Annotated in this window: 36 protein-coding genes; 11 read left to right on the top strand and 25 right to left on the bottom strand. The window is 46.3% G+C overall.

The window, feature by feature from the left end:
- Positions 1–5 precede the first annotated feature (5 nt).
- The 9 genes from fis to R7E00_RS20765 form a co-directional block, all read right to left on the bottom strand.
- Positions 6–302 carry a DNA-binding transcriptional regulator Fis gene (gene fis, locus R7E00_RS20805; protein WP_000462885.1) on the bottom strand — a complete coding sequence of 99 codons (297 nt, stop codon included), beginning with the start codon at positions 300–302 and terminating at the stop codon, positions 6–8.
- Between the two features lie 23 nt (positions 303–325).
- Complete coding sequence (dusB, locus tag R7E00_RS20800) at positions 326–1,294, bottom strand: tRNA dihydrouridine synthase DusB (protein WP_005382505.1); 969 nt, start codon at positions 1,292–1,294, stop codon at positions 326–328.
- Positions 1,295–1,433: 139 nt separating this feature from the next.
- A complete protein-coding gene (gene prmA, locus R7E00_RS20795) occupies positions 1,434–2,321 on the bottom strand; it encodes a 50S ribosomal protein L11 methyltransferase (RefSeq protein ID WP_005382507.1) in 888 nt (295 codons plus the stop codon).
- A gap of 165 nt (positions 2,322–2,486) precedes the next feature.
- The gene (accC, locus tag R7E00_RS20790; RefSeq protein WP_005382509.1) at positions 2,487–3,830 is read right to left on the bottom strand and encodes an acetyl-CoA carboxylase biotin carboxylase subunit; all 1,344 of its coding nucleotides are present in this window, start codon (positions 3,828–3,830) and stop codon (positions 2,487–2,489) included.
- A 14-nt stretch (positions 3,831–3,844) separates the two neighbouring features.
- The gene (gene accB, locus R7E00_RS20785; RefSeq protein WP_005386355.1) at positions 3,845–4,306 is read right to left on the bottom strand and encodes an acetyl-CoA carboxylase biotin carboxyl carrier protein; all 462 of its coding nucleotides are present in this window, start codon (positions 4,304–4,306) and stop codon (positions 3,845–3,847) included.
- A gap of 61 nt (positions 4,307–4,367) precedes the next feature.
- Positions 4,368–4,817: a type II 3-dehydroquinate dehydratase gene (gene aroQ / locus R7E00_RS20780; RefSeq protein ID WP_005382360.1), complete on the bottom strand. Its 450-nt coding sequence runs from the start codon at positions 4,815–4,817 to the stop codon at positions 4,368–4,370.
- Between the two features lie 303 nt (positions 4,818–5,120).
- Positions 5,121–7,073, bottom strand: a complete 1,953-nt coding sequence (gene acs, locus R7E00_RS20775) for an acetate--CoA ligase (RefSeq protein WP_262606405.1) — start codon at positions 7,071–7,073, stop codon at positions 5,121–5,123.
- A 237-nt stretch (positions 7,074–7,310) separates the two neighbouring features.
- On the bottom strand, positions 7,311–7,940 hold the full coding sequence (locus R7E00_RS20770; RefSeq protein WP_005382363.1) for a 3'-5' exonuclease: 630 nt from the start codon (positions 7,938–7,940) through the stop codon (positions 7,311–7,313).
- Positions 7,941–7,973: 33 nt separating this feature from the next.
- Positions 7,974–9,800 carry a DUF294 nucleotidyltransferase-like domain-containing protein gene (locus R7E00_RS20765; protein ID WP_005382365.1) on the bottom strand — a complete coding sequence of 609 codons (1,827 nt, stop codon included), beginning with the start codon at positions 9,798–9,800 and terminating at the stop codon, positions 7,974–7,976.
- A 233-nt stretch (positions 9,801–10,033) separates the two neighbouring features.
- Here R7E00_RS20765 and R7E00_RS20760 point away from each other — a divergent pair, with 233 nt between their 5' ends.
- On the top strand, positions 10,034–11,221 hold the full coding sequence (locus tag R7E00_RS20760; protein ID WP_005382367.1) for a 3-phenylpropionate MFS transporter: 1,188 nt from the start codon (positions 10,034–10,036) through the stop codon (positions 11,219–11,221).
- Between the two features lie 135 nt (positions 11,222–11,356).
- Complete coding sequence (locus tag R7E00_RS20755) at positions 11,357–14,788, top strand: PAS-domain containing protein (RefSeq protein ID WP_154204972.1); 3,432 nt, start codon at positions 11,357–11,359, stop codon at positions 14,786–14,788.
- A 90-nt stretch (positions 14,789–14,878) separates the two neighbouring features.
- On the opposite strand, the gene R7E00_RS20750 is transcribed toward R7E00_RS20755, so the two are convergent.
- The 5 genes from R7E00_RS20750 to R7E00_RS20730 form a co-directional block, all read right to left on the bottom strand.
- The gene (locus tag R7E00_RS20750) at positions 14,879–16,264 is read right to left on the bottom strand and encodes a class II fumarate hydratase (protein ID WP_005386369.1); all 1,386 of its coding nucleotides are present in this window, start codon (positions 16,262–16,264) and stop codon (positions 14,879–14,881) included.
- A 17-nt stretch (positions 16,265–16,281) separates the two neighbouring features.
- Complete coding sequence (locus tag R7E00_RS20745; protein WP_005382370.1) at positions 16,282–16,659, bottom strand: hypothetical protein; 378 nt, start codon at positions 16,657–16,659, stop codon at positions 16,282–16,284.
- A 199-nt stretch (positions 16,660–16,858) separates the two neighbouring features.
- Complete coding sequence (locus R7E00_RS20740; protein WP_005382371.1) at positions 16,859–17,341, bottom strand: hypothetical protein; 483 nt, start codon at positions 17,339–17,341, stop codon at positions 16,859–16,861.
- Positions 17,342–17,449: 108 nt separating this feature from the next.
- The gene (locus R7E00_RS20735) at positions 17,450–19,177 is read right to left on the bottom strand and encodes a sodium:solute symporter family protein (RefSeq protein WP_005382372.1); all 1,728 of its coding nucleotides are present in this window, start codon (positions 19,175–19,177) and stop codon (positions 17,450–17,452) included.
- Between the two features lie 12 nt (positions 19,178–19,189).
- Positions 19,190–19,453 (bottom strand): DUF4212 domain-containing protein, encoded by a 264-nt coding sequence (locus tag R7E00_RS20730; RefSeq protein ID WP_005382373.1) that lies wholly within the window; start codon positions 19,451–19,453, stop codon positions 19,190–19,192.
- Positions 19,454–19,973: 520 nt separating this feature from the next.
- Between R7E00_RS20730 and R7E00_RS20725 the strand changes: the two genes are divergently transcribed.
- Entirely contained in the window at positions 19,974–21,725 is a 1,752-nt protein-coding gene (locus tag R7E00_RS20725) for a potassium/proton antiporter (protein WP_005382374.1), read from the top strand.
- Here the strand turns inward: R7E00_RS20725 and R7E00_RS20720 are convergent.
- The 4 genes from R7E00_RS20720 to aspA form a co-directional block, all read right to left on the bottom strand.
- Complete coding sequence (locus tag R7E00_RS20720; protein WP_005382375.1) at positions 21,722–22,351, bottom strand: response regulator; 630 nt, start codon at positions 22,349–22,351, stop codon at positions 21,722–21,724. The two genes, R7E00_RS20725 and R7E00_RS20720, sit on opposite strands and share 4 nt — an antisense overlap.
- 194 nt (positions 22,352–22,545) lie before the next feature.
- Positions 22,546–24,378 (bottom strand): protein-disulfide reductase DsbD, encoded by a 1,833-nt coding sequence (locus tag R7E00_RS20715; RefSeq protein ID WP_065274943.1) that lies wholly within the window; start codon positions 24,376–24,378, stop codon positions 22,546–22,548.
- A 161-nt stretch (positions 24,379–24,539) separates the two neighbouring features.
- Complete coding sequence (locus R7E00_RS20710; RefSeq protein WP_005382378.1) at positions 24,540–25,847, bottom strand: anaerobic C4-dicarboxylate transporter; 1,308 nt, start codon at positions 25,845–25,847, stop codon at positions 24,540–24,542.
- A gap of 176 nt (positions 25,848–26,023) precedes the next feature.
- Positions 26,024–27,475, bottom strand: a complete 1,452-nt coding sequence (aspA, locus tag R7E00_RS20705) for an aspartate ammonia-lyase (protein ID WP_065274942.1) — start codon at positions 27,473–27,475, stop codon at positions 26,024–26,026.
- Between the two features lie 431 nt (positions 27,476–27,906).
- On the opposite strand from aspA, the gene R7E00_RS20700 reads away from it, so the two are divergent.
- Entirely contained in the window at positions 27,907–28,425 is a 519-nt protein-coding gene (locus tag R7E00_RS20700; RefSeq protein ID WP_005386383.1) for an FxsA family protein, read from the top strand.
- A 70-nt stretch (positions 28,426–28,495) separates the two neighbouring features.
- Here R7E00_RS20700 and trmL read toward each other — a convergent pair whose 3' ends face one another.
- From trmL to R7E00_RS20680, 4 genes are all read right to left on the bottom strand, one after another.
- On the bottom strand, positions 28,496–28,975 hold the full coding sequence (trmL, locus tag R7E00_RS20695; RefSeq protein WP_053303025.1) for a tRNA (uridine(34)/cytosine(34)/5-carboxymethylaminomethyluridine(34)-2'-O)-methyltransferase TrmL: 480 nt from the start codon (positions 28,973–28,975) through the stop codon (positions 28,496–28,498).
- 136 nt (positions 28,976–29,111) lie between these two features.
- A complete protein-coding gene (locus R7E00_RS20690) occupies positions 29,112–29,720 on the bottom strand; it encodes a superoxide dismutase (RefSeq protein WP_005382382.1) in 609 nt (202 codons plus the stop codon).
- 174 nt (positions 29,721–29,894) lie between these two features.
- Complete coding sequence (gene cpxA, locus R7E00_RS20685; RefSeq protein ID WP_170894109.1) at positions 29,895–31,289, bottom strand: envelope stress sensor histidine kinase CpxA; 1,395 nt, start codon at positions 31,287–31,289, stop codon at positions 29,895–29,897.
- Positions 31,289–31,978 carry a response regulator gene (locus tag R7E00_RS20680; RefSeq protein WP_005382384.1) on the bottom strand — a complete coding sequence of 230 codons (690 nt, stop codon included), beginning with the start codon at positions 31,976–31,978 and terminating at the stop codon, positions 31,289–31,291. Before R7E00_RS20680 ends, cpxA begins: the two co-directional genes overlap by 1 nt.
- A 190-nt stretch (positions 31,979–32,168) precedes the next feature.
- Between R7E00_RS20680 and R7E00_RS20675 the strand changes: the two genes are divergently transcribed.
- The 3 genes from R7E00_RS20675 (at position 32,169) to pfkA (ending at position 34,947) form a co-directional block, all read left to right on the top strand.
- Positions 32,169–32,681: a CpxP family protein gene (locus R7E00_RS20675; protein ID WP_262606406.1), complete on the top strand. Its 513-nt coding sequence runs from the start codon at positions 32,169–32,171 to the stop codon at positions 32,679–32,681.
- Positions 32,682–32,792: 111 nt separating this feature from the next.
- The gene (gene fieF / locus R7E00_RS20670; protein ID WP_213908169.1) at positions 32,793–33,707 is read left to right on the top strand and encodes a CDF family cation-efflux transporter FieF; all 915 of its coding nucleotides are present in this window, start codon (positions 32,793–32,795) and stop codon (positions 33,705–33,707) included.
- Positions 33,708–33,984: 277 nt separating this feature from the next.
- Positions 33,985–34,947 carry a 6-phosphofructokinase gene (gene pfkA, locus R7E00_RS20665; protein WP_005381521.1) on the top strand — a complete coding sequence of 321 codons (963 nt, stop codon included), beginning with the start codon at positions 33,985–33,987 and terminating at the stop codon, positions 34,945–34,947.
- Between the two features lie 90 nt (positions 34,948–35,037).
- Here pfkA and R7E00_RS20660 read toward each other — a convergent pair whose 3' ends face one another.
- Positions 35,038–36,420: an MATE family efflux transporter gene (locus tag R7E00_RS20660; protein ID WP_017635565.1), complete on the bottom strand. Its 1,383-nt coding sequence runs from the start codon at positions 36,418–36,420 to the stop codon at positions 35,038–35,040.
- Between the two features lie 240 nt (positions 36,421–36,660).
- On the opposite strand from R7E00_RS20660, the gene R7E00_RS20655 reads away from it, so the two are divergent.
- The 3 genes from R7E00_RS20655 to R7E00_RS20645 all read left to right on the top strand — a co-directional run bounded on the left by R7E00_RS20655 (position 36,661) and on the right by R7E00_RS20645 (position 39,552).
- A complete protein-coding gene (locus R7E00_RS20655; protein ID WP_031855216.1) occupies positions 36,661–36,951 on the top strand; it encodes a co-chaperone GroES in 291 nt (96 codons plus the stop codon).
- Positions 36,952–37,028: 77 nt separating this feature from the next.
- Positions 37,029–38,675, top strand: a complete 1,647-nt coding sequence (gene groL, locus R7E00_RS20650) for a chaperonin GroEL (RefSeq protein WP_005381509.1) — start codon at positions 37,029–37,031, stop codon at positions 38,673–38,675.
- Between the two features lie 313 nt (positions 38,676–38,988).
- A complete protein-coding gene (locus R7E00_RS20645; protein ID WP_005381507.1) occupies positions 38,989–39,552 on the top strand; it encodes a VC2662 family protein in 564 nt (187 codons plus the stop codon).
- 100 nt (positions 39,553–39,652) lie between these two features.
- Here R7E00_RS20645 and R7E00_RS20640 read toward each other — a convergent pair whose 3' ends face one another.
- The gene (locus tag R7E00_RS20640; protein WP_005381504.1) at positions 39,653–40,150 is read right to left on the bottom strand and encodes an MgtC/SapB family protein; all 498 of its coding nucleotides are present in this window, start codon (positions 40,148–40,150) and stop codon (positions 39,653–39,655) included.
- Positions 40,151–40,245: 95 nt separating this feature from the next.
- Complete coding sequence (gene epmB, locus R7E00_RS20635) at positions 40,246–41,268, bottom strand: EF-P beta-lysylation protein EpmB (protein WP_005381502.1); 1,023 nt, start codon at positions 41,266–41,268, stop codon at positions 40,246–40,248.
- Between the two features lie 32 nt (positions 41,269–41,300).
- On the opposite strand from epmB, the gene R7E00_RS20630 reads away from it, so the two are divergent.
- The coding region (locus tag R7E00_RS20630) for an elongation factor P (RefSeq protein ID WP_318089380.1) at positions 41,301–41,705 on the top strand (405 nt) is incomplete at its 3' end.

The raw sequence follows: 41,705 nt of genomic DNA, 5'->3' as shown, positions 1-41,705 counted from the left end.
CGGTCTTAGTTCATGCCGTATTTCTTAAGTTTCTTGCGAAGAGTACCGCGGTTGATACCCATCATAGTTGCTGCGCGAGTTTGGTTACCGCGAGTGTACTGCATGATAGTATCTAGTAGTGGCTGTTCAACTTCAGCTAGAACTAATTCGTATAGTTCTGTTACTTCCTGGCCGTTTAGTTGAGCAAGGTAGTTTTTAAGAGACGCTTTAACAGAGTCACGTAAAGGCTTCTGAGTAATCTGGTCTTGTGACGTTACTGTAGTTACTGTTAATGCTTCTGAAGTCAGATTTTGTTCGAACATATTCGGTCTAGCTCTTCTCTTAATTATGATGCAACGTTATCAAAATAACCTTCTAACGCCTCAATTTGCAGCGGAGCTGCGTCGATCGCGTTGAAGGTACGGCGAAACTCACTTGCCTGTTCATGCTCTTTCAGGTACCACCCAACGTGCTTGCGCGCGATACGTGGACCTAAGAACTCCCCATAAAACTCATGCAGAGCATTTACATGACCAAGCATAATGGTTTTCACTTCCTCAGTTGGAAGTTCCTCCATTGTGGTGCCGTTTTCCAAATAGTGATGGATTTCCTGGAAAATCCAAGGACGACCCTGGGCAGGGCGTCCAATCATTAAAGCGTCCGCACCGGTGTACTCCAGTACAAATTTGGCTTTCTCCGGGCTATCGATATCACCGTTCGCGATAACCGGAATTGAAATCGCCTCTTTTACCGCTTTAATGCTGTCATATTCGGCCTCACCTTTGTACATACATGCTTTCGTTCTGCCATGCAGAGCAAGAGCTTGTATGCCGCAGTTTTCGGCTAATTTAGCGATCTGGACACAGTTCTTGTTGTCTGTATCCCAGCCAGTTCGAGTCTTTAACGTTACAGGAACGTCCACTGCATTCACGACCGCTTTCAAAATCTCTTCGATAATGTTTGGGTATTGAAGCAGAGCAGAGCCCGCTAGCTTCTTATTCACTTTTTTTGCCGGGCAGCCCATGTTGATGTCGATGATTTGTGCACCGTTCTCAACACTGAATTGAGCTGCGTCCGCCATAAGCTGTGGATCGGAACCCGCAATCTGTACAGAGCGAATGCCCGATTCGCCCTCGTGTACCATGCGCTGTTTCGACTTTGACGTTCCCCATAGTTTTGGGTTAGCAGACATCATTTCACTGACGGCCATTCCCGCACCATAGCGAAGACACAACTCGCGAAACGGTCTATCCGTTACACCAGCCATAGGGGCTACGATTAGATTGTTCTTAAGTTGATAGTTTCCGATTTTCAAAACGTCATCACAGTTCTGTACCAGCAAGGGCGCGCATTTTACGCATTTTTTCACTGCGTGAAAAGACTAATATTTGAGCATTTACAAATTGTTTTTGTAAATTGTATGAATTTCAAACAATTAGCTCTGAAAACCTTGTCTAGCCTTGCTTACGACCAGAGATGCGACACCATTCACTTTGCTCAACAATCGGGTCAATGTGAAGCTCGTCACGGTAATAGTTCGCAACATCTTCAGCTTGAGTGTCTAATACGCCGGACATAGCGAGGTCGCCATTTGGCTTAACTAGTCCTTTGATGATAGGTGCAAGTTCACGTAAAGGTCCCGCAAGGATGTTGGCCACAACGACGTCAGCGACGAGACCTTCTGGTTGATTTTGCGGTAAGTAAACTTCTAGTTTGTCTGCAACGCCATTACGCTCAGCATTGTCTTTTGAAGCAAGCAGGGCTTGAGGATCAATGTCGATCCCTATCACTTTTTCAGCGCCCAGTTTGATCGCTGCGATCGCAAGAATACCTGAGCCACAACCGAAGTCGATAACGGTCTTACCGCTTAAGTCCATGCTTTCTAGCCACTCAAGACAAAGTGCTGTTGTAGGGTGAGTACCCGTACCGAATGCAAGGCCTGGATCCAACATAACATTAACAGCGTCAGGATCTGGAATGTCGCGCCAGCTTGGGCAAATCCATAGGCGTTCACCAAATTTCATTGGGTGGAAGTTTTCCATCCATTCGCGTTCCCAGTCTTTATCTTCAAGCTGTTCTACTTTGTAAGCAAAATTGTCAGCCAGCATATTGCTCGCTTTAATTTGGTCGATGATGAAGTTAGTGTCTGCTTCTGCATCATACAGTGCCAGAATATCAGTATCGCCCCATAAGCGAGTTTCGCCAGGTAGAGGTTCGAATACAGGTGTATCCTGCGCGTCTAAGAATGTAACAGACAGCGCGCCAGTCTCTTCCATTAGCATATCGCCGATTTGCTCAGCGTTTTCATTGGTCGCGTTGAGTTTGATTTGAATCCAAGGCATTGGTTTTTGCTCTTAAAGTGAATGAAGTGGCGCAGAGTTTACCAGAACTCTACGATTTGTTTGAGTATATACCCAAATAAGCCGATTTATATGTTGAGCCCTTTGCGTACATATAAAACAAAAATGCCCACGGGAGTGGGCATTTTTTAAGACGTTTGCTTAGGCTTATTGTAAGCCAAGCTTCTTCTCTAGGTAGTGGATGTTTGCACCACCGTGTTGGAAGTTTTCGTCATTCATAATGGAGAATTGCAGTGGCACGTTAGTTTTGATGCCTTCGATGATCATCTCACCCAGTGCGTTTTTCATACGTGCAATCGCTACATCACGGTTCTCACCGTAAGTGATCAGTTTACCAATCATTGAATCGTAATGAGGTGGTACTGTGTAGCCTGTGTAGATATGAGATTCCCAACGTACACCCATACCGCCAGGAGCGTGGAAACGCTCGATCTTACCCGGAGATGGTAGGAAGCGCTCAGGGTCTTCTGCGTTGATACGACACTCAATCGCATGGCCACGGATCTTAATATCATCTTGAGTGAATGACAGAGGCTGACCCGCTGCAACACGAAGCTGTTCTTTGATTAGGTCGATGCCAGTAACCATCTCTGTTACTGGGTGCTCTACCTGAATACGAGTGTTCATTTCGATGAAGTAGAACTCACCGTTCTCGTATAGGAATTCAAACGTACCTGCGCCGCGGTAACCGATCTCGATACATGCACGAGTACAGCGTTCACCGATGTACTTACGCATTTCTTCGGTGATACCAGGTGCTGGAGCTTCTTCCACTACTTTTTGGTGACGGCGTTGCATTGAACAGTCACGCTCACCAAGGTGGATTGCGCCGCCTTGACCGTCAGCAATAACCTGAACTTCAACGTGACGAGGGTTTTCTAGGAATTTCTCCATGTAAACCATGTCATTGTTGAACGCCGCTTTTGCTTCAGCACGTGTCATTGCAATGGCTTGGATAAGGTCTTTCTCTGCTCGAACAACACGCATACCACGACCGCCGCCGCCGCCAGATGCTTTGATGATTACTGGGTAACCAATGCGCTTAGCAAATGCTTTGTTTTTCTCTTCGTCATTGTCTAGAGGGCCGTCAGAACCCGGTACACAAGGAACGCCTGCTTTCTTCATTGCATTGATAGCAGATACTTTATCGCCCATTAGGCGGATAGTGTCTGCCTTTGGACCAACGAAGATGAAACCACTGCGCTCAACTTGCTCTGCGAAGTCTGCGTTCTCAGACAGGAAGCCGTAACCTGGGTGGATAGCAACAGCACCAGTCACTTCTGCTGCAGAAATGATGCGTGGAATGTTTAGGTAGCTGTCGATACCACGAGCAGGGCCGATACATACGGTTTCGTCTGCGAGCAGTACGTGCTTAAGATCGCGGTCAGCTGTCGAGTGAACAGCGACGGTCTTAATACCTAATTCTTTACAAGCGCGAAGAATACGAAGTGCAATTTCACCTCGGTTCGCGATGACTACTTTGTCTAGCATAAGGCAAGCCCCGCTTATTCGATTACAACAAGAGGTTGGTCGAATTCAACTGGTTGGCCGTCTTCAGCTAGGATTGCTGTAACAACGCCAGATTTGTCCGCTTCGATTTGGTTCATCATTTTCATTGCTTCAACAATACATAGAGTATCGCCAGCATTTACTTTCTGACCCACTTCTACGAATGCTTTAGAGTCTGGGCTTGGAGAGCGGTAGAAAGTACCAACCATTGGAGAAAGAACTTGGTGACCTGCAGGTGTTGCTGCTGGAGCTTCTGCTGCTGGCGCTTCCGCTACTGGTGCCGCTGCTACTGGAGCAGGTGCCGCCGCTGGAGCTGCTGCGTAGTGAATTGGTGCTTGAGGGGCTGCAGTGCCATGACGGCTGATGCGCACTGACTCTTCACCTTCAGAGATCTCTAGCTCAGCAATGCCAGACTCTTCAACTAACTCAATTAGCTTCTTGATTTTACGAATATCCATCTTTTCTTTCTCTTTTATCTTGTGATTAAGACAACCCTCGTAGGGTTGCAGAGTGTTAGGGTTACTTTGCCTGTAGCTTATTGATCGCTGCAGACAGAGCAAATTCATAACCTTGTGCGCCTAAACCGCAAATCACACCCTCTGCTTTATCTGACAGGTAAGAGTGATGACGGAATGGTTCACGTGCGTGCACATTTGATAAGTGCACCTCAATAAATGGGATGGCGACGCCAAGTAATGCATCTCGCAGCGCCACACTAGTATGAGTGAAAGCCGCTGGATTGATGATGATGAAGTCAATCTTGCCATAGGCAGCGTGAATGGCTTCAATCAGTTCGTACTCACGATTTGATTGTAGGTGTTCCAGTTCTACCCCAGCGTTATGGGCTTGCTCTGTAAGAGTATCCACAACTTGAGCTAAGGTACTGTGACCATAGTGTGTCGGTTCGCGCAGACCCAATAGATTAAGATTTGGTCCGTTTAGAACAAGAATCCGTGACTTTGCAGACATTGTGTTGCTATCTTCCCTTATCGTGAGTGGAACGTTTATATTCCCAAATATACGATAGTTCAGCACGATTTTTTTGTTAAAACCGAGCAAATTTTAAAAAATCGACCAAGATTATAGCTAATTCATAGCAATTAGCAGCAATTTACTGGTCTAATCTCCTAATAGCCACTCTCGTTTCTGTAACCAAGTTAACAAAAACAACATAATTGCCATATTTTTTGTGTGGCCAATTTGTGCACTAAAGCAAAAAACCGCCATGAGTGATGGCGGTTTTTAAAGTGCTTTTAAAACAGTTGGTTGAATTTATGCCAATTCTGCTTTCTCTGCGATAAGTTTATCTACAACGCTCGGATCGGCAAGCGTTGATGTGTCTCCGAGGTTGCTGGTATCACCCGTTGCAATTTTACGCAGGATTCGACGCATGATCTTACCAGAACGAGTCTTCGGTAAGGAATCCGTCCAGTGCAGTACATCTGGTGTTGCAATTGGACCAATTTCTTTACGCACCCAATCTTTCACTTCTTTGTGTAGCTCTGCTGACGGGAATTCACCATCGTTCAATGTAATGTAAGCGTAGATAGCTTGGCCTTTGATGTCATGTGGAATACCAACAATCGCCGCTTCTGCAATCTTGTGGTGCGCCACTAGCGCTGATTCAATTTCAGCGGTACCCATACGGTGACCCGACACGTTTAGTACGTCATCAACACGGCCAGTGATCCAGTAGTAGCCGTCTTCGTCACGACGAGCACCATCACTAGTAAAGTACATTCCCTTGAAAGTTGAGAAGTAGGTCTGTTCAAAGCGTTCGTGGTCGCCATAAACAGTACGCATCTGACCTGGCCATGAATCAAGGATCACCAAGTTACCTTCTGCTGTGGTTTCTTCAATGATGTTGCCCATGTTATCAACCAGTGCAGGTTGGACTCCGAAGAATGGTCGAGTTGCTGAGCCTGGTTTTAAGTCTGTTGCGCCTGGTAGTGGTGCAATTAAGATACCGCCGGTCTCTGTTTGCCACCAAGTATCAACGATAGGCGAGCTCTCGTTACCAATCGTTTTGTAGTACCACTCCCACGCTTCAGGGTTGATAGGCTCACCTACTGAACCCATTACACGTAAGCTTGAACGTGATGTCCCTGCTACCGCTTCGTTACCTTTTGCCATTAGTGCACGAATAGCGGTTGGCGCAGTGTAGAGAATGTTCACTTGGTGCTTATCCACCACTTCACTCATACGAGCCGTGCTTGGGTAGTTTGGAACACCTTCAAACAGAATGGTTTTGGCCCCGTTCGCTAGTGGACCATAAATTAGGTAAGTATGGCCTGTAATCCAGCCCACATCCGCGGTACACCAGAAGGTTTCACCTGGTTGATAATCGAAGACATATTTAAAGGTCATTGCCGCGTAGACGAGGTAACCGCCTGTAGTATGTAGTACGCCTTTAGGTTTACCTGTCGAGCCAGATGTGTAGAGGATGAACAGCGGGTCTTCGGCTTTCATCTCTTCTGGTGGGCAAACGTCAGAAACGTTGGCTGTTGCTTCGTGCCACCAAACATCACGGTGTTCATGCCATTCAACATCACCACCTGTACGTTTAAGCACGACGACTTTATTGATGGTTTTTACGTCTGGGTTGGTTAGTGCTTCATCCACGTTCTTTTTCAGTGGAACAGCGCGTCCGCCACGTACGCCTTCGTCTGCGGTGATCACGACTTTAGCGTCAGAGTCGATGATACGGCCGGATAGCGCTTCTGGTGAGAAACCGCCAAATACTACGGTGTGAACCGCACCAATACGGGTACAAGCGAGCATAGCCACTGCAGCTTCTGGCACCATTGGCATGTATAGACACACCACGTCGCCCTTGCGTACGCCTTGCTCTTTCAATGCGTTGGAGAATTTACACACTTCTTTGTGCAGTTCGTTGAAAGTGAGTGTTTTGTCGTCGGCTGGATCATCGCCTTCCCAAATGATGGCGACGTCATCCCCGTGTTCTGCAAGATGACGGTCAATACAGTTAGCCGAGACGTTCAGTGTGCCATCTTCAAACCAGCGAATATCAACATGGCCAGTGTCGAAAGAAGTGCTTTTTACTTTGGTGAAAGGTTTGATCCAATCAACGATTTTGCCGTGTTCGTTCCAGAAGCCCTCTGGATCGGTTACCGACTGCTGATACATGGCTAAGTAAGTATCATTATCCGCGTGTGTATGAGTTTTAATATTTTCTTTTACCGGATAAACGTGGGCTTCGCTCATGGCTTCTCTCCTTGTGCCTTATTTCTCGGCCTTACACCAATCTAGATAAGATTTTGAATATATTTTTGTAGGGCTGTTTTTTGGTTCTAAATAACTTGGTCGTGGTAATGACGACGTTGTGCTTATAACTGTCAGTCACCGCGCGTATTTCCACAATTAGACTTTAGGATGAGAGTGATAGAAGCGCCGGGAAATCGCTGAAACAAAAGTATTTCTGGGAGCTAGGTCAACTGATTTTTATGTATACGGTGCGGTTAGGTTGGGTAAATCGCCTTTCGTTAAGCGGACAAAGACCAAAGCGGCAGAAATCGCGTCTTGCAAGGCGTCGTGTTTGTCTTGGATAGGAAGTTCGAGGTGTTTACAAATGGCATCCAGACTTAAGTCGAAATAGGCATTCGGCAAATGTCGTTCCAACTTATCGTGATAAATCTGACTGACCTCGATGAGTGGGTTAGGAAGTGGGAAGCCAAGTTGCCTCAGACAAGCAAGGTCTAAGATCTTTTTATCGTAACGAATGTGATAGCCCACAAGTGGTCGGTTGCCGATAAAGTCGAGCAGCTCGAGCAGCGCCTCTTTTTCACTGATGCCATCGACTAAGTCTTGGTGGCGAATTCGATGGATCTTGACCGAGCCAGAGTCGAGCGATTGCGGCGCGCGTAAGCGGACTTCAAATGGTTGACTGGTGATGATGCGGTTGTCGATGATCTTGGTGGCTGCAATAGTCACCAGCTCGGCGCGATTTGGGTCAAGGCTGGTGGTTTCGCAGTCAAGAGAGACGTATTCTGTTTTATCTGGCGTGCAAAACAGCGACTGATAAGGCGAGCCTTTCAATTTGTAATGCCAGTATTTGCGTTGTAACCAGTTCATTGCTTACGCCTCTGTGATTTATGAAAATCAGGGTTAATCACGAATTTGATAATGGAAGCCTAAAAATTGCTTAAATTTCTTCACCACATGTAAGCTGTGGCGAAGCAAATCACGCTCAGTTCTATCCAGTTGTTTAATATCAATGTTATTCAACGCTTCTTGCTTTTTGAGTTGCTGATTAAGGCGAAGTTTAAAGAACAATTTCAGTGCTTCGTTGAGATTATCTGCCGTTTCGGATTCTAAGATGCGCTTATTTCTCAGAGCTTCAATGCGCTCAAACGTGTTCTTCTCCTCAATGGCATATTCCAAAGACAAGGTGCGAATGCCGTGTACAATTGGGAAAATACCGCCGCGTTTAATGTCCAATCCGTCTTTAGCACTTTTTACGTTGCCAAATAGAGTTAGGGGCACCGAAAACTGCAAGGCAGGGCGAGTAAAGTCAGACAATATCAACATGCGATCTTTCATTGTGTCACGAAGATGCGCCGCAATTGGAGCCAGCAGCTCGCAATTCCCAGCAACAGCATGGGCGTCACTGAAAATAGCTAAGTCCATGATTTGTTCTGGTTCGGCTTTAGCTATCCAGTGGTTTAGGGTACTTATCCATTCTTGCTGTGTTTTGACCCATTTCGGGTTGTTAACCATCACTTTACCAGGGCAAAGTGGATAACCGAGCTGTTGTAGGGTGTGTGTGAAGGATTGCATCACTTGTTCGCAATGAGGCCATTCCAAACCATCTTGAATAATCAGGGCATTGTCTTGATCGGTTTTGAGAATTTGCTCTCCTCGGCCTTCAGAGCCGAGTACGATCAAGCAACAATGGTCGTGCAAGGCTGGTGGTATCACTAACTCGAACGCTTTCTCGATAATTTGTTCGTTTACGGCTGAGATAAGCTCCATGATGAAGCGAGTGCGGATGCCGTTTTTCAATAAGCTCTCGACCAATTGACGTTGGCGGTTTGAGGCCAAAGCGAGCTCTTCCACGCTGCTTGCTCGAGCAATACTGAGCGTTAACACGTGAGAGTGGGTTGAGAACGCGCTGAGAATTTGGGTCATATCCAGCATGCCGACGGCTCGGTTGCCTTCACATACCATGAGGCGTTTCATTCTATTTCTGGTCATTGTGATCATGGCGTTGAATAGAAAGTCACCATCATCAACGTGATAAACAGGAAAGCTCGCGATCTCACCCACTGGTGTGTCGAGCGCGCAACCATCTATCATCACAGAATGCAGCATATTAGTACGAGTCACTATTGCGTACGGGTGGGCTGATGGCCATTTTTCCAATCGTGGATCATCGCCATGGAGTTGAACCAATGCAGCGTCAATCCCATTTTCTTTTAAGGAACGTGTTACCTCGTTAATTGGTGTATTTGGTTCAAGGATCATCGGTGGGTGATAAATGCTGCGGTCAACTTTAGTGAGAATAAACTCCGCTAAGTTTTGCTGTTGATGGGCCGCTTCGATGAGCTCTTGCCGTTTCGATAAATTGTTATCGAAATAGGCTGCAAACTGGCCATTTTCGTTGTAAAGGGCAAGGAAAACTTCTTTCGGCAGTAGGTAAGAGAGCGTGTCCTCAAGCGCGATGTAGTGATGACGTACCTTGTCTTCAAGTAACGAGCGTACATCGAACATATCGTCGTTGGCATAATGTGCGAACACTTCCTGTTGATCGTTGGAGCGCTCTTCTACCGCGCCTTTGATCAGAATATGTAAGTGGGGGTTCTTCTGTCCGCAGGATAAAATAACATCTCGAGCTCGATAGTAGGCGACGTCCAGAGACGATCGCAGTCGCGATTGTTGTGCTTCAGTTAAGCGATCGAACGGTGGAGATTGCATGTTAAATTTGTCAGGCATGAGAACACCCAATAATGATGGAAGGAACACTCTCTAAGTCTGACAAATTTCTTACCGGAAGCCAGACGACTTTGGTCTAAATTACGATGTTTTCGTTTGAAGATGCCAAATGTCGCAAAGTTAGTATTCCATCGAGGAAACGATAAGTTTCTTATTCTTCCCTTTTTATAATACGCATGGCGATCCATAATTCCCGGCTCGAACGTTGGTGTTCCCGTTTTAGGATATTAGTAATGTTGAAACCTTCTCCGTATGGCTGGATTTCCCAGTACTTTCTCGGATTCTTCTTTGCGTATGGCGTGTATCTGCCATTTTGGTCACTTTGGTTTAAGGATCAGGGCGTATCTTCGACAGATATCGGTTTGCTGGTCGGGTTAGGCCTTGCGACACGTTGTGTTGCCAATATCGTGATCACCCCACGAGTACACAAAGTCGAACATCTTATGCCTGCTTTACGTTGGTTGAGTTTCGCTGCCCTCCTTTTTGTTGGATTTCACTTTTTTACGGGTGGTAGCTTTTGGTTAATGGCACTAGCGACAGTGTTGTTCAATCTTTGTTGTGGACCGATTATTCCGTTGTCGGACGCGATGGCAAATTACTACGCTCGCCTGAAAATGCTCGATTATGGCCGCACGCGGCTATGGGGTTCGATCGCCTTTATCGCAGGCTCGACGGCAGTGGGCTACCTGGTGGCTGAATTTGGCTCCGATATGATCTTGTACACTGCGATGTTCGGCGTGTTTATCTCGTTGCTGTTTGCTATGCGACCGACTAACCCAATGCCTGTAACGCACGGTGGGCAAAGCGCAGAACGTCCAAAGCTGACCGCTCTTTTGACCGACAAGCCGATACTAAAATTCTTAGTGTTGGTGTCACTAATTCAGGGCAGTCATGCGGCTTACTACGGCTTTAGTGCGATTCACTGGAAGGCCGCTGGTCACTCGGAAGATGTCATTGGCTACTTGTGGAGCTTAGGAGTGGCCGCAGAAGTGGCAGTGTTTGCACTGAGTAAGCGCTTATTCGTAGGTTGGTCAATACGCGCGCTGTTTATTGCTGCTGCCGTTGGTGTAATGATGCGTTGGGGTATTACGGCGTCGACAACATCAATTATTGCTTTGGTGATTGTTCAACTATTGCATGGTGTGACTTTCGCTACCGCACACATTGCCGCGATCCAATATATCCAAAACTCCGAAGAAAATAAGATCGTAGCGTTGCAAGCGTTGTATAACGCGATTCCGTTGGGCGCATTTATCGCGTTAATGACCGTATTGAGTGGCTGGGGTTATGAGCACTGGGGACCGCTTGTGTTCTGGGGCATGGCCGCGATGGGGTTATTGGCTCTGTTCATCAAGCTTGATTCGCAAGACCCACATCAGGTGGTTGATGTATCAGACAAGCCACTTGAAACACAGAATTAGACTTATGTAACAAAGGTTAAAAACTAAGCTTTGTCTCCGTTATCAAAGCAGTGTTAAATGAAACCTCTCCCTCATGGAGAGGTTTTTTTATTCTCTTGCTTTAAAAGTAGCAAGAAAGGCAAGAAAGGATATCGGATGCAAGGATGGCTGGTGGTTCCCGTTTCTTTAGCGTATTTGGGAGCTTTATTTATCATCGCGTGGTACGGCGACATTCAGAAAAGGTGGCTAGCGCGCTGGCGGCCTTGGATTTATAGCCTTTCCATTGCGGTGTACTGTACATCGTGGACCTTCTACGGCACGGTCGGGCAAGCCAGCAGTAATCCTTGGTCTTTCTTGCCCATCTATATCGCCCCCATTTTAGTGTTTACCATCGGATGGCGCGTTTTAGCTCGGCTTATTTTGATTGCTAAACGGGAACACATCACGTCGATTGCTGACTTTATCGGAGCACGCTACGGTAAATCCCAAGGTTTGGCCGTGGTTGTTACGCTCATAGCGGTTGCGGGAATTTTGCCGTACATCGCTTTACAGCTGCGTGGTATCACTATGGGGCTTGAAATCATTGCACCAGAGCTGGCTACTGATTTTGGTTATCAAAACGATAGCGTGTCGTGGTTTGTTGTGGTCGCATTGGCGATTTTTACGATGCTATTCGGTACCCGCCACATTGATAACACGGAACACCATCGTGGGATGATGATGGCAATTGCCTTCGAATCCATTATCAAACTGCTGGCTTTTTTAGTGGTTGGTGTCTTCATTGTTTGGTTGGCGATGAACACCGAGAGTTTGAGCTTAATAGATGTTGCCGCACAGACGTATCAGTCACCAAATATCCCGACTATATTGATTCATACTGTACTCACGATGCTGGCGATCGTTTGCCTTCCGCGACAATTCCATACGATGGTGGTGGAAAATGAACGTGCTCAAGATTTGCACGTGGCGCGTTGGTTGTTCCCCATTTATCTGATCTTAATGGGGATTTTTGTCTTACCTATTGCATGGGTAGGGCAAGGTCTCTTGAGTGGCGCTTCGCCTGATACTTATGTCATCAGTGTGCCGATGTCGGTAGGGGCGAGTGAAATCGCCTTGCTTGCGTTTCTAGGCGGTACTTCAGCGGCAAGTGGCATGGTTATCGTATCGACGATTGCCTTAGCGATCATGGTCTCGAATGACTTGGTTATGCCATTGCTATTGCGTCGCATGCGACTGACGCAGCGTAACCATCACCATTTTTCTGAATTATTACTGCGGATCCGCCGTGGTTTGATTTTAGTTTTGTTGATTGGCGCGTGGTGTTTCTATCAAGCGTTGGACACCATTCATTCACTTTCTGCTATCGGCTTTCTATCGTTCGCGGCTATCACGCAATTCGCTCCTGCGCTGGTTGGCGGTATGTATTGGCGTCAAGGGAATAAGAAAGGTGTGTATGTTGGCCTCGCGGTGGGTTTTGCTACCTGGTTGATTACGTTAATGAGCCAAACAGACATGCTTGCCGGAGACGCCAGTAATAACTTCCTGATCTGGTTGATTACGCCACCAGAGGTATTGGCTAGCTTTGATATCGCGATTTCAGATTGGGGGATGATCCTCAGCGTGGTCGCTAATGCAGTGTGTTTTGTTGTGGTTTCTATGGCTACCCGACCAAGCCTAAGTGAGCGCTTACAATCGGCATCATTCGTTGGTACACCGTTGCCTGAAAGCGAAAATATGAGTCTGTACCAGAGCCGCGTTACGGTTGCAGAACTGGAAATGCTAGCATCCAGATTTGTAGGACGAACGCGAGTTAAAGCGGCGTTTCAAGCCTACTGGAGCCAGCAACGAGAAGAGTTGATGCCGAATCAACAAGCGCCATCTTCTCTGATTCGGCATACGGAGCGTGTGCTAGCAGGGGTATTTGGAGCATCTTCTGCTAAGTTAGTACTTACTTCCGCTCTGCAAGGAAGAAACATGCAGCTTGAAGAGGTGGCGACTATCGTCGATGAAGCCTCTGAACTGTACGATTTTAGTCGGGGTTTACTCCAAGGCGCGATTGAGCATATTGGACAAGGTATTGCGGTCGTCGATAAGCAACTACGCTTGGTAGCGTGGAACCAACGCTATTTAGAACTCTTTGAATTTCCGCCAGGCCTGATTCAAGTAGGTCGACCGATTGCGGATGTGATTCGGCACAATGCAGAGCAGGGGTTGTGTGGCCCTGGTGACCCTGATGACCACGTTCGTCGCCGTGTTTATCACCTTGAGCAAGGGACTCGGCACACCTCTTCTCGGGTTCGTCCCGATGGTCGCGTGATAGAGGTGCAAGGTAACCCAATGCCAGGTGGTGGCTTTGTGATGAGCTTTACCGACATCACCGTATTCCGTGATGCAGAGCAAGCACTGAAAGACGCCAACGAGACATTGGAAGAAAGGGTACGTCTGCGGACTCGAGAATTAGAACAACTCAACAAGCAGCTGGTGGAAGCGACGCAGCGCTCTGATTTGGAATCGAAGTCCAAATCACGGTTCTTGGCGGCAGTAAGCCATGACTTGATGCAACCGCTCAACGCGGCGCGTCTATTCGCATCTTCACTATCGGAAGTCGCCAAAGACAGCGAAGCCAAAAAGCTGTCAGCACACATTGAAAGTGCTTTAGAGGCTGCCGAAGACTTAATTGGAGATTTGCTGGATATCTCGCGTTTGGAATCGGGCAAGTTGGAAGTCAACGTGCATGGCTTTGCGTTAAATGATGTGTTATCGAATTTGAATGCTGAGTTTAGTGCGTTAGCCAAACAGCAAGGTATAGAGTTCACCATGATTCCGTCCTCACTCATGGTTAAGTCGGATCCCAAACTGCTGCGCCGTGTGGTGCAAAACTTCCTGACCAATGCGTTTCGTTATAACCCGAATGGCAAAGTCGCACTCGGTGTTCGCCGCGTGAAAGGGCGAGTGCGTATTGATGTATGGGATAATGGAGTGGGGATTGAAGAAGAGAAGCAGCAAGAGATTTTTGAAGAGTTTAATCGCGGAACTCAAGTTCGTTCCGACCAAGGTCTCGGACTTGGTTTGGCGATTTCGAAAGGAATTGCTCAGGTACTTGGGCATGAAATTTCGATGCGCTCTTGGGTTGGAAAAGGCAGTGTTTTTTCCATCACCCTAGATAAAGCTGATCATGTTCAGCCTCATCCAGTTCACGTGGCGATGAATAAGCAATCTGAACTTGGTCATCTGAGAATCCTATGTGTCGATAATGAGCCTGACATTCTAGTCGGCATGGAAAACTTACTTTCCCGATGGGGTTGCGATACACGAGTTGCGATTGATTTAGTTGAAAGTCTACAAGCGCTTGAGGATGGTTGGATTCCGGATGTAATTTTCTCCGATTACCGACTTGATGATGGTCGTACTGGTTTAGAAGTGCTACAGCAATGCCGCCTGAGATTAGGCCACAGCTTTGAAGGCGTCATCATCAGTGCAGATCGTACCGATGATATGCTTGATGGCATCAAAGCAAATGGGTTCAGCTTTATTGCTAAGCCAGTTAAGCCGCTTAAGTTGCGTTCGGTGCTCAATCGAGTCGCTTAGGATTGGAGTGTTTGAAAAATCGCTATAAAAGAGACCTCCGAATGGAGGTCTCGATGTTTGTAATCTTAGTTGATAGGCTGAGTTTGCCGTTTATTCTGCGACGCCGCCTTGGGTCAGTTTGGCTGGATTAAGCAATCGCTCTAGTGTGGCTCTATCCAAATCAGTTTCTTCTTCCGCGACATCAATAATCGCGCGCCCCTGTTTGTAGGCTTTTTTCGCGACTTCTGCCGCTTTTAGGTAACCAATGACCGGGTTGAGAGCCGTGACCAAAATTGGGTTTTTGGCGAGTGCTACATCCAAGTTATCTTGGCGAACTTCAAACGTCGCAATGGCTTTGTCAGCTAAAGCGGTTGCGCTGTTAGAGAGTAACTCGATGCTCTCCAATACGTTATGAGCAATAACTGGCAACATGACGTTAAGCTGGAAGTTGCCCGCTTGGCCTGCGACGGTAATGGTGGTGTCATTACCAATGACTTGCGCTGATGCCATCGCTGCGGCTTCTGGGATCACAGGATTTACTTTGCCAGGCATGATGGAAGAACCCGGTTGCAAGCCTTGTAATTCTATCTCACCTAAACCAGCCAATGGGCCTGAATTCATCCAACGAAGATCGTTTGCGATCTTCATGATCGCAACTGCTGCTGTTTTGAGCTGTCCCGACAGAGCGACGATCGCATCTTGACTGCTTAAATTGAAAAAGAAGTTATCACTGGCCGTGAACTGAATACGAGTTGACTGGGTTAGGTTGCTAGCGAATAAGTCTGCAAAGCGTGGATCGGCATTGATCCCCGTTCCAACCGCCGTACCACCTTGGGCTAAGGCTTTTACAGCAGGAAGTGTTTGTTCAATCGCTTGTTTTGCATGCTCGATTTGGAACTGCCAACCGCCAAGTTCTTGAGCAAAGGTAATTGGCATCGCATCCATTAAGTGGGTGCGACCGGTTTTTACAACATCTTTCAATGCTTGTTGCTTAGACTCTAGTGTTTGGCTTAGGTGTGACAGGGCCGGGAAGAGCTGTTTTTCAATGGCTAATGCTGCGCTAACTTGAATGGCCGTCGGTACCACATCGTTGCTGCTTTGTCCCATGTTGACGTGATCATTAGGGCTGACAGTGCCGCCTAGATGCTGGGAGGCCAGTGTTGCAATTACTTCATTCGCATTCATATTTGAGCTAGTGCCTGATCCTGTTTGGAACACGTCAATTGGGAATTGCTCAATATGATTGCCTTCGATAATTGCTTGAGCTGCGTCAGCAATCGCGTTGGCAATATCTCCTTCAAGCAGCCCTAGCTGTGCGTTGGTGAGTGCCGCAGTCTGCTTGATGTGTGCTAACGCTTTGATAAAACCAGATGGCATTTTATGTTGACTGAATGAGAAGTTATCGACGGCGCGTTGAGTCTGGGCTTGGTAGAGAGCATCTGCAGGGACAGTAACTTCGCCCATACTGTCAGTTTCTATGCGGAATTCGGTGCTCATGGTAGGGATCCTTTTGGTTAATCAAGTGAGATTTGAATCAGGCGTAATTGTTGTTGTAGTGCGAGAAATTTCACGTCGCCTTGTTCAAACTGGTAGTAATAGCGTTTGAGACAGAATAATGGCGTATGGATAGAATCGAGACAGACACGACGGAAGATACGACTGCGAGTTGAGTCTTGAATTGCGTCTAGTAAATGGAAATAAACCTGACGTAAAAACAGCTCACACAACAATAGATTTTCTTCATCGGCATCGTGTTCATAACAAGAAGACAACACCATTCCCCAATGAATATAGTCATGAATCACGTCTGGCTCAAAGCCATGTGGTGCGGCGAGAAGGAATCTATCTTGGGCTTTAAAAAATGCGTTAAAGATGTCCCGTTTGTTGTCCATAACCACCTCTCATTAAATGTAATGATAATTATTATCAATTAACTTGTGAGTTGGCAACCCTTTTTAGAGTAAGAGGTTGTTGAAGAAAGACTTACGGAAACAAAAGCCGACGCAAAGGCGTCGGCTGAGTAGGAATTCATTTATGCTGAGTGAAACTAAGTCACTGTCGTTTGAATACCGGTGAATTAGCTTGTCACCGTTATTCAGTAAATAAGGTTTCGTACTTCACAAATGCGGTTTGTGTTTCACCATAATACAGTGTACCGCCTGATTGAATGACGACTCTTAACCAGCTTTCTGCAGATGCAGGCTTTGGTAAGGTGATGTACCAGCTTTGGCCTGCTTGATCGGCGGGCTTCATATCAATCGGTTGAGCGTTTTTCTCTTTGTCACTCACAATAGAAACTTTAACACCTTCGAGTGGGTAAGCGGCGTTGAGTGATAATTCTAAGTTATTTTTAGTGAGTTTTTCCGAGCGAAATTTCACTTTAAAATCGCCATTTTCCATATCACACAGACCACTGGTGTAACGACAATTAGACTTACTCGCGAGTTTGTAAGTTTCCCCTTCTTGCGCCGCGTGGGGCTTCTCGCTGAGGGCCATATCGGTACCGAAGTAAGCGATCAAAGAGAGAACTGGCGCAATCAGTAGAGCGAGAATAAAGTGCTTGTTTTTGAACATCTTGGCTTCCTTGCAACGACATACTGCGAATATGGTAACTGAAAAGTGAGAATAAAAAAGCCCCGGACGGCTGGTTCCAAACGGGGCTTTTGTGGTTTTGATTAGTTTTTAGTGATCCACTGCACTACCAGCACCTACTGGCACGCGAACGTGTTCGACTAGGTCTTTTACTTCTTGTGGCGTTTCTGCTGTTACTTTGGATACAGCGAATGCGACGATGAAGTTAAATAGTGCGCCAATAGCACCAAACGCGTTTGGCTCAATACCCAGGAACCAGTTTGTTCCCCAGCTTTCTAGATATTTCCAATCAGCAACGAAAAGGATGCCTTTGTGTTGGAATACGTAGAACAGCGTAATACTGATACCCGCAATCATACCGGCGATTGCGCCTTCTTTGTTGATGCTCTTGCTGAAGATGCCCATCATCAATGCAGGGAAGATGGATGAAGCGGCAAGACCAAAGGCGAGTGCTACCGTACCTGCGGCAAATCCAGGCGGATTTAAACCGAGATAGCCTGCGGCTGCTATCGCTACTGCCATTGATATTCGACTAGCAAGTAGCTCTTTTTTCTCGGATATGTTCGGATTGATAACCCCTTTGATTAAGTCATGGGAAATAGCTGAAGAAATGGCGAGTAGTAAACCTGCTGCGGTAGATAGTGCAGCTGCAAGACCACCTGCTGCCACAAGTGCAATCACCCAGTTTGGTAGTTTAGCGATCTCTGGGTTAGCCAATACCATGATGTCGTTATCAACGCGCAGTTCGTTGGTGGACGCATCTGAAGTGTATTGGATATTGCCATCGCCATTTTTATCGTCAAAACCGAGTAGTCCAGTTGTTTCCCAGTTTTTGAACCACGCAGGACGCTCGTCATACGCTAGGTGCTGACCCGGAGCTGGATTTACCGTATTCATTAGGTTGAGACGAGCCATCGCTGATACCGCTGGTGCAGTAGTGTAAAGGATGGCGATGAAGATCAGAGCCCAACCTGCTGATGTACGTGCGTCGCGAACCTTCGGCACGGTAAAGAAACGGATAATTACGTGTGGTAGACCGGCAGTACCAATCATCAGTGACATGGTGTAGACAAACATATTAAGTGTGTCGCCACGTACTTGGGTCGTGTATTCACTGAATCCGAGTTCGGTCACCACTTGGTCAAGCCGATCGAGTAGATAGACATCGGTACCAGCCATGGTACTCCCTAGACCAATTTGTGGGATTGGGTTACCAGTGAGTTGCAGAGAGATAAAGATTGCAGGGATAGTGTAAGCAAGAATGAGTACGCAATATTGAGCAATCTGCGTGTAAGTGATGCCTTTCATGCCGCCAAGAACCGCGTACATGAAAACGATACACATACCAATTAATAGGCCAGTGGAGTAATCCACTTCTAAGAAGCGACCAAACGCAACGCCCACGCCTTTCATCTGACCGATAACATAAGTCACTGATGCGATGATAAGACAAACAACCGCTACGATACGTGCTGTGTTGGAGTAAAAGCGTTCACCAACAAACTCTGGCACCGTAAACTTACCAAATTTGCGTAGGTAAGGCGCTAGCAACAGCGCAAGCAGAACGTAGCCACCAGTCCAACCCATTAGAAATACGGAGCCGCCATAGCCCATGAAGGCAATTAAGCCTGCCATTGAGATAAACGACGCTGCGGACATCCAATCGGCTGCGGTTGCCATACCGTTTGCAATCGGGTTTACACCGCCACCAGCAACATAAAACTCTTTGGTTGATCCGGCGCGAGCCCAAATAGCAATCCCGATGTACAGGATGAACGTGGCGCCAACGACCAGGTAGGTAATAGTTTTCAAATCCATCTGAGTGACTCCTTATTCGTCCACGCCGAATTCACGGTCAATTTGGCGCATCTTCCATGCGTAATAGAAAATAATTCCTAGGAACGCATAGATGGAGCCTTGTTGAGCAAACCAGAAACCGAGTTTGTAACCGCCTAGTTGAAATTGATTTAGTACGTCGACAAATAAAATGCCGCAGCCGAAAGACACGACGAACCAGATGACCATTAGGCCGATCATGAGCTTCACGTTTTTGTCCCAATAGGCTTTGGCTCTTTCTTCGCTTTCAAATGCCATTGCCGTCTCCTTACGATTGGTATTGTTGTTAATGAAATGTTTCAATATGTACATTAGCAAGGTGTTGGCAATAACTCTTTTCAACTTTAGTCGGGGTGTTAAAAATGAAGAACCCCCATATTATGGGCTTTTGCAGCGAACAAAGGGGCAAAACGTTATGTTAATAAACTGTTAAGTTAGCCAAAGGTCTAAAGGTTGATTGGATAAACAGGCATGATTAAGACGGGCCATTAATCTTTTCTTCATTGAACTTGGAGATGCTGTGTAAGTATTGGTGGTGATCTTGTGGCTCTTAAAGAGAGAAGGCGTAGATAAGAAAGCTCACAAGTAATTTATTTACATAAAGTTTTCGCATCAAATCACCGTTTTAACGCACAATAAAGTAATATAACTGAGTCATTCTCGTACAACCTCGCATTTTGAGACGGTGTAAAGGGGAGGCAGATTAGGGCATTACCTCATTAACGAAGTAGCCTTGCTCATCACAATTATTATCGTTTTTCATTAAGGGAGGGTGAGAATGGACGCAGACACCATTAACAGTTTTTTTCTAATAGGTGCGTTGTTAATCGCACTTAGCGTTCTTTTAAGCCCAGTGTCTTCTAAGTTGGGAATCCCAATTCTTTTGGTATTTTTAGCCGTTGGAATGCTAGCGGGGGAAGACGGCTTAGGCGGCATTTTATTCGATAACTTTTCGATCGCTTATTTGGTTAGTAACCTCGCATTAGCCATCATTTTGCTTGATGGTGGGATGAGAACGCGGGTCGCCAGCTTTAGGGTTGCGTTATGGCCCTCGGTCTCTTTGGCGACATTTGGCGTTGCGATCACCACCATTTTAACCGGGCTGATGGCAACGTGGTTATTCGACTTAGATTTATTGCAAGGCATATTGGTTGGAGCGATTGTTGGTTCCACCGATGCTGCCGCGGTCTTCTCTCTACTCAAAGGTCGTAGCCTGAACGAACGTGTTGGTTCAACGCTGGAAATTGAATCCGGCACCAATGACCCTATGGCGGTGTTTCTGACCGTAACTCTGATTGCTATTTTAGCGAACCCTGGCGCAGATTTAAGTGCGGGCTTTTTGGCGTTCAGTTTTCTTAAGCAGTTTGGTATTGGCGCGTTACTTGGCTTCGCTGGTGGCTGGATCTTATGGAAAGTTATCAATCGCAATCAATTACCAGATGGGCTGTATTCTATTTTAACGGTCAGTGGTGGCTTGCTTATTTTTGCTTTATCTAACACTTTGGGTGGCAGTGGTATTTTGTCGATTTACCTCGTTGGTCTTTTATTAGGTAACCGTCCAACACGCAGCCGCCACTCTATTCTTCATGTTTTAGATGGTATGACGTGGCTAGCTCAAATTGGTATGTTCTTGGTGCTTGGCTTGTTGGTTACACCATCCAATTTACTCTCTATTGCGTTGCCAGGTCTTGCGCTTGCCTTCGGGATGATTTTGTTTGCCCGACCAATCTCAGTTTGGATTGGTTTACTGCCATTCAAGAGTTTCACGCCACGTGAAAAGTGGTTTGTCTCTTGGGTAGGATTGCGTGGCGCTGTACCTATCATCCTCGCGGTATTTCCGATGATGGCAGGGTTGCCAGATGCTCAACTGTACTTCAATTTGGCATTCTTTGTAGTAATGGTGTCTTTGATAGTACAAGGGGGCACGTTGACCAAGGCGATGTCTCTTGCAAAGGTCGAGCTACCTTCTAAGCCTGAGCCAATTTCGCGTACGGGGGTGGAGATTTACCCGACCAGTGAGTGGGAGCTGTTTATCTATAGACTTAAAGCAGATAAATGGTGCATTGGTGAGCCATTACGTAGTCTTTCGATGCCGGAAGGAACGCGTATCGCCGCTGTATTTCGCAGTAAAGAGCTATTGCACCCATCCGGCAGTACGCGCCTTGAGGAAGATGATACCTTGTGTGTATTAGCACAAGAAAAGGATTTAGATGCACTGAGCTTACTGTTTAGTGAAGCCCCAGAGAAAGCGTCGCTAGCGCGATTCTTCGGTGACTTCTTCCTCGATATTGAAGTGAAGCTTGCCGATATTGCCGTGATGTATGGTTTGAATCTGGGGGATGAACCGCTGGATAAAAGTTTGAGAAACCTTGTCGAAGAGCAATTAGGTAGCACGCCAGTATTGGGAGACCATTTCGAGTGGCAAGGTTTGCATTGGATCGTCGCTGATGTTGTTGATCAGCAGGTCACTAAAGTCGGTATCCGATTGCCAAACGAAAAAAGTAAGTCTGACGATAAGACGTCAATCTAGTCGCTCATTTCCGTCAGCATAATCACGGCTTGCGTGCGGTTCTTTACACCGAGCTTACGGAAAATCGCTGTCATGTGCGCTTTTATGGTGGCTTCTGAAACATTCAATTCGTAAGCGATTTGCTTGTTCAGCAAGCCATCGGACAACATTCCCAACACTTTATATTGCTGCGGTGTTAGCGCAGCAATCTTTTCCGCTAAGTCATTACATGCCGCGTTATTGGTGATCAACCCTTCAGGGAAGTATGGGTCGCCATTCAGCACTTGATTGAGCGCGTTCACTAATTCGCGCATGTCGCTGGACTTGGGAATAAAACCAAATGCACCATGGCTTTTCACCTGCGTCACGATCGCCGGCTCTTCACTCGCTGAAACGACGACGATAGGTAAATCTGGATGCTCTGCTCGCAAATGAATCAAGCCAGACATACCATTTGCTCCTGGCATTTTGAGGTCCAATAGCACTAAATCTGGCTCTTCCTCTCGTTCTAACAAAGCCAGAAGTGCGTCGAGTGAGTCCGCTTCCAGCAAATTTGCACCACTAATAGCCATGTGGATAGATTGAAACAAGGCATTCCGGAAGAGTGGGTGATCATCTGCAATAATGATGGTGTAGGTCGAATCCATGACGTTAAACACTTTTGACTATTTCGTTAAATTTATTATTGTCCAGCTTTGAGAGAGTGGACAATATTTATTCGCTAAAAGTCTGAACCAAATCGACTTTTATTAGGAAAATTGCATATAAACGCAATGTTCTTATTCAAATCTGAGCAATAAAAAACGCCAGTGGACATCACTGGCGTTTGAATATCTGGTTATCAGAACTGCTTGATATGCTCTAAGAAAGGCTCGGCTTGCATGAATCCCGTCAAACGAGCGTTTGAAACGTGTTCACCACTGGCATCCCAAAACTCAATTGTTGGTAAACCAAGCACACTCATGTGCTTCAGTAGTTCGATGTCTTGCACTTGGTTTTTGGTCACGTCCGCTTGCAGAAGAATGAAGTCTTGCAGTTTGGCTTCGACGCTTGGGTCATGGAAGGTGTACTTTTCAAACTCTTTACATGCTACACACCAATCGGCGTAGAAATCGAGCATGACGGGTTTACCTGCCGCTTTCGCAAGTGCCAGTTGTTCTTCAAGATCCGCCACGTTAGCAATGCGAGTAAAGCTAACAGTGGCTTGCTGAGTTTGTGTTGTGCTGTTGCCAAACCAGTAATTTAAGATAGGTTGTGCTGAGGCTAGCAAACCTAAGACGGCGATTATGCCCACGGCACTTTGTTTCCAGCCACCAAACTCTAGACTGTTTTTGATGTGGTATAGCCAACCAAAAGCAGCAATACCCAGTGCTGACCACAGAATCGTTGACCACATTTCTGGCATGATGCGTTCTAGTAAGAAGATAGGTGCGGCAAGCAGAATAAAGCCGAAGAGTGTTTTCACTCGGTCCATCCAACCGCCGGCTTTTGGTAGCAGTTTGTTGCCGAAGACCGCAACAAGAATCAGCGGAATACCCATGCCCATCGCCAGCGCGTATAACGCGATACCACCGGTAAGCAAATCGCCGCTTTGTGCCACGTAAAGTAGCGCACCAGACAGAGGTGCCGTGGTACATGGTGAGCACACCAGTCCAGAAATCGCCCCCATGGCGAATACGCCTGCACTGCTGCCGCCTTGCTGTTTGTTGCTGAGGTTGTTTAACCACGTTTGAACGTTGCTTGGTAGCTGTAATGAGTACAGACCAAACATAGACAAAGCGAGTGCGATGAACAGTACGCTCAAGCCAATCAGCACATAAGGGTGTTGCATTGCCGCTTGGAACTGCATACCTGCAGATGCCACCACAAGGCCGAGTAGGGTGTAAGTCAGTGCCATGCCTTGCACGTAGACGAATGACAAGCCTAGCGCGCGGCGTTGGCTTAGCTTGCCACTGCCAAGCACTATGCTGGTCAGAATTGGGTACATCGGCAGCACACAAGGTGTAAACGCCAAGCCCACACCAAGCGCCAAGAACAGAAGTGGTGTCCACCAGTTATCAGCAAGGTTGGCAGCAAGGCTATCTTGCTGTGTTACTGGCACTGATGATGTGTCACCAGACGTAGATGATTGCACCGCTGGTGGCGTTGCTGTTGGTGCCTGTTCTGCTTTTGATGCAGTTGTCGCCGTTGTTGAATCTGAGTTCGACGAAGTAAACGCGCTGATAGGAATCACGCGAGTTTCTGGCGGGTAACAGAAGCCTGCTTTCGCACAACCTTGGTATTGCACCACCACGCGCGCACCGTCTTGCCAATCATACATTGGTACGTTAACGAAGAGAGGTTGCGTATAGATATGCACGTCACCAAAGAATTCATCTTTATGCGGTGTGCCGTCTTCCATTTGCAGTTCGCCTAGCGATACTTTCTCACCAGCTACAGACAAGCGCTCTTGATATAGGTAGTACCCGTCACGTACCTGCCAATCGAGCATCAATTTGTCATCTTGCTGGTAGAAGTTAAATGGAAACGCCTGATCAACCGGAACAAAGCTGTCGCTGCTGCTACCAAAACTGTTGTTCTGGCTACTGTTAAACTGGTCTTTGCCAAATAAAGCTAAAGACGGAGTGGAAAAGGTAATGAGCCCTAAGAGTAAAACGGAAAGTAATGCGCGCATAAAAGAGTCAATTCATCTTAGATAATTGCCGTTAGTGTAACTCAATCAGACCCGGAGGCGAGTCAATAAGTTTCATGAAAATGAAGATTTATTGAGCATAAATCAAGACAACAGGCAATAAAAAAGGGAGCCGAAGCTCCCCGAGTAAGACTCTGTTTCTACTAGATCAGTAGACCACCGAATGCGAAGCCAAGTGCTACCGCAGAAGCGATGGTTACCACACCAGGTACAAAGAATGGGTGGTTGAATACGTACTTACCGATACGAGTTGAACCCGTGTCGTCCATCTCAACCGCTGCTAGAAGCGTTGGGTAAGTTGGCAGCACGAATAGCGCACTTACTGCTGCGAAAGATGCAACTGCGGTAAGTGGTGCCACACCGATAGCAAGTGCTGCTGGCATCAGCGCAACAGTGGTTGCACCTTGTGAGTAAAGCAGCATTGAAGCGAAGAATAGAACGAGTGCTAGCATCCATGGGTAGTCTGCTAGTAGCGCACCCGCAACTTCTTTGATGCCGTCAACGTGCGCGTTAACGAACGTAGAACCTAGCCATGCCACACCAAGAACACACACACATGCTGTCATACCAGAGCGGAATGTTGCTGCTGCTGGGATTTTGCCAGCATCGATTTTACAGCTCATTACGATAGCTGCCGCAGCTGCTAGCATTACCGTCATGATAGCTTCGTTACGACCTAGAGCAGGGTTCTCGATAAGGCCAACAGAGCCAGAAATTGCTGCTGCGTAACACACGACAAATGCGATTGCGCCTAGGAAGATGAATGTTGCTTTCTTCGCTGTTGGTAGGATTTCGCGTTTTGCTTCTGTATTTAGCTTGATTAAGCCTTTTTCTAGACGCTCTTGGTATTCAGCATCGTCTTTTAGCTCACAGCCCATGAAGTTCGCCACGAACGCACCGATCATGCACGCGATGAACGTCGTTGGGATACAGATTGCTAGTAGTGTTAGGTAGTCAACGCCAAATGGGTGCAGCATTGCCGCGAACGCGACAACAGCCGCTGAGATTGGTGATGCGGTGATAGCGATTTGCGATGCTACGACCGCGATAGACAGTGGACGAGAAGGGCGCACGCCTTGGCCTTTCGCTACTTCTGCAATCACTGGCAAAGTTGAGAATGCCGTGTGGCCAGTACCCGCCATTAATGTCATTAGGTAAGTTACGATAGGCGCATAAAAGGTGATGCGCTCAGGATGCTTGCGCAAAAAGTTTTCAGCAACTTGCACCATCCAGTCTAAACCACCCGCTACCTGCATTGCTGCGATAGCGGTGATTACAGACATGATGATCAAAATTACGTCAACGGGAATGTAAGCTTGGCTTGTTGGTACGCCCAAGATCAAAGACAACGCAATGACCCCAGCACCACCGGCAAAACCAATGCCGATACCACCGATTCTTGCCCCCAAATAGATGAAGAGCAGAACCACGAAGAGTTCGACCATGACCATATTGATACCTCTTTAGTTTTTTATTTGATTCTGATTTTTTGAACACTCAGGAACAGGAGTAAATGCTCAGAGAATGAGAACCTAGTGGTTTAGCGGCAATAAAAGCATATAAAAAATGTGGTTAACCGTATGAGAGCCTAAAAAAGGGGCCTGAGTGGCCCCCTTCGGATTCGTTATTACTCGTAACGTTTTGCTTTGTAAGTAGGATGCATGAAGTTTTCTACTGACAAGATTTCATCAAGCTCCTCTGCTGTAAGCAGACCGCGCTCTAGCACGACTTCACGAACACTCTTACCAGTTTCTGCACAAATCTTACCTACGATGTCACCTTCGTGGTGGCCGATGTATGGGTTTAGGTAAGTGACGATACCGATAGAGTTGTAAACGTAGTTTTCGCAAACTTCTTTGTTCACAGTGATGCCGTCGATACATTTATCGCGTAGGTTCACACACGCATTGTGTAGTAGAGAGATAGACTCAAACACGCTTTGTGCGATAACTGGTTCCATTACGTTTAGCTGTAGCTGACCGCCTTCTGCTGCGAAAGAAACCGTGTTGTCGTTACCGAGAACTTTGAAGCAAACTTGGTTTACTACTTCTGGGATAACTGGGTTTACTTTAGCTGGCATGATTGAAGAGCCTGCTTGCATTTCAGGTAGGTTCAATTCATTTAGACCCGCACGAGGACCAGAAGAAAGTAGACGAAGGTCGTTACAGATCTTCGATAGTTTCACTGCTAGGCGTTTTAGCGCGCCGTGAGTCATTACGTATGCACCACAGTCAGACGTTGCTTCGATAAGGTCTTCTGCTGCAACAACGTCAAGGCTTGTTACTTCCGCTAGGTGTTTTACTGCAAGCGCTTGGTAGCCAGTTGGTGTATTTAGACCAGTACCGATTGCGGTTGCGCCTAGGTTGATTTCTAGGAGGAGTTTAGATGTGTAATCTAGAGCACGAATCTCTTCGTTTAGTGTTACCGCCCACGCATGGAACTCTTGACCTACTGTCATTGGTACTGCGTCTTGAAGCTGAGTACGGCCCATTTTCAGTACATCTTTAAACTCAACGGCTTTAAGTTCGAATGCGCCTTTTAGGTACTCAATTGCTTCCATTAGCTTGTGTACGCTGTTGTACACCGCAATACGGAAACCTGTTGGGTACGCACAGTTGGTTGATTGGCTCTTGTTTACATGGTCATTTGGGTTAACAAATTCGTATTGGCCTTTCTCTTTACCCATCAACTCAAGCGCGACGTTTGCGATCACTTCGTTCGTGTTCATGTTAACTGAAGTGCCTGCACCGCCTTGGAATACGTCTGATGGGAACTGATCCATACACTTGCCAGTTTCTAGGATCAAATCACACGCTTCGATGATGTAGTTTGCAACGTCTTTTGGAATAGCGCCAAGTTCTTTGTTTGCTAACGCTGCTGCTTTTTTGGTCATTACCATGCCGCGTACAAATTCTGGTACGTCAGAAATGGTCATATTAGAGATGTTGAAGTTCTCGATCGCACGTAGCGTATGAATACCGTAGTACGCATCTGCAGGGACATGACGTTGACCTAATAGATCTTCTTCAATACGAGTGGCTGGGTTTGCTGTTTTTGGAGCATCAGATAGGGTAGCCATAGCAGGATCCTTAGATGATAATTCTGATAATAAAGTTATTTATTAGCCATTTCTGCAATCTAGAATCCATTCATCAGAATTTTTGGCTGGAAAATCCGTCCTGACTTATGTGGCACATGATACTGCACCTAGCGCATAAAAATAGTAACTAGATCACCTTTTTCGTTTTTCATGAGTCAATAATTTGCAAAGTATGAACGGGTTATTAATAACCCTTTATGGGTACTCGATTTTCCTCGACAAACATGAGTTTTTAGAGTTCGAAATTAGCACTTTAAAAGCACGAAAAAATCGGTATGCAATTGAATGAAACGCGCTCCCGCTACTTTGTCTAAAAAAGAAGGAGACCAGTATGAACACGCTTTTTTACAACGATTCGTTTGAGCTTAGTCTGCTTTTACCATTACACTGAATTAAACAAAGGAGGGCGTGTGTTTCCTATCTTATTATTAGCGTTTATTTTTGTTCCGATCATTGAAATCGGCTTATTTATTCAGGTGGGCGGCTTTTTAGGTTTATGGCCGACCATTGCACTAGTCTTAATCACTGCATTTGTTGGTGCGTCGTTGGTTCGTAGCCAAGGTATACAAACACTGATGTCAGTACAGGGGCGTCTTGAACAAGGTGAAATTCCAGCCCAGCAAATTTTTGAAGGCGTAATGCTAGCGGTGGCTGGCGTGCTACTGTTAACCCCGGGCTTTATGACCGATGCCCTTGGTATGTTGGTGTTGCTTCCTGCGCCACGCGCCGCGATAGCTAAATACTTGATGAGCAAAATGGTGGTGAAAACCATGCATGGTGGTGGCTTCCAAGGTGGTTTCTCTAACCAGGGGCCATTTGAGCAAGACCCGTTCCGTCGTGACCCATTTGATTCCCAGTCAGATAATGGCAAGACCTTCGAAGGGGAATACGAGCGTAAAGACGATGATGATCGCAACAAGCTCAACTGATTGAGTTAGACAGTAAAGAAAACAAAAGGGCGCACCAAGCGCCCTTTTCTGTATTTGGAATTCGTGCTGCTTACAATGCGCCTTCAAAGCCCATTTGACGCCATGCTTCAAAAGCAATGATCGCAACGGCATTCGAAAGGTTTAGGCTGCGTGCGTCCGGCATCATTGGAATGCGAATACGCTGCTCCATTGGCAAGCTATCGATGATTTCAGCAGGCAAACCACGAGTTTCTGGACCAAACATCAAAACATCACCCGTTTGGTATTGTGCATCAACGTGGTGACCTGTGGTTTTGGTGGTGCAGGCAAACAATCGGTAGTTACCTTGCTTCTCTGTCTCTAAATACTCTAAGAACGCTTGATAGTTTTTATGGCGTGTTACGCGAGCTAAATCATGGTAATCCAAACCAGCACGGCGGACTTTTTTCTCTTCAAGATCGAAACCCAGAGGTTCAATTAAGTGAAGGTTTGCACCGCAGTTGGCGCATAGTCGAATGATGTTGCCGGTGTTCGGCGCGATTTCTGGTTCGTATAAAGCGATATCAAACATGGTATTGAAATAGAGTTGGTCAAAGAGAGGGGCAGTATATACCCAAGTCACCGAGATATGCGAGATTCAGCAAGATTGACCTGGGTATGAAAGCAGGCATTAGCGCGGATGTTAATACCGTAAGTAGCGATGCTCTTTATAAGAGAGCGTGAGCATAGTTTTCTTCAACTGCTCGCCAGTTGACGACGTTCCACCACGCATCAATATATTCTGGGCGACGGTTTTGGTAGCTGATGTAATACGCGTGCTCCCACACGTCTAATGCGAGGATTGGTTCACCGCGCACATCCACTACATCCATCAGAGGGTTGTCTTGATTACTGGTGGACGTAATGTGAATCTCACCATCTTTTACGATCAGCCATGCAAAGCCAGACCCAAAGGTATTGATGGCAGCTTGGGCAAACGCCTCTTTAAATTGCGCAAAGCTACCAAATTTATCGTTAATTGCTTGAGCAAGCGCGCCTTGAGGCTCTCCGCCACCGTTTGGTGACATGCAATTCCAATAAATGATGTGGTTGTAATAGCCGCCACCATTATTACGTACCGCAGGGCTGAGCTTAGAGATATTGTCAAAGATCTCGTCTAATGACTGAGTTTCGAGCTCGCTCCCTTCAACGGCATTTACAAACTTATCAAAGTACGTCTTGTGGTGTTTGCTGTAATGCACTTCCATGGTTTTCGCGTCGATGTACGGTTCTAGTGAATCGTACGGGTAAGGCAGAGCGGGAAATGTATGTGACATAGTAAATCCTCCTTAATTGGAAAATCCACTTTAATGCTAACGATAATTATTATCAACTTTGATCTTTGTAAGGGTATTCTAAGAAGCCTCACCAATTTCTAAAGTGAGGGTGGGGCTGTGAATCACTCACTCTAGAAATATGGTGCGAATTATTGTTAGTTCATCAAATTGAGACTAACAATTGATCGGTAAGGTGATACTCATGCGCAATCCGCCTAAAGGACTTCGGCTGGCTGCGATCGTGCCACTGTGCTGGCGAATGGCACTTTCGGTAATGGTTAGGCCGAGACCTGTGCCGCCAGAGTGGCGATCGCGTGCCGTGGAAACGCGATAGAACGGGCGAAAAATCGCGGCCAGTTCCTCTTCTGGTACACCTTCTCCATTATCGTCAACCGTGATACGAAGCGTATCGTCATCGGCTTTGATGTCGATTTGTACCTCATCTTTTCCGTAGTAAATGGCGTTACGAACGATATTTTCCACCGCACTCATCAGCAGTTTAGGGTTACCGGAAATATTGCGCTTAGGTAATTCTGAATAGTGTAGCTGTTTGCCCATTTGCTCTGCTTCAAACTGCGCATCTTTAATGATCTCTTCCCATAAACTTTCTAATGGCTGTGTTTCGCGAGTCATATGACTGTTCGCCTGCATGCGAGAAAGCTCTAGTAGTTCGCTGATCATCTGTTCCAAGCGCTGCGCTTCGGTATCGATACGAGTCAGTTCTGGGCTTTCGCCTTGTTTACGCGTCGCTAATGCGCTTGCCATGCGCAGACGAGTTAAAGGTGAGCGCAGCTCGTGAGAGATATCGGATAGCAAACGTTGTTGTCCTGAAATCATCTGATTAACCGCTTCGACCATCTGGTTGAAGCTGCTACCTGCTTGACGAAACTCCGCCGTGCCTTTTTCTAAATTTGGGTCTGTGACAAATTCACCTTTCGCCACACGTTGAGCAGCGGCTTCAAGACGACGTGCTGGTTGACTCAAAGCCCAAGCAAGCCATAACAGCAATGGTGTACTAACCAGCATGACCGCAAGCAAGAGCTGGAATGGGTGATCAAACAGACGCAGGAGTAGAGGTGGTGGCTCATTCCACTTGAAGCCCACGTACATCAAGATATCGGAATCTGCCAAAGTGATAGGAATTGGGCCCGCAATCATGTATCGACCATACAGCTTCTGCTTTGGATTATTGTAATCTTCGATACTGGTGACAAAGTTTTGCATGGCACGCAATTGAAAATTGCTGCGTTTTTCTGTCGTAAGAACATTACCGCTGTAGTCAGAAAAAAACACTCGTGGGCGAGGGTCGTGCTTGCCGTGGCGGTTGCCCTCGATACGAAAAAGTATGCGGCCTAAATCAGTTTGCTGGCTGTATTTTTGTTGGATTGAGTCACGCGTTTCTACCATACGTTTGTAGTGTTCTTCTGGAATATCGCGAGCTTTGCGTGGGTCCAAATGTGGCAGTGATAGCACGGCTATCAATACTAATAACATGGTGAACCAAAAAATGGCAAAGATGCGTCCATACAGGCTATTGATGTTTGGCAGTTTGATGCGTGATAGGCGCATTAATCCTCCTCAAGCAGCATGTAGCCACGACCACGCAGGGTTTTAATTCGCGGCTTGCCATTGCTTTGATCTGGTAATTTTTTACGTAAGTTCGAGACATGCATATCGATAGCGCGATCAAAAGCAGCGAGTCGTTTACCAAGCACATCTAAGCTCAGTGTCTCTTTGGTCAGCACTTGTCCTGGGTTTTGTACGAAGTGGGTGAGTAGCGCAAACTCGGTTGCCGTGAGATCGAGCAACTGTTGCTCACAATACGCTTCTTGCTTACCGGGATAGAGGCGGATTTCTTGATACTCAATGCAATCGCTGTTTTTGGTATTTTTTTGTGTGCTGCTAGTGCGGCGTAAAATCGCGCGGATTCGCGCTAACAGCTCTCGGTCACTAAAAGGTTTTGGTAAATAATCATCCGCGCCCAGTTCCAAGCCGATCACGCGATCAATTTCTTCCCCTTTAGCGGTCAGCATCAAGACGGGAGTTTCCCAATTTTCACGTAAGCGTTTCAGCGTTTCCATGCCATTGAGTTTTGGCATCATGACATCCAACAAAATCAAATCAATCTTATCATTGATCGCGGCTAAGCCGGCTTCACCGTCATTTGCTTCGCTGACGTCAAACCCTTCGAAACTGAGTACTTCTTTTAATAAGCTAGTTAGCTCGATATCGTCATCGATTAAAAGAATGTTTGCCATGGGGGCACCTATAGTAAGTTACCGATAGCCTAATATTACATTGGAATGATGCGCAACGAAGAGGAGAAAAATCACTCTTTACGATTCTTTACGCTCCCTATACGTCGCTTTACCTAGTGGGTCGTATTCTATACTCAAGCGCTGTGAGAACAGCTCAGAAGAACCACTCACCTGTGTAAGGAATCGTATTATGAAGTCTGCAAAAAAACTTGTGTTAGCTGCTGTTGTTCTACCTCTTACTCTTGGCGCCGCAAGCGCATTCGCTTACGGTGGTAAAAACCATCATAAAGGCCCTCGTGACGAATGCGGCATGGGTATGGACCGAGGTGTCATGCGTCAACTAGACCTGACTGATGCACAAAAAGATCAGCTAAAAGAAATGCGTGAAGCAAACAAAGCAGAAATGAAAGCAAAATTCGCTGATGGCAAAGAAGCACGTATGGCTGAGCGTCAAGCGCATCACGCAAAAGTACAATCGCTTTTGCTGGCGGATAACTTTGATGAAGCTCAAGCTAGCGAATTAGCAAAAGAGATGGTTGAGCGCCAAACGGAACGTCGCGTGCAAATGCTAGAAAGAAAGCACCAAATGCTTAGCGTATTAACACATGAGCAGAAAGCGAAATTTGTTGAGCTACAAAATGAACGTATGCAAGAGTGTGGCGACAGAATGCACAAGCGCATGGAAAAGTCGCGCAATAATTAAGTCATGAATTGATGTTATATAAAGAGGCAGCCATTGGTTGCCTCTTTTTGATCTGGTTATTTCATGGTCATTCAATATACTCAACGTATGGTTTTAGTTAACTCTTTGATTATGAAACAGCAATACGCACGTTTAGTTACGACCGCCGCTTGGACTGCAACCATTGTGGCGACGCTTCTTCTGATAGTAAAAGTCATCACGTGGTGGGTAACCGGCTCAGTGAGCTTATTGGCGTCATTGATTGACTCCATGTTAGATATCGCGGCTTCGGTTGTGAATCTTGTGGTGGTTCGTTACGCCTTACAACCGGCAGACCGCGAACATACGTTTGGACATGGTAAAGCTGAGTCCTTAGCGGCCCTAGCCCAAGCAATGTTTATTTCGGGCTCGGCAGTATTTTTGATTCTTAACGGGATTGACCGATTTTTCCGCCCACATGCTTTACACGCACCGGAGTTAGGTGTGTATGTATCGCTGTTTGCGATTGTGGTCACACTTGGCTTGGTGATGTTCCAAAAACATGTGGTTCGCGTGACGGGGAGCCAAGCAATAGCGGCGGATTCTCTGCATTATCAGACTGATTTGTATATGAATGCTGCGATCATGGTGGCTCTGGGGCTCAGTTATTTTGGAGTGACTCAAGCGGATGCTGTGTTTGCGATTGGTATTGGTGTCTTCATTCTTTATAGCGCTTTCAAAATGGTCAGCGAAGCGATTCAAACCTTACTTGATAGAAAGTTGCCCGATGAAGAGCTTGAGCAAATTAACCAAGCTTGTTTGAGCGTAAAAGGGGTATTGGGCGTGCATCAGTTACGCACGCGAATGTCCGGACCGACGCGCTTTATACAGTTGCATTTAGAGCTAGACGATAACTTACGATTAATTGAGGCGCATTACATCGCTGATAAAGTGGAAGATAATTTATTGGATCTGTTTCCTGATGCGGATGTATTGATCCATCAAGATCCATTGTCTGTCGTTTTCGGACCAGAGAAAGAGCAGAAAGCACAAGATTGGTCGGCTTGAAAAATCCATCAGTGCCCGACGACAAACAGGTACTTATTGACTATCTTTCCATCAATACTTATTAAGATTCGTGATCCTGATATGAATCAACAAAGTTTCATAGAGAAACTGTAATACTCTTACATAAGTAGAAAAGTTACATAAAAAAGTGCGTTTTCATTGGTAATCCTGTAGAGGAAATGTAACATAACGCACAGTTCTGGATTATGCAGGTTGCTTGGTAACAAGGGGCCTAAAAGAAAATTAAATAATTGATTGCCAAAGATCGAGGGTGAGCATGATTAAGAAGATCGGTGTTTTAACAAGTGGCGGTGACGCACCTGGTATGAACGCTGCGATACGCGGCGTAGTACGTACAGCACTATCCGAAGGATTGGAAGTATTCGGTGTGTACGACGGCTACCTAGGCCTATACGAAGGCCGCATCGAGAAGCTAGATCGTTCTAGCGTTTCAGATGTGATCAACAAAGGTGGTACGTTCCTAGGTTCTGCACGTTTCCCTGAATTTAAACAAGTGGAAGTTCGTGAAAAAGCGATTGAGAACCTGAAAAAACATGGTATCGATGCACTAGTGGTAATCGGTGGTGATGGTTCGTACATGGGTGCGAAGAAACTGACTGAAATGGGTTACCCATGTATCGGTCTTCCGGGCACAATCGACAACGATATCGCAGGTACGGATTACACTGTGGGCTACCTAAGTGCACTAAACACCGTTATCGATGCAATCGACCGTTTACGTGATACTTCTTCATCTCACCAACGCATTTCAATTGTAGAAATCATGGGCCGTCACTGTGGTGATTTGACTCTGATGTCTGCAATTGCGGGCGGTTGTGAATACATCATCACTCCGGAAACTGGTCTAGACAAAGACAAGCTGATCAGCAACATCCAAGATGGTATCGCTAAAGGTAAGAAACACGCGATCATCGCGCTTACTGAGCTAATGATGGATGCTAATGAACTAGCACGTGACATCGAAGCCGCGACAGGTCGTGAAACTCGTGCAACAGTACTTGGTCACATCCAACGTGGTGGTCGTCCAACTGCATTTGACCGCGTATTAGCATCTCGTATGGGTAACTACGCTGTTCACCTATTGATCGAAGGTCATGGTGGTCGTTGTGTAGGTATCGTGAAAGAGCAACTTGTTCACCACGATATCATCGACGCAATCGAAAACATGAAGCGTCCAGTACGCAACGATCTATACAAAGTTGCTGAAGAGTTGTTCTAAGCAAGCTTGAAATAGATAAACAAAACCGCGGCTTTCCGCGGTTTTGTTGTATTTGAGAATCAACAAAAAGAAACTAGTGATAGACGAGTGTTAAGACACGCTGCTCTGCTCTATGAGCGTTAATTTTCGCTCGCGCAGCGCAAACAAGTAGCCCAGTAGCCCACCCAACGTATTCCCAACCGCGATACCGATAAACAAGCCTTCAATGCTGTAGATTTGGCTCCCGACCCACGCCGATGGCAAGGTAAAAATGAACAGCCGCATAAAGCTCCACTGGAATGCACGCAATGGCTTGTGCATCGCATTCAAACCACTGACTAACATCATTACGATGCCTTGGAAGCCATAACTAAATGGCACCACCAGTAAATAATGCCAAAGCAGGTTTTTCACCGCATCTTCCTGAGAAAACAGCGCAGCCAGAGGAATGCTCAGTGGCACCATCATCAAGAAGATAAACCCTTGGAATACCACTGCAAAACGCATGCTAATAAATAAACCGGAAAAGGCTCGTTGCGGTTGTTTGGCTCCTAAATTTTGTGCCATAAACGGTGTGAGGGCAGAGGTCAGCGACATCAATACTAAAATCAATATGGACTCAATACGCTGCGCTGCGCCGTAAGCAGCAACCGCCGCTGTACCGTGGTTGGATAACAGCATCATCAGAATGGCACCGGACAACGGATTCATCGCGTTTGATAACGCTGCAGGGGTACCAATTTTTAGTGTCTGTTGCCAGTCTTGTTTCAGCAAAGCCCATTGGGGTTGAGCAAGCAATTTTTCCCGTTTAATTAGCACATAGAATGAGCCACACAAAGCACCTAACCAGCTAAAGGCACTTGCTATGGCTGCGCCTTGAATGCCAAGTTCCGGAAAAGGGCCATAACCGAAAATCAACAATGGATCGAGCATGCCATTAATCAAACCAGCCAACATCATGACTTTTGCTGGTGTTTTTGTGTCGCCAGTAGCTCGGATAGCACTGTTGCCCGCCATTGGGATCACTAGCAGAGGAATGGTGAGATACCAGACCTGCATATACTGCTCAATAAGAGGGATGAGATCATCAGACGCACCAAGAAAACGAAACAATGGCGCAATGGTGGTAAAGCCAATAGAAGACGCGATAGCCACAAGTAACACGGCTAATAACAAACCGTGGGTGGTGAACCGTGCAGCTTGTGGTGCATGACCTTGCCCAAGCAAGCGACCAATATTGGTCGATAGTCCCATCCCAATCCCCATCGTAATGCAGTTAACCGCAAAGGTGACAGGGAAGGTATAGCTGATAGCCGCTAGCGCTTGAGTGCCTAATAACGAGATGAAGAAGGTATCGACCAAGTTAAACATCAAAATCGCGATCATGCCCATGGTCATGGGTACGGTCATTTTCCGCAGCGTTTCAGGAATGGGTGCGGTCAACAAACCATGCTTATCGGTCGCTTGGGGTTCCAGCTTGTTATTTTCCTGCATGTGTGACAACTATCTGGTGAGCAAACTGCAAGGATACAAGAAAGCGAGATGCCGAGCGAGTGAGCATTTCTAACGCAAACCGTTGCCTAGTTGTTCGTTATTTTAACTAAGTCACAAAAATTTTGTGCCACCCCCTTGGGATCGCTGCTTCGACCCCTTATATAGGGATCACGTGTCTGGGGCTACAGTCCCTAAGGACAATTATCAAATAAACATGGAAATTTTCAGGAGAGACGACCGATGAACATTCGTCCATTACATGACCGAGTTATCGTTGAACGTAAAGAAGTTGAATCTAAGTCTGCTGGTGGCATCGTTCTGACTGGTTCTGCTGCAGAAAAATCGACTCGCGGTATTGTTCTAGCTGTGGGTAAAGGCCGCATCCTAGAAAACGGCACCGTACTGCCACTAGACGTTAAAGTCGGTGATACCGTTATCTTTGCTGAAGGTTACGGTACAAAAACTGAAAAAATCGACGGTAAAGAAGTGCTTGTCATGTCTGAAAACGACATCATGGCGATCGTTGAATAATAGCAATCATTGAGTAATTTTTTGCTCAGATTCAATTACGAAATTACACACAAAGAATTTTAGAAAGGAAATCAAAGATGGCTGCTAAAGACGTTAAATTTGGTAATGACGCACGAGTTAAAATGCTGGAAGGTGTAAACGTTCTGGCTGACGCAGTAAAAGTAACACTGGGTCCTAAAGGACGTAATGTCGTTCTAGACAAATCTTTTGGTGCACCGACTATCACGAAAGATGGTGTATCAGTAGCGCGTGAAATCGAGCTGGAAGATAAATTCCAGAACATGGGCGCACAAATGGTTAAAGAAGTTGCGTCTAAAGCAAACGACGCAGCGGGTGACGGTACAACAACAGCAACGGTACTAGCGCAATCTATCGTTAACGAAGGTCTAAAAGCAGTCGCGGCGGGCATGAACCCAATGGATCTTAAGCGTGGTATCGACAAAGCTGTTGCTGCGGCAGTTGAGCAACTAAAAGAGCTTTCTGTTGAATGTAACGATACAAAAGCGATCGCGCAGGTTGGTACTATCTCTGCAAACTCAGACGCAAGCGTAGGTAATATCATTGCAGAAGCAATGGAGCGTGTGGGTCGTGATGGCGTTATCACGGTTGAAGAAGGTCAGGCGCTACAAGACGAGTTAGACGTAGTAGAAGGTATGCAGTTCGACCGCGGTTACCTGTCTCCTTACTTCATCAACAACCAAGAATCAGGCAGTGTTGATCTAGAAAACCCATTCATTCTTCTAGTAGACAAGAAGATCTCAAACATTCGTGAGCTTCTTCCAACGCTAGAAGCTGTCGCGAAAGCATCTCGTCCACTGCTTATCATTGCAGAAGATGTAGAAGGCGAAGCGCTAGCAACATTGGTTGTGAACAACATGCGTGGCATCGTAAAAGTTGCAGCTGTGAAAGCACCTGGTTTCGGTGACCGCCGTAAAGCAATGCTACAAGACATCGCTATCCTAACTGGCGGTACTGTGATTTCTGAAGAGATCGGTCTAGAGCTAGAAAAAGTTGCACTAGAAGATCTAGGTCAAGCGAAGCGTGTTTCTATCACGAAAGAAAACACGACTATCATCGATGGTATCGGTGAAGAAGAGATGATCTCTGGCCGTGTTGCTCAGATTCGTCAACAAATCGAAGACGCAACTTCAGACTACGACAAAGAGAAACTACAAGAGCGCGTAGCTAAACTGGCTGGCGGTGTTGCAGTAATCAAAGTTGGTGCTGCGACTGAAGTTGAAATGAAAGAGAAGAAAGACCGTGTAGAAGATGCGCTAGCCGCAACTCGCGCAGCGGTTGAAGAAGGTGTTGTTGCTGGTGGTGGTGTTGCACTTATCCGCGCGGCATCTAAGATTGCTCACCTAACGGGTGACAACGAAGAACAAAACGTTGGTATCCGCGTTGCACTACGTGCAATGGAAGCGCCAATCCGTCAAATCACGAAGAACGCAGGTGAGGAAGACTCAGTTGTTGCGAACAACGTGAAAGCGGGTGAAGGTAGCTACGGCTACAACGCGGCAACAGGCGAATACGGCGACATGCTAGAAATGGGTATCCTAGATCCAACTAAAGTTACTCGTTCTGCACTACAATTCGCAGCATCGGTTGCAGGTCTGATGATCACAACTGAAGCGATGGTTACTGACCTACCGCAAAAAGACGCGCCAGCGATGCCTGACATGGGCGGCATGGGTGGCATGGGCGGTATGGGCGGCATGATGTAAGCCAGTTTATCTCATCGCTCTAGGGAAACCTTATAGCGGAAAGATAACCGACCAAACCCTTAAAAGTCGAGGCAGATGCCTCGACTTTTTTATGCGTGTCACCTGAGAAACATGACGTTCTGGTGTGGCTTATCATGAAATTTTTGAGCGTAAAAAGCGCCATTTCAGAAGCAAAAAATCGAAGAGAAATATTTTTTCTTTTGAGTCAGATGGTTAAATCTGACCTATTGCTAACACTTTTTGAACGGGGACAGAGCAAAATCTGAACATTACACTATGTTGTAAATTGTTGCTTCCCATCATGGAGATGAAAATGAAAAAGCTTATGACGTCATTGGCGGTTGCAGCCGCTATCGCATCACCTGTTGCTTTTGCCGACAGTACACCTGTGATGTTCTCTACTATCGATAACACAAACGCACCCTCTAATTCTTCAGTAGGTGGCGTTCGTTTAGCTGTGTTGCATGGGCAGGTAAATGAGGTTAAAGGTGTCGACTTTTCACTGCTTGGTATGTCAGAAACGGATCGTACGACAGGTGTGAACTTCGGTCTGTTTTTTGGTGCAGCAAAAGTAAATCAAGAAATGAAAGGCGCGTCTTTAGGCTTAGTTAACTGGAACCAAGGTCAGACGACGGGTGTTAACTTGGGTGCTGTTAACATTACGAACAACGTAAAAGGCTTGAACTGGAGCGCGGTGAACTATTCTGAAGGCTACACCATGGCGGATGTGGGCTTAGCGAGTATCTCTAAGAAGTCTAATTTCCAGTTTGGTTTCTTCAACATGACCGATCAAATCGATGGCGTGCAAATTGGTCTTTTGAACTGTGCGGATAACGGTTTCTTCAAGTGTTTCCCACTCATCAACTTTGCTAAGTAATCCCTGAGAAAGTCAGAATCTTTATATACAGAAAGCCCTCGATGTTCGTCGAGGGCTCTTTAATTACTGATGAGATGAAGCGAGTTTCTCGGAGCGTTAACTATTTAATTAATCGTGATGAAGTTTTGCGTTGTTGAATTCTTTGATGAACACCGCGGCGTAATGCTTTGATGTGGTTTTCTGCTTTATCCACACCTAACAACACGGTTAGTGTCAGGAGAGTAATAACCACCGACTGCGTTAAATAACCCAAACCTATCATCAAACCTAAACCTGCTAGCACCCATATTACAGCCGCGGATGTTACGCCATGGATTTTTCCATCAAGTGTCATCATAACGCCAGCGCCTAAGAAGCCGACGCCAGTAATGATCTGACCAAGCACTCGTGCTTGATCAAGAGTATTTGGCGATAACGACACTGCCATCGACATAAACAGGTAGGTGCCTGAAATAATTAATATTGCTGTGCGAATGCCAACCGGTTTACCACGAGTTTGGCGCTCTATACCGATCATGAGCCCATTAATGGCGCAGCATAGTAGGGCAGGCCAACTGAATGGGCCAAGATCGAAAATTTGTTCGAATGCTGTATGCATCTTGACCTCCAAAAGTGCGGAGTATGCATAGACTTACCGTGCAAAGCGAACAAAAATAATCAATCTAGACGACAAATTTAATTGAGCGTCAGAGCTTATTCTAAATGCAAATCCAACGGCGTTTTACTTGGCCTGCCACCAATTTCTCGTGTGAGTTTTGGTACCAGATAACCCGATACACGCGTGATGAGTCCGCGCATAATAGCTTTCGCTTCTTCGTCCGAAATAAAGTAGTGCGCTGCGCCTTGCACCTTATCAAGAACGTGGAGGTAATAAGGCAAGATACCCGCGTCAAATAAGGCCTCACTTAACGCCACTTGAGCTTCTACCGAATCATTCACGCCTTTCAGCAGAACGCCTTGGTTTAGAAGCGTAACGCCCGCTCTTTTGAGCTTGAACATCTGTTCAGCAAATTCGTCATTGATTTCGTTGGCATGGTTGATGTGAGTGACGAGGATGATTTGTAACCTTGATGCTTGCAAAAGTTGGCATAGTTCATCAGTGACTCGAGCAGGAATCACCACAGGTAAACGGCTATGAATACGCAGACGTTTGATGTGAGGAATGTGAGCAATGTGCTCTAAAAGCCAATGAATCTCATCGTCTTTTGCCATTAATGGATCACCACCTGAGAAGATGACTTCGTTCAACTCTGGTTGTTGTGCCATGTACTCTAAGCACTTGGTCCAGGCTTGTTTCCCGCTTTTGTTCTCTTGATAAGGGAAGTGACGACGAAAACAGTAACGGCAATTTACCGCGCAGCCACCTTTGACAATCATCAGGGCGCGGTTGCGATACTTGTGTAGCAGGCCAGGGACTTCATTGTCCTGCTCTTCCAATGGATCATTGGAGTAACCCGGATGCACCTCAAATTCGTCGCTCAGTGGTAAAACCTGACGTAAAAGAGGGTCTTTAGGGTTGCCTTTCTCCATCCTATCGACAAAACTTTGCGGTACACGCTGTGCAAACAGCTTGCGCGCGGCAAACCCGTCTTGCCACGGTGAAGGATCAATTTCCAGTATTTCGAGCAATTTTGCAGGATCAGAGATCCCATTCGCCAACTGTTTGAGCCAGTTTTGCTCAACAGATTCGACTTTTCGGGTTATTATGTGCGGCATTGAATTTAGCTCTAAGAATGTAAGAGGAAAAAATGGCTACAGTTAGCACCAATGAATTTAAAGGCGGTCTTAAGTTAATGCTTGATAACGAGCCTTGTGTAATTCTGGAAAACGAATACGTTAAACCAGGTAAAGGCCAAGCGTTCAACCGTGTTAAAATTCGTAAACTTCTTTCTGGTAAAGTGCTAGAGAAAACATTCAAGTCTGGTGACACTTGTGAAGTGGCAGACGTAATGGATATCGACCTAGATTATCTATATTCAGACGGCGAATTCTACCACTTTATGAACAGTGAAACGTTTGAACAGATCGCAGCGGATGCAAAAGCGGTAGGTGAAAACGCTAAGTGGTTGGTAGAAAACAACACTTGTATGATCACTCTTTGGAACGGTAACCCAATTACTGTTACTCCACCAAACTTCGTTGAGCTAGAAGTT

The organism is Vibrio sp. Vb1755 (assembly GCF_033338635.1).
GTDB classification, from domain to species: Bacteria; Pseudomonadota; Gammaproteobacteria; order Enterobacterales; family Vibrionaceae; genus Vibrio; species Vibrio alginolyticus.
Note: the sequence above shows the minus strand (reverse complement) of the source record. Positions and strands in the feature narration are given on the sequence as shown.

Bases quoted from the DNA above. Each gene is read 5' to 3' on its own strand.
- fis (WP_000462885.1), bottom strand. From the start codon at position 302: ATGTTCGAACAAAATCTGACTTCAGAAGCATTAACAGTAACTACAGTA.
- prmA (WP_005382507.1), bottom strand. From the start codon at position 2,321: ATGCCTTGGATTCAAATCAAACTCAACGCGACCAATGAAAACGCTGAG.
- accC (WP_005382509.1), bottom strand. From the start codon at position 3,830: ATGCTAGACAAAGTAGTCATCGCGAACCGAGGTGAAATTGCACTTCGT.
- accB (WP_005386355.1), bottom strand. From the start codon at position 4,306: ATGGATATTCGTAAAATCAAGAAGCTAATTGAGTTAGTTGAAGAGTCT.
- aroQ (WP_005382360.1), bottom strand. From the start codon at position 4,817: ATGTCTGCAAAGTCACGGATTCTTGTTCTAAACGGACCAAATCTTAAT.
- acs (WP_262606405.1), bottom strand. From the start codon at position 7,073: ATGAGCGAAGCCCACGTTTATCCGGTAAAAGAAAATATTAAAACTCAT.
- R7E00_RS20770 (WP_005382363.1), bottom strand. From the start codon at position 7,940: ATGAACTGGTTACAACGCAAATACTGGCATTACAAATTGAAAGGCTCG.
- R7E00_RS20765 (WP_005382365.1), bottom strand. From the start codon at position 9,800: ATGCCTGACAAATTTAACATGCAATCTCCACCGTTCGATCGCTTAACT.
- R7E00_RS20760 (WP_005382367.1), top strand. From the start codon at position 10,034: ATGTTGAAACCTTCTCCGTATGGCTGGATTTCCCAGTACTTTCTCGGA.
- R7E00_RS20755 (WP_154204972.1), top strand. From the start codon at position 11,357: ATGCAAGGATGGCTGGTGGTTCCCGTTTCTTTAGCGTATTTGGGAGCT.
- R7E00_RS20750 (WP_005386369.1), bottom strand. From the start codon at position 16,264: ATGAGCACCGAATTCCGCATAGAAACTGACAGTATGGGCGAAGTTACT.
- R7E00_RS20745 (WP_005382370.1), bottom strand. From the start codon at position 16,659: ATGGACAACAAACGGGACATCTTTAACGCATTTTTTAAAGCCCAAGAT.
- R7E00_RS20740 (WP_005382371.1), bottom strand. From the start codon at position 17,341: ATGTTCAAAAACAAGCACTTTATTCTCGCTCTACTGATTGCGCCAGTT.
- R7E00_RS20735 (WP_005382372.1), bottom strand. From the start codon at position 19,177: ATGGATTTGAAAACTATTACCTACCTGGTCGTTGGCGCCACGTTCATC.
- R7E00_RS20730 (WP_005382373.1), bottom strand. From the start codon at position 19,453: ATGGCATTTGAAAGCGAAGAAAGAGCCAAAGCCTATTGGGACAAAAAC.
- R7E00_RS20725 (WP_005382374.1), top strand. From the start codon at position 19,974: ATGGACGCAGACACCATTAACAGTTTTTTTCTAATAGGTGCGTTGTTA.
- R7E00_RS20720 (WP_005382375.1), bottom strand. From the start codon at position 22,351: ATGGATTCGACCTACACCATCATTATTGCAGATGATCACCCACTCTTC.
- R7E00_RS20715 (WP_065274943.1), bottom strand. From the start codon at position 24,378: ATGCGCGCATTACTTTCCGTTTTACTCTTAGGGCTCATTACCTTTTCC.
- R7E00_RS20710 (WP_005382378.1), bottom strand. From the start codon at position 25,847: ATGGTCATGGTCGAACTCTTCGTGGTTCTGCTCTTCATCTATTTGGGG.
- aspA (WP_065274942.1), bottom strand. From the start codon at position 27,475: ATGGCTACCCTATCTGATGCTCCAAAAACAGCAAACCCAGCCACTCGT.
- trmL (WP_053303025.1), bottom strand. From the start codon at position 28,975: ATGTTTGATATCGCTTTATACGAACCAGAAATCGCGCCGAACACCGGC.
- R7E00_RS20690 (WP_005382382.1), bottom strand. From the start codon at position 29,720: ATGTCACATACATTTCCCGCTCTGCCTTACCCGTACGATTCACTAGAA.
- cpxA (WP_170894109.1), bottom strand. From the start codon at position 31,289: ATGCGCCTATCACGCATCAAACTGCCAAACATCAATAGCCTGTATGGA.
- R7E00_RS20680 (WP_005382384.1), bottom strand. From the start codon at position 31,978: ATGGCAAACATTCTTTTAATCGATGACGATATCGAGCTAACTAGCTTA.
- R7E00_RS20675 (WP_262606406.1), top strand. From the start codon at position 32,169: ATGAAGTCTGCAAAAAAACTTGTGTTAGCTGCTGTTGTTCTACCTCTT.
- fieF (WP_213908169.1), top strand. From the start codon at position 32,793: ATGAAACAGCAATACGCACGTTTAGTTACGACCGCCGCTTGGACTGCA.
- pfkA (WP_005381521.1), top strand. From the start codon at position 33,985: ATGATTAAGAAGATCGGTGTTTTAACAAGTGGCGGTGACGCACCTGGT.
- R7E00_RS20660 (WP_017635565.1), bottom strand. From the start codon at position 36,420: ATGCAGGAAAATAACAAGCTGGAACCCCAAGCGACCGATAAGCATGGT.
- R7E00_RS20655 (WP_031855216.1), top strand. From the start codon at position 36,661: ATGAACATTCGTCCATTACATGACCGAGTTATCGTTGAACGTAAAGAA.
- groL (WP_005381509.1), top strand. From the start codon at position 37,029: ATGGCTGCTAAAGACGTTAAATTTGGTAATGACGCACGAGTTAAAATG.
- R7E00_RS20645 (WP_005381507.1), top strand. From the start codon at position 38,989: ATGAAAAAGCTTATGACGTCATTGGCGGTTGCAGCCGCTATCGCATCA.
- R7E00_RS20640 (WP_005381504.1), bottom strand. From the start codon at position 40,150: ATGCATACAGCATTCGAACAAATTTTCGATCTTGGCCCATTCAGTTGG.
- epmB (WP_005381502.1), bottom strand. From the start codon at position 41,268: ATGCCGCACATAATAACCCGAAAAGTCGAATCTGTTGAGCAAAACTGG.